The 56,688-nt window shown below is 69.1% G+C and carries 48 protein-coding genes and 6 pseudogenes; 27 read left to right on the top strand and 27 right to left on the bottom strand.

From position 1 onward, the window contains the following. Nucleotides 1–707 precede the first annotated feature (707 nt). A complete protein-coding gene (gene pstB, locus ABZ904_RS34040) occupies nucleotides 708–1,487 on the top strand; it encodes a phosphate ABC transporter ATP-binding protein PstB (protein WP_359408853.1) in 780 nt (259 codons plus the stop codon). A gap of 437 nt (nucleotides 1,488–1,924) precedes the next feature. On the opposite strand, the gene ABZ904_RS34035 is transcribed toward pstB, so the two are convergent. The 7 genes from ABZ904_RS34035 to ABZ904_RS34005 form a co-directional block, all read right to left on the bottom strand. Next, nucleotides 1,925–2,191 carry a DUF6510 family protein gene (locus ABZ904_RS34035; RefSeq protein WP_361827716.1) on the bottom strand — a complete coding sequence of 89 codons (267 nt, stop codon included), beginning with the start codon at nucleotides 2,189–2,191 and terminating at the stop codon, nucleotides 1,925–1,927. Between the two features lies 1 nt (nucleotide 2,192). After that, nucleotides 2,193–2,948: a ferredoxin reductase gene (locus tag ABZ904_RS34030; RefSeq protein WP_361004973.1), complete on the bottom strand. Its 756-nt coding sequence runs from the start codon at nucleotides 2,946–2,948 to the stop codon at nucleotides 2,193–2,195. Then, a complete protein-coding gene (locus tag ABZ904_RS34025; RefSeq protein ID WP_359408859.1) occupies nucleotides 2,918–3,517 on the bottom strand; it encodes a sulfite oxidase-like oxidoreductase in 600 nt (199 codons plus the stop codon). The genes ABZ904_RS34030 and ABZ904_RS34025 overlap by 31 nt, the downstream gene beginning before the upstream one ends. 217 nt (nucleotides 3,518–3,734) lie before the next feature. Beyond that, complete coding sequence (locus ABZ904_RS34020; RefSeq protein ID WP_359408861.1) at nucleotides 3,735–4,448, bottom strand: sigma-70 family RNA polymerase sigma factor; 714 nt, start codon at nucleotides 4,446–4,448, stop codon at nucleotides 3,735–3,737. Between the two features lie 247 nt (nucleotides 4,449–4,695). Next, nucleotides 4,696–5,235, bottom strand: coding sequence for a sigma-70 family RNA polymerase sigma factor (locus ABZ904_RS34015; RefSeq protein ID WP_359408863.1), 540 nt, complete (start codon nucleotides 5,233–5,235; stop codon nucleotides 4,696–4,698). A 452-nt stretch (nucleotides 5,236–5,687) separates the two neighbouring features. Continuing rightward, the gene (locus tag ABZ904_RS34010; protein WP_361827711.1) at nucleotides 5,688–6,149 is read right to left on the bottom strand and encodes a DUF5709 domain-containing protein; all 462 of its coding nucleotides are present in this window, start codon (nucleotides 6,147–6,149) and stop codon (nucleotides 5,688–5,690) included. A 187-nt stretch (nucleotides 6,150–6,336) separates the two neighbouring features. After that, the gene (locus ABZ904_RS34005; protein ID WP_359408867.1) at nucleotides 6,337–6,684 is read right to left on the bottom strand and encodes a GNAT family N-acetyltransferase; all 348 of its coding nucleotides are present in this window, start codon (nucleotides 6,682–6,684) and stop codon (nucleotides 6,337–6,339) included. 459 nt (nucleotides 6,685–7,143) lie between these two features. Here ABZ904_RS34005 and msrA point away from each other — a divergent pair. Continuing rightward, a pseudogene (gene msrA / locus ABZ904_RS34000) lies at nucleotides 7,144–7,586 on the top strand (peptide-methionine (S)-S-oxide reductase MsrA); the annotation flags it as partial. An 83-nt stretch (nucleotides 7,587–7,669) separates the two neighbouring features. Here msrA and trxA read toward each other — a convergent pair. From trxA to ABZ904_RS33975, 5 genes are all read right to left on the bottom strand, one after another. Continuing rightward, entirely contained in the window at nucleotides 7,670–7,999 is a 330-nt protein-coding gene (trxA, locus tag ABZ904_RS33995; RefSeq protein ID WP_361004981.1) for a thioredoxin, read from the bottom strand. Nucleotides 8,000–8,102: 103 nt separating this feature from the next. Next, on the bottom strand, nucleotides 8,103–8,876 hold the full coding sequence (locus ABZ904_RS33990) for an SDR family oxidoreductase (RefSeq protein ID WP_359408870.1): 774 nt from the start codon (nucleotides 8,874–8,876) through the stop codon (nucleotides 8,103–8,105). A gap of 506 nt (nucleotides 8,877–9,382) precedes the next feature. Further along, nucleotides 9,383–11,233: a transcriptional regulator gene (locus ABZ904_RS33985; RefSeq protein WP_361006266.1), complete on the bottom strand. Its 1,851-nt coding sequence runs from the start codon at nucleotides 11,231–11,233 to the stop codon at nucleotides 9,383–9,385. A 615-nt stretch (nucleotides 11,234–11,848) separates the two neighbouring features. After that, nucleotides 11,849–12,520 (bottom strand): TetR/AcrR family transcriptional regulator, encoded by a 672-nt coding sequence (locus tag ABZ904_RS33980; RefSeq protein WP_359408874.1) that lies wholly within the window; start codon nucleotides 12,518–12,520, stop codon nucleotides 11,849–11,851. A gap of 604 nt (nucleotides 12,521–13,124) precedes the next feature. Continuing rightward, on the bottom strand, nucleotides 13,125–13,454 hold the full coding sequence (locus ABZ904_RS33975) for a hypothetical protein (RefSeq protein ID WP_361003722.1): 330 nt from the start codon (nucleotides 13,452–13,454) through the stop codon (nucleotides 13,125–13,127). 853 nt (nucleotides 13,455–14,307) lie between these two features. Here ABZ904_RS33975 and ABZ904_RS33970 point away from each other — a divergent pair. From ABZ904_RS33970 to ABZ904_RS33920, 11 genes and pseudogenes are all read left to right on the top strand, one after another. Further along, nucleotides 14,308–14,584: pseudogene (locus ABZ904_RS33970) on the top strand (electron transfer flavoprotein subunit alpha/FixB family protein); the annotation flags it as partial. 93 nt (nucleotides 14,585–14,677) lie between these two features. Then, nucleotides 14,678–15,733 (top strand): MBL fold metallo-hydrolase, encoded by a 1,056-nt coding sequence (locus ABZ904_RS33965; RefSeq protein ID WP_361003720.1) that lies wholly within the window; start codon nucleotides 14,678–14,680, stop codon nucleotides 15,731–15,733. 86 nt (nucleotides 15,734–15,819) lie between these two features. Continuing rightward, nucleotides 15,820–16,335, top strand: a complete 516-nt coding sequence (locus ABZ904_RS33960; RefSeq protein ID WP_359408567.1) for a hypothetical protein — start codon at nucleotides 15,820–15,822, stop codon at nucleotides 16,333–16,335. Next, entirely contained in the window at nucleotides 16,290–18,053 is a 1,764-nt protein-coding gene (locus ABZ904_RS33955) for an enoyl-CoA hydratase-related protein (RefSeq protein WP_361827704.1), read from the top strand. The genes ABZ904_RS33960 and ABZ904_RS33955 overlap by 46 nt, the downstream gene beginning before the upstream one ends. Then, the gene (locus ABZ904_RS33950) at nucleotides 18,053–18,340 is read left to right on the top strand and encodes a hypothetical protein (RefSeq protein ID WP_361827701.1); all 288 of its coding nucleotides are present in this window, start codon (nucleotides 18,053–18,055) and stop codon (nucleotides 18,338–18,340) included. The genes ABZ904_RS33955 and ABZ904_RS33950 overlap by 1 nt, the downstream gene beginning before the upstream one ends. 36 nt (nucleotides 18,341–18,376) lie before the next feature. Further along, complete coding sequence (locus tag ABZ904_RS33945) at nucleotides 18,377–18,991, top strand: TetR/AcrR family transcriptional regulator (protein ID WP_359408560.1); 615 nt, start codon at nucleotides 18,377–18,379, stop codon at nucleotides 18,989–18,991. A 284-nt stretch (nucleotides 18,992–19,275) separates the two neighbouring features. Then, complete coding sequence (locus tag ABZ904_RS33940) at nucleotides 19,276–20,556, top strand: acyl-CoA dehydrogenase family protein (protein WP_361827699.1); 1,281 nt, start codon at nucleotides 19,276–19,278, stop codon at nucleotides 20,554–20,556. Next, nucleotides 20,553–20,783, top strand: coding sequence for an acyl-CoA dehydrogenase family protein (locus ABZ904_RS33935; protein WP_361003710.1), 231 nt, complete (start codon nucleotides 20,553–20,555; stop codon nucleotides 20,781–20,783). The genes ABZ904_RS33940 and ABZ904_RS33935 overlap by 4 nt, the downstream gene beginning before the upstream one ends. A gap of 225 nt (nucleotides 20,784–21,008) precedes the next feature. Further along, a complete protein-coding gene (locus tag ABZ904_RS33930) occupies nucleotides 21,009–21,653 on the top strand; it encodes an acyl-CoA dehydrogenase family protein (RefSeq protein WP_361003707.1) in 645 nt (214 codons plus the stop codon). 172 nt (nucleotides 21,654–21,825) lie between these two features. Next, complete coding sequence (locus ABZ904_RS33925; protein WP_361827695.1) at nucleotides 21,826–22,974, top strand: helix-turn-helix domain-containing protein; 1,149 nt, start codon at nucleotides 21,826–21,828, stop codon at nucleotides 22,972–22,974. A gap of 85 nt (nucleotides 22,975–23,059) precedes the next feature. Next, complete coding sequence (locus ABZ904_RS33920) at nucleotides 23,060–25,714, top strand: alpha/beta hydrolase fold domain-containing protein (protein WP_361827692.1); 2,655 nt, start codon at nucleotides 23,060–23,062, stop codon at nucleotides 25,712–25,714. A 293-nt stretch (nucleotides 25,715–26,007) separates the two neighbouring features. Here ABZ904_RS33920 and ABZ904_RS33915 read toward each other — a convergent pair whose 3' ends face one another. Continuing rightward, the gene (locus tag ABZ904_RS33915) at nucleotides 26,008–26,823 is read right to left on the bottom strand and encodes an alpha/beta fold hydrolase (RefSeq protein WP_359408541.1); all 816 of its coding nucleotides are present in this window, start codon (nucleotides 26,821–26,823) and stop codon (nucleotides 26,008–26,010) included. Nucleotides 26,824–27,019: 196 nt separating this feature from the next. Further along, complete coding sequence (locus ABZ904_RS33910) at nucleotides 27,020–27,685, bottom strand: DUF4097 family beta strand repeat-containing protein (protein WP_361003728.1); 666 nt, start codon at nucleotides 27,683–27,685, stop codon at nucleotides 27,020–27,022. A 1,412-nt stretch (nucleotides 27,686–29,097) separates the two neighbouring features. Between ABZ904_RS33910 and ABZ904_RS33905 the strand changes: the two genes are divergently transcribed. The 3 genes from ABZ904_RS33905 to ABZ904_RS33895 all read left to right on the top strand — a co-directional run bounded on the left by ABZ904_RS33905 (nucleotide 29,098) and on the right by ABZ904_RS33895 (nucleotide 32,338). Continuing rightward, the gene (locus ABZ904_RS33905) at nucleotides 29,098–29,595 is read left to right on the top strand and encodes a hypothetical protein (RefSeq protein WP_359408538.1); all 498 of its coding nucleotides are present in this window, start codon (nucleotides 29,098–29,100) and stop codon (nucleotides 29,593–29,595) included. A gap of 316 nt (nucleotides 29,596–29,911) precedes the next feature. Beyond that, nucleotides 29,912–31,345, top strand: a complete 1,434-nt coding sequence (locus ABZ904_RS33900; RefSeq protein WP_361827688.1) for an aldehyde dehydrogenase family protein — start codon at nucleotides 29,912–29,914, stop codon at nucleotides 31,343–31,345. A 171-nt stretch (nucleotides 31,346–31,516) separates the two neighbouring features. Continuing rightward, nucleotides 31,517–32,338 carry a helix-turn-helix transcriptional regulator gene (locus ABZ904_RS33895; RefSeq protein ID WP_359408532.1) on the top strand — a complete coding sequence of 274 codons (822 nt, stop codon included), beginning with the start codon at nucleotides 31,517–31,519 and terminating at the stop codon, nucleotides 32,336–32,338. A 395-nt stretch (nucleotides 32,339–32,733) separates the two neighbouring features. Here the strand turns inward: ABZ904_RS33895 and ABZ904_RS33890 are convergent, their stop codons facing one another. Both ABZ904_RS33890 and ABZ904_RS33885 read right to left on the bottom strand, forming a co-directional pair. Beyond that, a complete protein-coding gene (locus tag ABZ904_RS33890) occupies nucleotides 32,734–33,147 on the bottom strand; it encodes a DUF6069 family protein (protein ID WP_361003725.1) in 414 nt (137 codons plus the stop codon). Between the two features lie 336 nt (nucleotides 33,148–33,483). Further along, nucleotides 33,484–34,482, bottom strand: a complete 999-nt coding sequence (locus ABZ904_RS33885; protein WP_361003696.1) for an RNA polymerase subunit sigma-70 — start codon at nucleotides 34,480–34,482, stop codon at nucleotides 33,484–33,486. A 557-nt stretch (nucleotides 34,483–35,039) separates the two neighbouring features. Here ABZ904_RS33885 and ABZ904_RS33880 point away from each other — a divergent pair. Next, complete coding sequence (locus ABZ904_RS33880; RefSeq protein ID WP_361827684.1) at nucleotides 35,040–35,510, top strand: hypothetical protein; 471 nt, start codon at nucleotides 35,040–35,042, stop codon at nucleotides 35,508–35,510. Nucleotides 35,511–35,696: 186 nt separating this feature from the next. On the opposite strand, the gene ABZ904_RS33875 is transcribed toward ABZ904_RS33880, so the two are convergent. Continuing rightward, complete coding sequence (locus tag ABZ904_RS33875) at nucleotides 35,697–36,422, bottom strand: hypothetical protein (protein WP_361827681.1); 726 nt, start codon at nucleotides 36,420–36,422, stop codon at nucleotides 35,697–35,699. A 567-nt stretch (nucleotides 36,423–36,989) separates the two neighbouring features. After that, nucleotides 36,990–38,126 (bottom strand): LUD domain-containing protein, encoded by a 1,137-nt coding sequence (locus ABZ904_RS33870; protein ID WP_361827678.1) that lies wholly within the window; start codon nucleotides 38,124–38,126, stop codon nucleotides 36,990–36,992. A gap of 151 nt (nucleotides 38,127–38,277) precedes the next feature. Here ABZ904_RS33870 and sigJ point away from each other — a divergent pair, with 151 nt between their 5' ends. Beyond that, entirely contained in the window at nucleotides 38,278–39,231 is a 954-nt protein-coding gene (gene sigJ / locus ABZ904_RS33865; protein ID WP_361004037.1) for an RNA polymerase sigma factor SigJ, read from the top strand. A gap of 84 nt (nucleotides 39,232–39,315) precedes the next feature. On the opposite strand, the gene ABZ904_RS33860 is transcribed toward sigJ, so the two are convergent. Continuing rightward, a complete protein-coding gene (locus ABZ904_RS33860; RefSeq protein ID WP_361827675.1) occupies nucleotides 39,316–39,480 on the bottom strand; it encodes an Ig-like domain-containing protein in 165 nt (54 codons plus the stop codon). Nucleotides 39,481–39,962: 482 nt separating this feature from the next. Continuing rightward, the gene (locus ABZ904_RS33855) at nucleotides 39,963–41,462 is read right to left on the bottom strand and encodes a SpoIIE family protein phosphatase (protein ID WP_361827672.1); all 1,500 of its coding nucleotides are present in this window, start codon (nucleotides 41,460–41,462) and stop codon (nucleotides 39,963–39,965) included. A gap of 27 nt (nucleotides 41,463–41,489) precedes the next feature. Here ABZ904_RS33855 and ABZ904_RS33850 point away from each other — a divergent pair, with 27 nt between their 5' ends. Together ABZ904_RS33850 and tnpA are read left to right on the top strand one after the other, a co-directional pair. Beyond that, nucleotides 41,490–41,882 (top strand): hypothetical protein, encoded by a 393-nt coding sequence (locus ABZ904_RS33850; RefSeq protein WP_361827669.1) that lies wholly within the window; start codon nucleotides 41,490–41,492, stop codon nucleotides 41,880–41,882. A 567-nt stretch (nucleotides 41,883–42,449) separates the two neighbouring features. Beyond that, nucleotides 42,450–42,692 (top strand): annotated as a pseudogene (tnpA, locus tag ABZ904_RS33845) (IS200/IS605 family transposase); the annotation flags it as partial. A 58-nt stretch (nucleotides 42,693–42,750) separates the two neighbouring features. Here the strand turns inward: tnpA and ABZ904_RS33840 are convergent. The 3 genes and pseudogenes from ABZ904_RS33840 to ABZ904_RS33830 form a co-directional block, all read right to left on the bottom strand. Next, nucleotides 42,751–42,891 (bottom strand): annotated as a pseudogene (locus ABZ904_RS33840) (transcriptional regulator); the annotation flags it as partial. Between the two features lie 10 nt (nucleotides 42,892–42,901). Beyond that, nucleotides 42,902–44,026 carry an alpha/beta hydrolase gene (locus ABZ904_RS33835; RefSeq protein WP_359409648.1) on the bottom strand — a complete coding sequence of 375 codons (1,125 nt, stop codon included), beginning with the start codon at nucleotides 44,024–44,026 and terminating at the stop codon, nucleotides 42,902–42,904. 849 nt (nucleotides 44,027–44,875) lie between these two features. Continuing rightward, nucleotides 44,876–46,117 (bottom strand): SpoIIE family protein phosphatase, encoded by a 1,242-nt coding sequence (locus tag ABZ904_RS33830; RefSeq protein ID WP_361827666.1) that lies wholly within the window; start codon nucleotides 46,115–46,117, stop codon nucleotides 44,876–44,878. Nucleotides 46,118–46,371: 254 nt separating this feature from the next. Here ABZ904_RS33830 and ABZ904_RS33825 point away from each other — a divergent pair, with 254 nt between their 5' ends. After that, nucleotides 46,372–46,668, top strand: coding sequence for an alcohol dehydrogenase catalytic domain-containing protein (locus tag ABZ904_RS33825; RefSeq protein WP_361827733.1), 297 nt, complete (start codon nucleotides 46,372–46,374; stop codon nucleotides 46,666–46,668). A 259-nt stretch (nucleotides 46,669–46,927) separates the two neighbouring features. Here ABZ904_RS33825 and ABZ904_RS33820 read toward each other — a convergent pair whose 3' ends face one another. After that, nucleotides 46,928–47,464, bottom strand: a complete 537-nt coding sequence (locus tag ABZ904_RS33820) for a hypothetical protein (protein WP_361827664.1) — start codon at nucleotides 47,462–47,464, stop codon at nucleotides 46,928–46,930. A gap of 606 nt (nucleotides 47,465–48,070) precedes the next feature. Beyond that, the gene (locus ABZ904_RS33815) at nucleotides 48,071–49,294 is read right to left on the bottom strand and encodes an ROK family transcriptional regulator (RefSeq protein WP_361004045.1); all 1,224 of its coding nucleotides are present in this window, start codon (nucleotides 49,292–49,294) and stop codon (nucleotides 48,071–48,073) included. A 120-nt stretch (nucleotides 49,295–49,414) separates the two neighbouring features. Here ABZ904_RS33815 and ABZ904_RS33810 point away from each other — a divergent pair, with 120 nt between their 5' ends. The 5 genes and pseudogenes from ABZ904_RS33810 to ABZ904_RS33790 form a co-directional block, all read left to right on the top strand. Further along, the gene (locus ABZ904_RS33810; protein WP_361004048.1) at nucleotides 49,415–50,869 is read left to right on the top strand and encodes an APC family permease; all 1,455 of its coding nucleotides are present in this window, start codon (nucleotides 49,415–49,417) and stop codon (nucleotides 50,867–50,869) included. Continuing rightward, complete coding sequence (locus tag ABZ904_RS33805; RefSeq protein ID WP_361004051.1) at nucleotides 50,866–51,864, top strand: ROK family protein; 999 nt, start codon at nucleotides 50,866–50,868, stop codon at nucleotides 51,862–51,864. Before ABZ904_RS33810 ends, ABZ904_RS33805 begins: the two co-directional genes overlap by 4 nt. After that, on the top strand, nucleotides 51,861–52,928 hold the full coding sequence (locus ABZ904_RS33800; RefSeq protein WP_361827659.1) for an SIS domain-containing protein: 1,068 nt from the start codon (nucleotides 51,861–51,863) through the stop codon (nucleotides 52,926–52,928). The genes ABZ904_RS33805 and ABZ904_RS33800 overlap by 4 nt, the downstream gene beginning before the upstream one ends. A 608-nt stretch (nucleotides 52,929–53,536) precedes the next feature. Further along, complete coding sequence (locus tag ABZ904_RS33795; protein ID WP_361827737.1) at nucleotides 53,537–53,728, top strand: hypothetical protein; 192 nt, start codon at nucleotides 53,537–53,539, stop codon at nucleotides 53,726–53,728. Between the two features lie 2 nt (nucleotides 53,729–53,730). Further along, nucleotides 53,731–54,300, top strand: a pseudogene (locus ABZ904_RS33790) (L,D-transpeptidase); the annotation flags it as partial. A 993-nt stretch (nucleotides 54,301–55,293) separates the two neighbouring features. On the opposite strand, the gene ABZ904_RS33785 reads toward ABZ904_RS33790, so the two are convergent. Beyond that, complete coding sequence (locus ABZ904_RS33785; RefSeq protein WP_359409632.1) at nucleotides 55,294–55,641, bottom strand: hypothetical protein; 348 nt, start codon at nucleotides 55,639–55,641, stop codon at nucleotides 55,294–55,296. Nucleotides 55,642–56,057: 416 nt separating this feature from the next. Between ABZ904_RS33785 and ABZ904_RS33780 the strand changes: the two genes are divergently transcribed. Continuing rightward, a complete protein-coding gene (locus ABZ904_RS33780) occupies nucleotides 56,058–56,309 on the top strand; it encodes a winged helix-turn-helix domain-containing protein (RefSeq protein WP_361827656.1) in 252 nt (83 codons plus the stop codon). A gap of 223 nt (nucleotides 56,310–56,532) precedes the next feature. Here ABZ904_RS33780 and ABZ904_RS33775 read toward each other — a convergent pair. Continuing rightward, a pseudogene (locus tag ABZ904_RS33775) lies at nucleotides 56,533–56,688 on the bottom strand (phenylalanine and histidine ammonia-lyase); the annotation flags it as partial.

Below are 56,688 nucleotides of genomic sequence, written 5' to 3'. Positions count from 1 at the left end.
AGATCTGTGGCGCCGTGTCCGGGCAGGGTCTTCAACAGCCGGGTTTCTTGCGCGGTGGCCTGACTATGGTCTTAAGGGTCCAGTACGACGGGCGCGGAGGAACGGCCACCTCATCCCCCACGTCCACGCCACGGCAAGCCGAACCAACAGGCAGGTTCGACTCCAAACGGGTCTCTAGAGTCCACTATCCAGTCTGGCGGAGACACTTGGCAACCTGTGAGCGGCGTCTGCATCAGCGCTTGGCCGCAGCGTGTGCCAGGTCCCACTGGGTCCGACCCCGCTCAGTGACCGGGCCCTTTCTCGAGCACGCTCAACCCTTCCGGTTGAGCGGGTTCAGCCCTCAGGACACTCTAAGGTCGGCGCCCCGTGGACGCCCCCGTCGCGGGTGAGACACCGCGGCCCGGCCAACCGCCGACGAGTACGTGCAGACACCGGGACGAGGCAGCCCCTCGAGAGGCATGCGGTCAGAGAACTGGATGATGAGGTCCATCGATAATGTGCTGGCGGTGAACACAAGAGGAACCCTTCATGCGGCCGAGACCTCCGCCGGCTCTGGGGTCCCGTCGGTTTCCGCTGGTCGCGAGGGGATTCTTCGATGGAGCAGCCGGGCCGGGCCCATGGTCATGGCAGTTGCCCGTCGTCCGAGCCGCCTTGTACGCTCCGGACGAAATAGTCTTCTTTTCGACGTCTGCTGGCAGGAGATTCCGGTGGGGAAACGTGTCGACGTCAAAGGCCTGAACGTCTACTACGGGACGTTTCTTGCCGTTGCCGACGTGGACCTGTCGATCGAGGCATGCAGCGTCACCGCGTTCATCGGCCCGTCGGGGACGGGCAAGTCGACGGTCCTGCGCACGCTGAACCGGCTTCACGAGGTCACGCCTGGTGGGCGCGTCGAAGGCGCCGTGCTCCTCGACGGCGACAACATCTACGCCCCCACAACCGACCCCGTCCAGGTGAGGCGCACGGTCGGCATGGTCTTCCAACGGCCCAACCCCTTTCCGACCATGTCGATATACGGCAACGTCGCTGCTGGCGTCACGCTCCACAATCGACGCATGCCTAGATCCGAACTCGACGGCATCGTCGAGGAATCGCTGCGCTCGGCGAGTCTCTGGGATGAGGTCAAAAACCGGCTGGACCGTCCCGGTGCCGGGCTCTCAGGGGGCCAGCAGCAGCGGTTGTGCATCGCCCGGGCCATAGCAGTCGAGCCCGAGGTGCTGCTGATGGATGAGCCGGCTTCGGCGCTCGACCCGATCTCGACGCTCGCCATCGAGGACCTCATCCGAAGCCTCAGGCAGCAGTACACCATCGTGATCGTCACCCACAACATGCAGCAAGCCGCGCGCGTCAGCGACAGGACGGCCTTCTTCGACCTCGAACAGACGGGACAGCCAGGCCGGCTCGTGGAAATGGACGACACCGTAAAGATCTTCTCCAACCCGAGCCATCCACGCACGGAAGCCTACGTCTCGGGCCGCTTCGGATAGCCGCTCCCATGTCCCAGCCTCGACGAAGGCCCCTGCGGTGAACATGCCCCCTGCTATCGAGGGCGGGGGTTCCCGCCAGGGTCGACCGACCCTCCCGATGCCCTCCTGCTTCAACGTGCTGTGTCCGGACCAGAAGGCCTTGGCAACAGCGTGCGGCGGCGCGCCGCTGTCGATCATCCGGCAGCACACCGAGCAGCGGAAACGCCCGGCCGGACGGCCGGGCGCAGATCGACGATGCGTTCACCCCGCCCTGAAGGACGGGGCCTGCGCGCAAGATCACCGGTCAGCGAGTCGGGACCTTCCCCGTTCAGTCATGCGGATCACTCCTCCGGGTGAGAGACCCACCCGTCAACAACGTCCGTCAGTATCAGAGCCAGCGCGGTGGTACCCGGGAACTCAGATCTCTCCCAATGGAATTGCCAGCGAGGCCGCGCCGCTCATGTCGAGCCATACCGTGTCCCTCTGCGCGTCGTACGCAGCATGACCCTCCCGCACTGCTGGCAGCGTGCGACAAGGCCCGGTGCGTGCCTGTACACATGCAGGCGAGCAAGGGGGGCTGTGCAACCGCAGTTGGCGCATCGGCTCGTCGCGGCGGTCACATCAACGGCGAAGACTGCGGACAGAGGCCCTGCCAGCGCGTTTCCGTCGGCATACCCTGCATGGGTATCGTCCACATCTGGGCCGCTGGCCTCTACGGACGCCATCTCAACCTCCACTGTCGCCGAAGCGCTCGGTACGCACTCGCTCAGGTGCATGTCCCAGGAGCACCAGGTAGGCAGCCGCCTTCTCGACGAACGGTGTGGGCCCGCAGACATAGCAGGTCGGCTCGAAGTCGGGGGGCCAGCCGCCGCGGACCAAGTCCTCAGGGGTGATGCGCCCCGGCGGGCGCGGTGAGTCTTTCGGGGCCTCTCTGCTGTAGAGGTACGTCGTATCCAGCCCCGGCGCCCCCTGGCGGAGCTCCGAGCGGTACAGCAGGTCCGACGGGGTCCGCGCTGCGTACAGCAACCGGAACGGGGCACGGTTGCCGGCCGCCTGCCGCGCGCGGACCATGCACATCAGAGGCACGAGTCCCGATCCGCCCGCCACCAGCAGAACCGGCTCCGTCTGCTGCTGCCTCCAGACGAACCAGCCACCGACAGGCCCGCGCAGCTCCAGCTGGTCCCCTGGCACGAGCTCGTCCACGAGGTAGGGCGACACTTCCCCGCCGGGCGTGCGCTGGACTGTCAGGTCGAGGCTCCGGCCGTTGGGGGCCGAGGCGATCGAGTAGCTGCGCTGGGTGCTGTAGCCGTCTTCTGCGGTCAGCCTGACGTCCACATGCTGGCCGGCCAGGTGCCCGGGCCAGCCCGGGAGGTCCAGTGTCAGGGTGACGGCCGTCGCCGACTCCACGCGCCGACCCGTTACCTCGGCGGCCCGCCACCGGAGCCGGTCGCCTAGTCTCCCTGGTACCGCTGCTCTCGCCATGGGTCTCCGTAGTTGTGATAGCCGGCGCTCTCCCAGAAGCCGGGCACGTCCTTCTTCCGCAGCTCGATCTCGCGGACCCACTTCGCGGACTTCCACAGGTACAGGTGCGGGACCAGCAGCCGGGCGGGGCCGCCGTGTTCGGGCGCCAGGTCGCTGCCTCCGTAGCCGTAGGCGATCCACGCTTTGCCGTCGACCAGGTCGGCGAGGGGGATGTTCGTGGTGTAGCCCCCGTACGAGGTGACGAGGACGTGCTCTGCGGCCGTCTCCACGTCCGCGAGCAGAACGTCCAGGGACACGCCTTGCCACTCGGTGCCGAACTTCGACCACTTCGTCACACAGTGCAGGTCGACGGTCGGGGACTCCGGCGGGAGTGCCATCAGGCCTGCCCAGTCCCACACATGCTGCGTCCCGGCTTCCGTGGTCACGGACAGCTTCCAGTCGTCTTGCCGGATGCGGGGAGTGGGCCCGGCGGACAGCACCGGGAAGCCGGTCGTCTCGTACTGCCCGGGCGGCAGCTTCGTGCCCGCCGACGGCCTTCGGCCGTGGAATCCGCGCGAGATGAACGCCATGCTCGCCGTCCTTGTTCGTCCAGTGCGGCCCCTGCGGGCCCCTTCGGAGGTGAGCGCACGGGGGAAGCGACTTCTTACCTGGGACGCCCCGGGAAGGTGAACGCCTGGCGGCGCAGCCTCTCTTGTCCGTCCTGGGGGCTGCCGGGCCCGGGATGCGTGTGGCCGCGATGCGGGGACCCCGGTCAGCGTCGCCCGGTCCGACGTGGTCGTCGCCGCATCAGCCTGCGCCGCTGAGGTGTCCGGTGGCTATCAGCTGGGCTCGCAGTTTCTTGCGGGCATCAAACATCGTCTTGTAGAGCGCGTTCCGGTTCGTCTCCAGCTCGCTGGCGAGCGTTTCCAGGGAAACACCGTTGACGACGGCAGTGAAGACCTGCCGCTGGTGGGCGCTCAGTGCCGTCTCGACTGCGTCGCGTACAGCCTCGCCCAGCTCTCGCGCCTGCCAGTGACTGACGGGGTCGGTGCCGGAGCGGTCGGGAACTTGCGCCCATTCGTCCAAGTCGAATCGGGCGTTTGAAACACGCCAGAAATGGCGGCCCAGCTTGCTGGACACTTCAAGTACGACAAACCGGAATGCCCATGTAGTGAACCTGGCATCGCCTCGAAATTCCTGAATTTTGTGCGTGATTTTCATCAGTGCGTCGGCGGCCGCATGGTGGGCGAGGTCGTTCAGCTCGGGTCCGGTAATTCGGTAACGAGGACCCCGACGGAACACCTCGTCCATGGCGATCCGCACCAGCAGTTCATGCAGCCGCGTGCAGGCCTGCTCGTACTGCTGCCCGCGACCGACTCCGAGCGCATCTACCCAGGCGGCGGACTCCGGGTCGAGTTGTCCCCGACCCTTGACGGGCCCTGCTGCCGGAGCCCTGCCACCGCTTCCGGCATGTTCATTCGGAGCCGAGCGGCACGTTCTTCTGGCATCCGCAGAGTGCATGGCTCTCAATCTCCAGGTCATCTCGTACGGATAAGCCAACCACGGCACTATCTACAGGCCGTCTACGTGAAGTCGCCGTTTTCGCTTTCGCCGTGCGTGCATCCCGGGATTTGACGGACGAAGCTTCCGGCGTATTTCGGTGAGCGACTCGTGCGCGGCGTGGGGCGTGCTCTCCCGCACTGCGGCGCCTGGCTGGTGAGCGGGCCCGGCAGAGGAGACCCGCGGTCCTCCTCCCGGTAGCGGGCGGTCATGTTGCGCGCTGCCCGGGCGCGTACTGTGGCAGCAGCCAGCGCAGCTGCCGGCGCCCCCTGTGGATGCGCGACATCACGGTGCCCACCGGGGTCCCCATGGTTTCCGCGATCTCGCGATAGGAGAGGCCCTCGATGTCAGCGAGGTACACAGCGAGACGGTACGGACGGGGAATCTGACAAAAGGCTGCTCTGAGGTCGGGATTCACGACGCGCTCCAGCGCATCGGCTTCGGCCGACTTCAGCGCTCCAGAAGCGTAGGCGCCGAGACGCACCAGCTGCTGGTCTTCGACTTCGGAGGAAAAACACAGGCGCGGTCTGCACTGCTGCCTGCGACGGGCAGAAATGTGCTGGTTGACCATGATTCTCTTTATCCAGGCTCCGAAGTTCGTACCCGGCCGGAACTGGTCGAACGATGCGTACGCACGCGCGTACGCTTCCTGGACCAGGTCCTCAGCGTCTGCTGCGTGGCGAGTCATGCGCCAGGCGGCGGCGTAGAGGGCACGGCGATGCGGGAGGGCTTCCTTCTCGAATCTCACGCGGCGCTGGGCGGGGCTCTCCTGCTGGCTGCTGGTGCCGGGCTCCGGTGGTACGTGCATCGTTTTCACAGTCGCTGCCTCTCTTCGCGCCCAAACAGGCGGGCCTCGGCTGGTGTCAGCCCGCTCCGTTGGTCTGGGTGCAGCGGCGGATCCGGGCGGCCCCAACGTCTGCCAAAAGCTGCTTGACGTGCTTGCCCCAACAACTTCTGCCGGGCCGGGGTGCCGTGCGGGCTGTCCTGGCAACGGTGGGTCTTCCGCGAATGCGCCTGTCCTGGGCGAGCCGACGTACAGCCCGCCGACCGGTTGCGGAGGGACAGCCGGGAATCCTCCCCTGCCTCAGCACCTTCCGGGCCGGGCGGTTCGGGCTCGCCCCTGTCCCTGGCTCATTGCCTTCTGGGCCGGGCAGTTCGGGCTCGCCCCTGCCCCTGGCCCGGCCGGGGGCAGGCGGTCACTCAGGAGTCCTCTCGGGTGTCAGGCACCACGTGGACGGCCGCCTCCTCGGCGGAGGCGGCACCATTGTCGATGCCCACGTCCCGCGCCCAGTAGTCGTCGCCGTCGTATCCTGCGGCGAGAACGTCTGTGTCCCAGCTGAGGAGGCGTCCCGCGCGCTCGTCGCCGACCTGGTCGTCGATGAGCTCTCCGTCCGTGCCGATCGTGTCGCCCAGCCCGTCGCCCTCGTCCGGTGCACCGGCTTCCGGCACCTCGCGCCTGAGCCGATGCGCGAGGTCCTCGTGGGAGGCGCCCTCCCTCGCGGTGACACCCCAGTCGTTGACGGCGAGGGGTGCATTCGCGGGTGAGTAGCCCCGGTCCAGGACGTCCTCCCCCAGCTCGTCCTCGTCGTACTCCTCCTGTGAGCGCAGTGGGTTGGAGGAAGCCAGGTCATCGTAGGACGGGAAATCGTCTGGTGAAGTCATCATGGCCTCCATGCCGTCGGAGCCACGCGGCATCTCGGTGCTGGCGTCTCGGAGACGGCGCGGCGGAAGAAGGCCATTCAAGCGGGCTGGTGTCGACGAGGCGTCTATCCGGCGTAGTCGCCCGGGCGGCCGGCCACCGGCTGCAGTCAAGTAGCGAGGAAGCCCCTTGGGCCGTCCTGCCACGTTCCTACCTCCCAGACTCGCCCCAGTTGCCAGGGTGGTCGAGGTCGATCAGCTGCTCGTATCCGGGATTCTCCTCGATGAACCGGTCGACCACCGGGCAGTAGTTGGTGATCGTCGCTCCCTTGGCAGCGAGGTCGTCGAGAGCGAAACGAATCAGCAGCTTGGACCAGCCCCGACCGCGGTATTCCTCCCGGATGGTCGTGTGGGTCAGCACGCGTCGCGAGCCGGCCGTCTCGTAGACGAGCAGGCCCGCTGCCTGGTCGCCGTAGCGCAACTCGTAGAAGCGCCCGCCGGGATTGTCCGCGATCTCGACGCGACCGTCATCTGCTGGGCCCGTTTCTCTGCTGGTCATGGCTGTCTTACTCCTCGGTTGGGCGGCTCGGCGCCGCTGCTGAGTGGGCGCGCGTACGCGTTTGTCTCGGGGGGACGGTCCGAGACGGCAGTGTGCGCCTGCCCGCGGCTGGCTTCGGACCGTGTCCGGGCTGTTCCGGGGCAGCCCTCGGGACAAGGGACTGCGCCGTGGCCCGGGCAGGCTCGGAACCTCTTGCGGGGCACTCCCGGCCTGGCACTTGCAGACACCGGGTGAGGAGTCCGCGGTCGAGGCAGCTAACGGTGAACGAGTCAGCGGTTCGACGCCGCAGAGTCGAGGGCTACTGTCCAGCTGCCGCGGCCGGGCGAAGGGGCGGACATTGTCTGTCGGGGCCGGTCTCGTGTCGGACGGCTTCAGTCGATTCCGGCCTTGCAGAAGGGGGAACACAACGTGGTACCGGCAAGGGGGCATGCCGTGTTGGCGGGCGGATGCTTCTGGGATATGCAGGAGCTGTTCCGCAGGTTTCCGGGTGTCGTGGGGACCCGTGCCGGCTACACCGGCGGCGAGGTGGTGGAACCGGCATACCGAAACCACGGGAACCATGCGGAGTCGGTCGAGGTCACCTACGACCCGTCCGGGACGGACTACCGCAGCATCCTGGAGTTCTTCTTCCAGATCCACGGCCCCACCACGTTGAACCGGCAGGGCGACGACATCGGTTTGACCTTCAGGTCCGCCATCTTCTACCTGGACGAGGAGCAGCGACGCATTGCAGGGGCTGTGATCACGGCCTCCGACGCGTCTGGACTGTGGCCGGAGAAGCTGGTTACGGAGGTTGTCCGTCCGGCACGTTCTGGGGGGCGGGACCTGAGTACCAGAACTACCTCCAGCGTCATCCGGACCCGCACATGAATCAGTACGTCCGGAAAGGCTGGAAGCTGCCTCGAGCACCGGCCCGACCCGCGCGCGCTTGCCGCAGCGTCTCGCAGCAGGCGCGGCGGCGGGCGTGTGCACCTTCAGGGCCCGGTCACCTCAGAAACTCCTGCAGGTCCTGTTCCAGGGCCAGCCTGGGCTTGGCCCCGATGACCGTCTTGACGACCTTGCCGTCCCGGTAGACGTTGAGCGTGGGGATGGACCTGACGTCGTACTCCTCCGCGGTGCGGGGGCTCTCGTCGACGTTCAGCTGGACGATCGTGATCTTGTCACTGTGCTCGGCGGCGAGCGCCTCAAGGACCGGTGCTACAAGGCGGCAGGGCCCGCACCACTCGGCCCAGAAATCCACGAGCACAGGCTTGCCGCTCTTGAGCACCTCGTCCCCAAAGGTCTCGTCGGTCACGCTTCTCAGATTGCCTGCCATGCGGGCTCCTTCGTATGCGGACGGCCTTGGTCGACGCCCTTTTGGCTGCCCCGCCCGGGGTCAGTGTCAGGTGGCGGCCCTGGGCGGGGCGTGAGAGGTACGTCTAGTTGCGGCCCGCCATGACTCCGCCGTCGACGTTGAGGATGGCGCCCGTGGTCCAGCTCGAGGCCGACGAGAGGAGGAAGACGATCGCCGAGGCCACGTCCTGCGGGGTGCCGACCCGGCCGAGCGGGTGCAGGCCGCTCAGCTGCTCCATCGCGCCGTCCAACTGATCCGCGGGAAAGACCTTCCCGAACAGGGGGGTCCTGGTGACAGCGGGAGCCACGGCGTTCACACGGATGCCCTCGCCGGCGAGCTCCATGGCCAGGTTGTGCGTGAGAGCGTGCAAGCCTGCCTTGGCCATCGAATAGGCCGACGACGGTGTCACGGCGAGGGCCTGGTACGCCCACATGCTGCCCACGTTCACGATGGCGCCGCCCTGACCGCCGGCGACCATGCCCCGGACGACGGTCTGAGTCAGAACGAAGGTCGCCCTGTTGAGGTCGTGATAGGCGTCATAGTCCGCGACCTCGTAGTCAAGGAAGCGCTTGGGCAGGAAGAACCCCGCCGAGTTGACGAGGAGGGTGGCGTCGGGGTGGTCCTCCGCCAACTGCTTCTGCGCCTCGACGACCTGGTCCCAGTCCGCCAGGTCGGCCTCGATCGACCATGCGCTGCCGGAGCGAGCCAGGCTCGCCACGGCATCGTCGAGTTTCTGACCCGCGCGGCCGACGATCACCGCACTGCCGCCCTCCGCGATCACGTCCTCGGCGGCCTTGAGGCCCATGCCGCTGGCGCCGCCGATCACGACGAGTTTCTTGCCTTCGAAGTCCGTGGCCATGCGAATTACTCCTCATTGAGCGGTGAACTTCTTGCCTGTGATGCACTCGACCCTGCCACGGCAGGCTCTACAGCAGCTCTACAACGCCTCTACGGCGCCCATCGCAGCTGCCCCGCAGTCCGACAAGTGGAAAAGCCGATAGATGCGTCCTGCCCGCCGCCTCAGGTCCTCTGCGCACTACTGGGCGCAAACGGCCCGCGCAGAGAAGCCGCAGGAAAGCCGTTGCACGGTCTGCTGCCATCGAGGCAGCACCCGCGCTGAGCATCGGACGGTGTCGCGCGCACGCTGCCCGCCGGGCGGCGTGCCGACTTTGTCCACCGACTCGGTGACCAGTGAGAAGCTCGAGGGTGGGCAGTGCGCTCCCTCTATACGAGATGTCTCGTCTGACGACGCCGCCCGGTAGGGCATGCTCCCCCTTCGAGAACTGCTCGGTCTCGGCTACTCGCCGTGGCATCGTCTCCGCAGGGTGCCTGTGACAACGACATGGATGCCGGCCCCTGCTCGTCCTACCAACGGGCCGGTTCGCCCTGGTCGAGGAGCCCTTGCCCTGCCTGCTCAGCTGCATACGCGGCCACGAGCCGGTTCCAGCTGTACCGGCCCGGGCCGATCTCCGAGACGAGGTGCGCTCGAATGAGACGCGACAGGACGTGGCGGACTCGACACTCGGGCCGTCCGGCCAGGTCCGCGACCTGCGATGCCGCGAACATGGGGTCTGGGCAGGCGCTCAGGTCGCGGAAGAGCGCCGCCGTCTCCGTGTCGAGCAGGCGGTACGAGCGGGTGATGGACGCCCGGACGTCGAGCGCCTGGTCCTCGTCGCTCGCGAAGGCGTCCAGGGCGCTGCGCTCCGGCGCCTCGTACTCGTCGGCCAGGCTCGCCAGGCGCAGCTGTGGTCGATAGGCCGCGCGGGCGGCGACGTTGGCCAGGGCCAAGGGGAGCCGCCCGGCCAGCCGGATGATGCGGTCGACGGCCTCTGGTTCAGCCGCTGTCCTTGCAGCGCCGAGTCGGCGTGCGAGAAGGCTCCGTGCGTCCGTCTGGCTCAGGGGCATGAGTGTCAGGGGAAGCGCCTGGTAGGCGGCGACGAGCGCGTGCAGCTGCATGCGGCTGGTGACAAGGGCCATGGAGCCGGGGCCTCCGGGGAGGAGATGCTTCAGCTGGTCCGTGTTCCATGCGTTGTCGAGCACGACGAGCACTCGGCGCTTGGCCAGCAAGCCGCGGAACATGAGCCCTCGTGCCTGCGCGGTCTCGGGTATGTCCTCGGGTCGGACCCCCAAGGACTGCAAGAAGTCCTCGAGCACGTGCGCGGGATCCCGTGGCTCGGCCTCCGGTCCGGCTCCCTGCAGGTCTGCAAAGAGCTGACCGTCCGGGAAGCGGTCTGCCAGGCGGTGGGCGACGGTGATGGCGAAAGCTGTCTTGCCGACGCCGGCCAGTCCGCCGACCGTGCAGATGGCCACAGAGGACGACACCTCTGCATCGGCGACCAAGCGCTCGACCTGCTCCTGCTCTCTCTCGCGGCCGACGAGGCTCGGCAGGGCGGCTGGGAGCTGCGCCGGGGCGTGAGGCGGGGGTGTTCGCGGCGCGCTCTTCGGGCGGTCGGCGCTTTGCGGGAGCTGGAATCGCCCGGAGAGGATGCGCTCGTGGACTTGCTGCAGTTCCGGCGACGGGTTGACGCCGAGGCGTTGACGCAGCAGGTGACTGGTCGTGTGGTAGATCGTCAGGGCCTCGGACTGCCGCCCAGCACCATAGAGCGCGGTCATGAGGAGGCTGCATACGCGCTCTCGAAGCGGGTGCTCGACAAGCAAGGCGGACAGTTCCGCGGCGGCCTCGGCGTAGCGCCCTCTCTCCACTTCGCAGGCGAGCTGCTCCTCGGCACAGGCGAGGCGCAGCTCGCCGATGACGCTGCGCTGCTGGGCCGCGAACGGCCCCGGGACTCCGGCGAGGGCCACTCCTTTCCACATTTCGAGGCCCTCGGTCAGCAGGCTCGCCGCGGAGGCCAGGTCGCCGGTGCTGCGCGCCTCCCTCGCCCTTGCCGCCGTCTCCTTGAACCTGTTCAGGTCCAGAGCGTCCGGTTGGATGTGCAGCAGATAGCCCCCGTCGACCAGGCGTACGGAGCTGTCACTCTGCTCCCCGAGTGCCTGTCTGAGCCTGTAGATGTAGGTGCGCACGGAGCCTATGGCCGACGGTGGGGCCTCGTCGCCCCACACGTCCTCCACCAGTTTCGAGAGGCTTACAGGCCTGCCCGCCCTGAGCAACAGCGAAGCAAGCACGGCGCACTGCCTCGGCTGACCAGCTCCGGCCTCGACCCCCTGTCTGTGTAGCCGGACTGGGCCGAGCACTGAGAACCGGACGCCCGCATACATGGTGCCTACCGCCTTGGGGATCCTTGTGAAGCTTGGTTGCTTGGCTGTCCGCAAGGGACCGCCTCCCCCAAACGTACCGCAGATCGGCCCAATTTTCTGGACCAAATAGTCCCCCTTTGTTTGGCCAGGCCCACTGGCACCTCGCGCTACCCGGCTGCCATGGCGCTGTGCTGGCGCGCCAGGACCGCGGCTCCTGACCGCGGCCGAGCGGCTCTTCATGGCACGGCGTGCAGGCTCGCACAACGTGAAGGTCAGCGCGGGCGGCGGTGCGTGCTCGCGCAGCCGCGGCTGGTGGCGGTGGGCGAACCACTCGGTGACCTCCGGCGTGGGGAGGAAGGCATGCAGCGGCGAGCCGGCGCCCTGTCCGCGTTCCGTCCGGCCGGAGAGCTCGACGGACGGCGACCTGCCTTGTACGCAGGGTGCCGCGGCTTTCCGTTGGCGACGACTGGGGCCACATGCGGGCAGTGGGGCGTGCCGACGAACACGTCCTCCCGCCGTCACACCCCCGGACGCCCGCCGGGAGGACGGTGCAGTCCAGCCGGTAGGGGAGACCGCGACGCAACCGCCTGTGGCGCCGCACCGGGACTTCTCGGCGCCGCCTCGTCCCGGACGGTTTCAGCGCCCTCTCGTGCCCCCTTCAGGCGGATTGCCGTCCTCGGCGGGCACGGCACAGGCCTTGATGTGGCCGATCGCCATGTCGAGGGCGATCCTCATGGGTTTGACGTCCCGGACCGTCTGGGCAAGGAGGTAGCCGCCTTGAAGGGCGGCCATGAGGCCGGTGGCGAGCTCTCCGGCGTCCGCATCGGCACGCAGGACTCCCGAGTCCTTCATCCGCGCGAGCCCGGCCTCGAGCAGCCCTTGCCAGGTGTCGAAGTGCCGGGCGATCGCCTTGCGCGCATCTTCGTCCTGATCGGCCAGCTCGCTTGCAAGGGAGCCGAGCGGGCAGCCGTACGCTCCGTTTCGGAGCGCGTTGTGTTCGACCACTGCGTCCCGCCAGCGCTCCAGCCCGCGGAGGGAGTTGAGCCGCCGCAGTAGCTGGTGCTGGCGTTCGAGCAATTCTGCAGCCTGCAACGCCACAACGTCCCGCACCAACGCATCCTTGTCGGGGTAGTGGCGGTAGAGCTGGGATTTACTCGTTCCGCTGGCCGCCCTGACCTCGTCGAGGGTCGTGGAAGACACGCCCTTGACGTACATCATGTCGGCGGCGGCCCTCAAAATGCGCTCTTGAGTCGCCCGCCCACGCTCAGTCAACCGGGAGCCGTTTTTGTCGCTCGCCTGTTCCGCCACATTGACCAGGTTACCGGTGTGAACGCTAGCAGGATTCAGAGTGGACCTCAAGGTCCTTTTCTGACCCGCCTCCGGCTCTCGGCCCGACCCGGAGCCATCGCCCCGGGCCTCGCCGCCCCGACGAGCCCACGACCGGAGAGCTGGAACTCGGCGCCCACTCGACGCGACAGCCGAGCCGCGACCCTGCCGGCCACCCGACCGAGCAGCCGAAACGGCCCGCTGGATGAACCGACGGACCACCACGAAACATCGAGGCTAGAGTGCAGGTCAGAGCAGTCCCGAGATGGATTCATCCCCGGCGCGAAGGCCAGAGCCTTCTGCAAGAGCTCTGGTAAGCCTCGAGAGACCGCACTCATGTGAAGGCGTCGCATGTGCTCGCCGGCGGACGAAGCGGCTTGTGTTCCGCCGAGTACGCTGCTGTCGGCAGCAACGGCCAGACACGACGAGGCAAGTCAGTGGTCAGTGCACTCGCGGCGGCCGGAAATCGGCTCGCCTTCGCCTCGGGGAGACGCGCGACCGTCAGGATGCTTGCCCTCCTGATGCTTGACGGTGGGCCTGGACAACATAGGGAGCCCCGCGGGGCTTGTTCGCTCCCGAGTGGCAATCACCAGTGAGCCGCCGCGCTCGCACGGCCACCACGGTGCCGCACGAGCACTTCAGCTCCCGCCGCTGTATGCCGTGCCACCAGCACGCTTGCCGGAGCATCGAGGAGCTGAGCCTCGGCGGCGGCTCCGGACGGCATGGTCGTCCCTGCCAACTTCAAGCCGCTCGCGGCCGTACCCCGAACCGCGAGGCCGAGCGACAAGAGTTCCCTGATCAGGCCGTCCCCGAGGATCCGGCTCTCGACACCCACGCCCTCGTGGTCGAACCGATCGACACCAGGGACATCCACGACGACCCGCTGACCGTCGCCCGCGAGCTGCTCGCGTTTCACGTGCAGAGGTCGGCTGGGCTCGCCTCCCTCCGCTCCTCCGTCGCGGTCCGGGGCCACCGCGGCCTCATGGCCGAGGCATGGACCGCGGTCAGCTCCTCGCGGTGCGCGCCGCGCGGACCATGGTGCCCCGGGCGGTCGAACGGGGCGAACTTCCACTGGGGGCCCTGACCAGCGGAGCGATCGCTCCCGTCCTGGCCACTCCGAGCGGCCCGGACCGCGAGAGCGACGCGCGCGACGAGCGGTTCACCCTCTGTCTCGTGGATCTGGTGCTGCGGGACCCACGCTGCCGGTGCCCCACGACCCGGCTGCGCAGACCGAGCCCCCATCCTCCGAGGACGACGCCCGACGTACCCGGCCCGGGCCGCACATCCCTCCCCCTGAGCGCAGATCCCCTCCCCCCGACACAACCTCACTCCTATTGCTGAACGGCCTTCGTCTGATTAGAGTCGCCATTGCGGACGGTTTCCGTTCATTAATGACCCACACGTACAGTTCCCGGCGGCGGCCGGCGCGCCCCCGCATCTCCGGTCATCGCCCGCGCGACCCGCCTCTCCCGACGCGTATTTCTGGAGCCGACGATGACTTCATCTTCCACGCCCACGCCGGAGCGCCTGCGGACACTGTTCCGTCCGTGCAGCGTCGCCCTCGTAGAGGCGAACGACAAGCCGTCCTTCTTCGCGAGCGCCTTCCGAATCCGGTCGGCGTCGGGTTCGGTGACCGCACTCACCTGGTCAACCGGTGTGGCGTCGAGGTACACGGCCGTCCCACCGCCGCTTCCTGCACACAGATCGGCGACGAGGTCGACGTTGCCTTCCTGATGGTCCCGCAGGCCACGAGGCGCTCGCCGACTCCCGGCGCGGCCGTCGGCGCCTCGCGTGCCGCGGTGGACGCGGGCTGGTACCCGCACACCAACCAGGTCGGCCAGACCGGCAACAGCGTGTCCCCGCATCGCCTCCGGTATCTCCGGTGCGATCCAGCACCGCGCCGGTATGCAGACCTCGAAGACGATCGTCGCGATCAACAAGGACTCCGAGGCGCCGATCTTCGACCTGGTCGACTACGGCGTGCTGGGTGACCTCTTCGAGGTCGTCCCACAGCTGACCGAGGAGATCAGGGCCCGCAAGGGCTGAGTCCAGGCGAACCCAGCCGAAACAACGCGAGAGGCATGAACATTGCACGCACCCGGTGATCGCGCCACGCTCGACGCCGCCACGCCCGTCGTCGTGACCGGCACTCTGCAGAAGGCGGCATGGTCGGCGCGCGTCCTCCCGCCGGTCGAGCACTTGGCCGGCGACATCTGGTCGGTGCCAGTGCCGATACCAGCCAATCCGCTGCGCTACACGCTCAGTTACCTGGTGCCCGGGGACGCGGGACTGGTCGTCGTCGATCCGGGCTGGGACAGCACGGAAGGCTGGGAAGCCTTGTGCCGGGGCCTGGCCGAAGCCGGAGCCACGCCCGCCGATGTGACCGGCATCGTCGCCACCCACGTCCACTTCGATCACCACGGCATGACGACCCGGCTCAAGGCAGCCTGCGACTCCTGGGTGGCCATGCACCCTGCGGAACGCGACAGCCTCCCGCACCGGCAGCCCGCGCAGGAGCGGTCCTCCAGGCACTCGGCCCGCACCTGGCTGCTCAACGCCGGAGCTTCCGAAAACGACGTACGGGAACTGCTCGGCCCTCCGGACGAGGAGAACCCCTCCGACGCCTTCCGCATGGCGGAGCCCGACCTGCTGCTCGACGACAAGGACCGGGTTCCGCTCGAGGGACGGGAGCTCGTCGCCCTGTGGACACCCGGCCACACCCCGGGGCACCTCTGCCTGGCCGAGCCCGCCGCGCGCGTCGTCCTCACCGGCGACCACGTTCTGCCCCGCATCACTCCCAACATCGGTCTGCACGGTCGTCGACCGGGGCAGGCGCCGCTCGCCGACTTCCTCTCGTCCCTCGAACGTCTGGCGGACTGGGACGACCATGAGGCTCTGCCGGCGCACGAGTACCGGTTCCGGGGGCTCGCGACCCGCACACGACAGCTGCGCGACCACCACGCAAGGCGGCTTGACGAGCTCCTGGCGGTGGTGGACGCGCTCGGCCGGCCCACCCTCTGGGAGGTGACCGCCCACCTGTCCTGGTCCCGCCCCTGGGAGCAGGTCGGGCCGATGCGCATCGCCGCCCTGGCCGAGACCGAGGCCCACGCGGAGCACCTCATCGCCCAAAGGCGTCTCGTCCGCTCCGGCGAGGGTGAGCGCCCGGTGCGCCTCAGCCATACGCCGGCCGGTTGACGTCCGGCGTCCACCGCTCCCGAAGGACCCACCATCCCTTGCTCCGCGGTACCGCCCCTGCTCCTGCAGTAATGAAAGGCGCCACCATGATCCCCGACCTCTCCGGCCTCGCCCCGAACACTCCCGTGGTGGTCGGCGTCGGTCAGTCCTCCGAGCGGCTCGACGATGCCGGCTACCGGCGGATGCCGGCCGTGGAGCTGGCCGCCGCGGCGGCGCTAGACGCACTCGCCGACACCGCTGTCGACACCCCGACCGTGGCCTCCGCGATCGACACGGTCGCCGGCGTCCGGCAGTTCGAGATCTCCACGCCCGGCGCCCCCGCTCCCCTGGGCAAGTCCGACAACTACCCCCGCTCCGTCGCCCAGCGCGTCGGCGCCGACCCCGCCCGTGCCGTCCTGGAAGTCGTCGGCGGCCAGTCGCCCAGCACCTGCTCGACGAGACGGCCGCGACCATCGCCCGCGGTGACGCCCAGGCGGCGCTCGTCTTCGGGGCCGAGGCCATCTCCACCACCCAGGCCCTCGCCAAGGCCGAGGACCGGCCCGACTTCACCGAGCAGGTGGGCGGGCAGCTCGAGGACCGGGGCTGGGGGCTCGAGGGCCTGATGTCGCTGCATCAGGCGTCACACGGGCTGACCGACGCCCCCGGCCAGTACGCCCTCTTCGAGAACGCCCGCCGGGCACGGCTCGGTCAGTCGCGTGAGGAGTACGCGGCCGGGATGGGCGCGCTGTTCGCGCCGTTCACCGACGTCGCGGCGAAGAACCCGCACGCGTCGGCCCCGGTGCGTCGCTCCGCCGAGGAGCTGGTCACCGTGACCGAGACGAACCGTATGATCGCCGACCCGTATCCGCGGTACGTCGTCGCGCGGGACAAGGTCAACCAGGGTGCGGCCGTCCTGGTCATGTCCGTGAGAACCGCCCGCCGACTGGGTGTGCCCGAGGAGCGGTGGGTGTTCCTGCACGGCCACGCCGACCTGCGCGAGCGGGACCTGATGGAGCGTTCCGACCTCAGTCGCAGCCCCGCCGCCGTGATGGCCGCCGAGCACGCCCTGGAGGTGGCCGGGATCACCGCCGGCCAGCTCACGACCATCGACCTCTACAGCTGCTTCCCCATCGCCGTGTCCAACGTCGCCGACGGTCTCGATCTCTCGGCCGACGATCCGCGGGGCCTCACGCTCACCGGCGGCCTGCCGTTCTTCGGCGGGGCGGGGAACAACTACTCCATGCACGCCATCGCCGAGACCGTGCAGCACGCCCGTACCGCACCCGGCTCGTACGGCCTCGTCGGGGCCAACGACGGCTCACTGAGCAAGTACTCGGTCGGCGTCTACTCCACCACACCCACCGCATGGCGCGCCGACGACTCCGCCGCACTGCAGGCGCAGATCGACGCCTGGGAGGCACCCGAGGAGGCCCGCCGCGCCGACGGCTGGGCCAGCGTCGAGACGTACACCGTCAAGTACGGCCGCGGCGGGGCCCGTACCGGCGTGGTCATCGGCCGGCTGGAGGCGGACGGCCGCCGCTTCATCGCCCTCGTCCACCAGGGCGACGAGGAGATGCTCGGCCTGCTGTCCGACGGCGAACCCGTCGGCAGCCGTGTCTTCGTCCGCTCCTTCGGCCTCGGAAACCGTGTGACCACGAGCCAGGAGCGGATGGACACCATCCTCCCCCGCCGCGAGCCGGTCCTGCGTGACGACTACGAGTACGTCACCGTCCACCGCGACGGCCACCTGCTTGAGGTCACCATCAACCGGCCGGAGGCGCGCAACAGCCTGCACCCGATGGCCAACGAGGAACTCGACGAGGTCTTCGACGCCTACTTCGCCGACCCGGAACTGTGGGTGGCCCTCCTCACCGGCGCCGGTGACAAGTCCTTCAGCGCAGGCAACGACCTGAAGTACTCCGCCTCCGGAAAGCCGATGTGGGTGCCCAAGAACGGCTTCGCGGGCCTGACGTCGCGCCGGAACATGACCAAGCCGGTCATCGCCGCGGTCAACGGCTTCGCCATGGGCGGCGGTTGTGAGATCGCTCTGGCCTGCCGCCTGACCGTCGCCGACGAGACCGCACGCTTCGCACTCAGCGAGGTCAAAGTGGGCCTGGCGGCCGGCGCCGGCGGCCTGGTGCGCCTGCCCCGTGCCGTTCCGCGGAAGATCGCCACCGAAATGATCCTCACCGGCCGCCAGGTCACCGCCGACGAAGCCCTCGGACTGGGTCTGGCCCCTGCCAGGTCGTCCCGGCCGGCACCGCCCTGGCAGGGGCCCGTGCGCTCGCCGCGGAGATCCAGGAGGGCTCCCCCACCTCCGTCCGCGTCTCGCTCCAGGTGATGGCGGAGACCGAAGGCATCGCGGACACCGCGGACGCCGTCGAGCACCCCTCGTCCGCACTGGAGAGCCTGATGGTCAGCCAGGACGCCATCGAGGGCATGACGGCCTTCGCCAAAAGCGCCGCCCCGAGTGGAAGAACCGCTGACCTGGCAGAGATCCGCGCGCCTCGGCTCCCCTCTGCAGGCCGCCGCTGCCACCGGCCGCCGTCCGCCCAGGGTCGGTGGCAGCGCGCCGACCCATGGAGCCGTACGCCACCGATCCTGAATCCGACCGATGGCGTTCAGTAATGGCTTTCCTGCGGGCATGTGGAGGATCATGGGTCCATGACGCAGCCCAGACCCTCCGCCGGACGCCCACGTGACAACGACGTGGACCGGCGCGTCGCCAACGCCGCCGTCGAGCTGTTCGGCGAGAACGGCTGGAAGTCCTTCAGCATCGAGGCGGTGGCGCGCCGCGCCGGCGTCGGCAAGGCCTCCGTCTACCTGCGCTGGGACAGCAAGGAGGAGCTCCTGGCGCAGGCACTGACCCTGCGGGTCGCCGGCGTCACCGACGTCGACTCCGGCACCGTCCGCGGGGATCTCGTCGCCCTGGTCCGGCAGTTGCTGCAGCAGTACGCGGGCGAAGACGGCAGGGCCGTACTGCGCCTGGCCATGGAGGCCCGCACCATTCCCCGGCTGGCCGAGCGGTACGACGAGCTCGCCCAGGCCCAGATCCTCGCCGCGCGGGCGATCGTCCGGCGCGGGATCCGCCGGGGCGAGCTGCCCGAGGACACCTCGGTGACCTTCCTGCTCGACGCGCTGTGCGGCGGTGCGATGAACCACGCCCTCACCACACCTCCCGAGCTCCGTGCCGGCCTCGTCGAGGCCGCGGGCGACTACGCCGAGCGGTTCGTCGACTTCGTCCTCGCTTCGGTGCTCGTGGGGGCACGGCCCGCCTGAGGCCCGGCCCGCCGAAAGAAGCCTTCGCCCTTTCCTCCCCGCGGGAGATCCGCACCCGGTCACATGTCCTTCTGCGACATGTGTAGGGCGCGGAATCAGCGATGTACGGGGCCATGATCTTGGTGCCACGGTGTGCCGGTAACAGGGCAGCCGGGCGCCTGCGCCCGCCCCGGCACAATGCTGTGGAGAAGGCAACGTGGCCGACAACGCACTCCCCCTGGCCGGGGTCAGGGTCCTTGACCTGACGAACGGAAAGGGCGAACTGGGCACACGCCTGGCCGACGATGGGCGAGAGCACGATGTCACCCGACGAGGCGCGGGAAGCCGCGCGCTCATGGCTGTCCGATCACTGGCACGGCACCGACGACGACGCCTGGCGCGATGCCGTCGTGAGCGCCGGCTGGGCGGCGCCGACCTGGCCCGCGGACAACTACGGGCGCGGCCTGGACCGAAAGGCCGCCCGGGCGGCGGCCGAGGAGTTCCGGGCCGCGGGCGCGCCCGGCGGCTGCCAGGACATGACGCCCTTCCATGACAACCCCTGGCTGTACCTGCTCGGCAACCCGCTGCTGGCCTACGGCGGCAAGGAGGCCAAGGAGCACTTCATCCCGCTGCTGCTCAAGGGGGACGTCGGCCAGGGATGCCTCCTCTACAGCGAGCCCGGTGCGGGCTCCGACCTGGCGGGCCTGCAGACGAGGGCCGAACTCGACGGTGACGAGTACGTCGTCACCGGCCAGAAGATCTGGACCACCAACGGGCAGGTGGCGAAGTACGGTCTGCTCCTGGCCCGCACCGACTGGGACGTCCCCAAGCACGCCGGTCTCAGCTTCTTCGTCATCGACATGAAGCAGCCCGGCATCGAGGTCCGGCCCATCCGGCAGATCACCGGCGACGCGGAGTTCAACGAGGTCTTCCTGACCGAGGCGCGGGTGCCGGCCGCCTGGATGATCGGCGCCCCGGGCGAGGGCTGGCGGGCGCTGCAGATCGCCCTCGCCGCCGAACGCAGCGGCATGGGCTCGATGTCGTCCTCCATGTCGGGCACGGCGATCAAGACCGGCCTGCGCGAGGCCGCCGACGACCTGGTCGAGGCCGCCCGGCGGGCCGGCCGGCTCGACGACGCGCAGGTCCGGCAGGACATCGTGAGAATCATGTCGTGGCGCCTCACCAACATCTGGACCGGCCGCCGCGCGGCAGCCGAGATCAAACGCGGCCCGTCCTCCCTCGCCTCGCTCGGCAAGCTGGCGATGTCCAGGATCCTGCACGCCGGCGCCGACTTCACCTACCGGATGCAGGGCGAGGAGTCCCTCGTCTACGACTACGACAACCCACTGTCCTGCCCGGTCGACCGCGACCTGATGTTCGCCTTCATCAACTCCATCGGCGGCGGCTCGGACCAGATCCAGCGCAACATCATCAGCGAGCGCGTCCTCGGCCTCCCCAAGGGCCACGAACCCGACAAGGGCGTCCCCTTCCGTGACGTCCGCAAGGGCGCGGCCACCCGTTCCGTCAGCCAGGCCTGCGCGTCGACCCGCACCACACCACCAGAGAACGAGAGAGACACACGATGATCAGGGAGTTCACCGAGGAGCAGGACGAACTGCGCAAGACGGTGCGCAAGTTCCTGTCCGACCACTCGAGCGAGACCGAGGTCCGCCGCCTGATGGCCACCGAACCGGGCTACGACCCGGAGGTCTGGAAGACCATGGCCACCCAGCTCGGCCTGCAGGGCATCGCCATCCCCGAGGAGTACGGCGGCCAGGGCTTCGGCTGGGTCGAACTGGGCATCGTTCTCTAGGAGACGGGCCGTGCCCTGCTCTGCGCGCCGTTCTTCTCCAGCATCGTCCTGGCAGCGGGCGCGCTGCTGGCCTCCGGCGACAGCGAGGCCAAGCAACGCCACCTGCCCGGTATCGCCGACGGCTCGCTGATCGCCACGCTGGCCTTCCCGCGGCCCGGCACGTCCTTCGACGTACGGGCCGAGCACAAGGACGGCACCTGGCGGCTGACGGGTGCCGCGCCTCTGGTGACCGACGCACATGTGGCGGGCCTCCTCCTGGTGCCGGCCAACACCGCCGAGGGACTGGGCCTGTTCGCCGTCGAGGCCGGCGCGGAAGGCCTTGGCACCACCCTGCGCCCGACCCTCGACCAGACCCGCAAGCTCGCCGACATCGAACTCGCCGAGGCCATCGCCACGCCGGTCGGCGGCCCGAACAGCGGGAAGGAGATCCTCGCCCGCGTCCTCGACCTGGCCGCCGTCGCGCTGGCCGCCGAGCAGGTCGGTGGTGCGCAGGCGGCACTCGACATGGGCGTGGAGTACATGAAGGTCCGCGTGCAGTTCGGCCAGCCGATCGGCGCCTTCCAAGCCCTCAAGCACATGGCGGCCGACGCCCTGGTGGAGGTCGAAACGGCGCGGTCGGCCGCCTACTACGCCCTGTTCGCCGCCGCCGACGACAGCGACGAACTGCCGGTTGCGGCATCGCTCGCCGCGGCGTACTGCGCGGACGCGTTCGTCAGCACGGCCCACCAGAACATCCAGTTCCACGGCGGCATGGGCTTCACCTGGGAGATTCCGGCACACTTGTACTTCAAGAGGGCGCGCTCCAGCCAACTGCTGCTCGGAGAGCCTGAGTTCCACCGCGCCCAGGTGGCGGAACGACTGGGCTTCTGAGCCGCCTGCCGCCACCCGTTCCCCTCCGCACGGGCGCGGCCATCGGCAGCCTCAGCCGCCACGGCCGCGCCCGGCATCGCCACCTGGACACGCGCTGCCGCGGATCAGGACAGGTGGCCCGCGAAGGTCCGACACCGTGCCAGGAAGGGGTCCAGCCACGGACAGATCACAGATGTCCGGCATCGAAGATCCGCCACCCAAGGCAGGCCCGCCTCCCCGGGCGGCGATCGAGATCGACGCGGTCCTCGACCTCATCGACGAACTGACCGAATGCGATGCCGACTTGGAGTCGCTGCTGGCCCGCACCGCATCAGCGCTCGACTGCGCCGTCGGGATCCGGACGGCGCGCGGGGAAGTCTGCATGGCGACCCCCCGTGGCATCGACCGCACCGGGCAGCAGCCACCGCACGCGGGAACGCACGACCTCCCCGGCACGGGGCGTGTCTGGATCGACGCCCCCGGTCTGGCACGAGCCGGACCCCGGGCGGCGCTGTTGCTGCGCCGCCTCGGGATAGCAGCGAAGGTGGCCCTCCTGGGCCATGCTCCACCGGCCACCGACAGCGTGGCGCTGCGATCGGTCGTCGACATCGGCCTCGAAATGTCCACACGCTCGCGCATGTTGCTGCGTCTGGGACTGAAGGAAACCTCCGCGACGACCGTGTTCGCTCTTTGCGCACCCGCCGACCCGGCGAGGATGTTCGTCGAGCAGGTACGACAGCACGCGCGCGGCGTGCTCGACGCGCCCGCGGGGAACCTCCACCTGGTCCTGGCCAACGACCTGGACCCCACCGCGGTCCTGGGGGTGCCCCCCGGAACCCGCGCGGCGTTCGCCGGACCGTACCCCGCCTCACAGGCACCCGAGGCCTGGCGGCTGGCCCGGCTCGCACTGCGCTTCGCACGCCCGAGCCCTCGCGCACAGGGCCCGTACACCGTGGAAGAGGCGGTGCTCGTCGACGGAGCCCAACTCGGCGGATATGCCGTCCTCGCCGAGACCCTGAGCGACGAACGGATCGCGCTGGTCCCCGACGTGCACCGGCTCAACCGCCTGGTGGACGAGCACGGCGAGGACATGCTGGTCTGCCTGGAGGCGGTCGCCGCCACCGAGTCGGTGCGCAAAGCGGCACGGCTGCTGCACCGGCACCACAACTCGGTGGCCTACCGGGTGGAACGCGCTGAGCGGTACCTCGGTTTCAGCTTCACCGAGCCTTACGGGCGGCCCCGTCTCTTCCTCGCCCTCGTCCTGCGGCGCCTGCAGGACTCCGGGCACCTCTTCCCCATGAACGGGACAGATGGCGCTCCATCCGCGCCATCTGTCCAATGACGCACGTCACACGCTCGGAGATGCTGCTGGTGATCGATCGGCCGACCCCCGGCAATGTCGCCGGGAGAAGGGGGTTTGGCGCAGCATGCGGACAACTCAGAAGTACGACGCGATCGTGATCGGTGCCGGGTTCGCCGGCATGTACCTCTTGCACCGCCTACGCGACGACCTGGGCCTCCAGGTCCGTGTCTACGAGCGAGGCAACGGTGTCGGCGGCACCTGGTACTGGAACCGGTACCCAGGCGCCCGGTGCGATGTCGAGTCGATGTTCTACTCCTACTCCTTCTCCGAGGACCTCGAGCAGGAATGGGAGTGGACCGAGCGCTACCCCACCCAGCCCGAGATCCTGCGCTACGCCAACCACGTGGCCGACCGCTTCGGCTTGCGCGAGGACATCGAGTTCAACACCTCGGTCAAGGGCGCCCGTTACGACGAGACGACCGACACCTGGACCGTCACCCTGCAGGACGGAGGCCAGGCGAGTGCGCGCTACCTCGTCACGGCCGTCGGCTGCCTGTCCGCCTCCCGCGTGCCGGACTTCGAGGGGCTCGACTCCTTCACCGGCCCGACCTACCACACCGGGCGCTGGCCGCACGAGGGCGTCGACTTCACCGGCAAGCGGGTCGCCGTGGTCGGCACCGGCTCCTCCGGCATCCAGGCGATCCCGGTGATCGCCCAGCAGGCCGCCCACGTCACCGTCTTCCAGCGCACGCCCAATTTCTCCATCCCCGCGCAGAACCGCCCCCTGTCCCAGGACGAGCAGCGGCGCATCAAAGCCGAGTACCGGCAACCGCGGGCCGACGCCCGCAACTCGGCCGCCGGAGTCATCACGCCCCCCGCGCTGGGCAACGCCCTCGATGTGGACGAGGAGCTGCGCAGCGCCGAACTCGACCGGCGGTGGGCGGCCGGCGGGGCGGCCTTCGTGAGCGCCTTCACCGACGCCGTCATCGACGAGGAAGCCAATCGTGTGACGGCGGACTACGTGCGTGACCGCATCCGCGAGACAACGAAGGATCCGGACGTCGCCGAACTGCTCTGCCCGAAGGACCACCCGATCGGAACCAAACGCATCTGCGTCGACACCGACTACTACGCGACGTACAACCGCGACAACGTGACCCTGGTCGGCCTGCGCGGCAACCCGATCGAGTGCATCACCCCGACCGGACTGCGGGTCGGCGGGGTCGACCACGAGGTGGACGCCATCGTCTTCGCCACCGGCTACGACGCCATGACCGGCCCGCTCAACGCCATCGACATCCGCGGCCTCGACGGCACCTCGCTGCGTGAGGAATGGGCGGACGGCCCGCGGACCTACCTCGGGGTCGCGGCGGCCGGATTCCCGAACCTGTTCATGGTCACAGCGCCGGGAAGCCCTTCGGTACTGAGCAACATGATCGTCTCCATCGAGCAGCACGGGGACTGGATCACGGACGCGATAGCCCACGCCCGCCAGGCCGGCATCGCCCGGATCGACGCCCGGCGAGAGGCTCAGCACAAGTGGGTCGAACACGTCAACGAGGTGGCGTCGCACACCCTCTACCCACACGCCGCCTCCTGGTACATGGGCGCCAACGTCCCCGGCAAGCCACGGGTCTTCATGCCCTACCTCGGCGGGGTCGGGACCTACCGGCAGATCTGCGACGAGATCGCCGGCGACGGCTACCGCGGCTTCACGCTCACCCCGGCCGTCACGGCTCAGCCCGCCCGATCGATCCGAAAAAGCGACTCGCCCGAAAGAGAAGGAACACAAGCGCCGATGACCACTATCGACAGCCCGGCCGGCACCCGGCACCTGGTCGACCCCGAAGTCGCGCCGGTCCTGGACGTCTTTCCGCCGCTCAACCTCAGCCCCGAAACACTGCCGGAGGTCCGCCAGGCCCAGTCGGCCCCGATCCCCGACGCCCCCGACCCACAAGCGCTCTACCCCGATGTCACCACCACCGAGAGGTGGATCCCCGGCTTCGAAAGCGACCCCGACGTCCGCATCCTCCACTACGAGCCCAAGGCCCGCACCACACCGTCCTCCGCCCTGGTCTGGATCCACGGCGGCGGCTACGTCCTCGGCAAAGCCGACATCGACGAGATCCTCTGCCGCAGGATCGCCACCGAGACCGGGGCCTCGGTCGTCTCAGTCGACTACCGTCTGGCACCGGAAACCAAGGAACCGGGGCTCGTCCACGACTGCTACGCCGCCCTGAGGTGGGTGCATGACAACTCCGAGGATCTCGGCATGCACCGAGGACGGATAGCGGTCGGGGGCGCCAGCGCCGGAGGCGGCCTTGCCGCGACCCTGGCAATCCTCGCGCGCGACCGCGGCGAGGTGCCCGTCTCCTTCCAACTGCTGATCTACCCGATGCTGGACGACCGCACCGCGAGCACCGAGAACGCCCACCCCTACGCAGGGGAGTTCATCTGGACACCGGGCGACAACCGGTTCGGCTGGACTTCGATACTCGGCCGCGAGCCCGGCGGGGACGACGTCTCCCCGTACACGGCAGCGGCCCGGGTGGAATCGGTGGCGGGTCTGCCCCCGGCCTTCATCAGCGTCGGTGCCCTCGACCTCTTCGCCGAGGAGGACATCGCCTACGGCACCCGGCTGATCCGCGCCGGAATCCCGACCGAGCTGCATGTCTACCCCGGTGCCTATCACGCGTACGACATGGTTCCTGACGCCCGGGTGACGCAGGCACACTTCCGCGACTGCATCGGGGCGCTCGGCCGGCACTTCAACGGGTGAGGGGTTCACCCCTCGAACCTCGCCTCGTCCGTACCGCGTCCGGCCATCAGCCGGCCCCGGCTGAGCATCCATGCATCCGTTCCCGCATGGATGCTCAGCCTTCGCCATCGTCGGCGGAGAAAGTCCCGCCTCGTGTGCCTAGTGCGAAGTCATGCCTCTTGAGGACATGCTCGGCCGCTGCGGCTTGACCGCGTCTGTCTCGTGCGAGGGGCTGTGGCCCTTGCGCGGCTTGGGCGCGGTCGGGGTGGACGATGGTGGTGCGGACGTGTGGGTGTCGCCGGTTGGTCGTGTCGTCAGTGCCCTGCATGGTGGAGGGCGGCGACCTCGCGTACGGCTGCGGCGATGGCCGGGAAGTCCTTTTTGAGGATCGCACCGTGGTTGCTGGCGACCTTCGCGCCGATCTGGATGTGCGGGTTGCGGGCCCTCACCGCGTCGAGGCTGGTCCGTATCTGTTCCTGCTCGTCACCGCGGCTTCCAAAGGATGTCCCCGACGCCACCACATAGCGCACCGGGACGGTGATGCCGTCCAGCACGGGAGCCAGTTCCCGTTCGCGGGAGAGCCGGCCCAGCTCGATGTTGCTGTCCGCCTGCTGTTGGGCGGTCATCCGCGGGGCCAGACCCGTCGGGCGCAGCAGCGGCAGGAACCAGCTCATCCGCCCGAACAGTTTCCGGATCCGCTGCTCCATGGCCTCATCCAGCCAGTCGTAGGGGAACGCGCCGTCGACCAGGACCGCGCCCACGGTGCGTTCCGGGTTCCGGCCGGCCCAGTGCGCCCCGACGACCGCCCCGTAGGACCAGCCCACCAGCAGCGCCCGATCCACACCCCGGGCCGCGAGAACGGCATCGACATCCCGGACGGCCGCTTCGAAGGAATAGTCGGCGGAACGCTTCGATTTGCCGCGGGCCCGCTCGTCGTAGGTGATGTGCCGCCACCCCGTCCCCAGTTCGGCAAGGACGTGCCGCCAGTACCCCTGCGTGGCGAACTGGCCGTTGAGGTAGACCACGGGGATGCCGGGGCCGCCGGTGTCGGTGACCGCGAGGGCCGTATCGTCGACCGGCACCATGCCGGCCCACGTCGAACCGGTCGCGGACATGCTGTTCTTCGTCATGTGTTCTCCCAGATCGGGTGCAAGCGTCGTGGATGACTTCTTCTTCAAGGCGCTGCGCGTGGAGCGCGTGGAGCGCGGGCCGTGCGGGACGCGGGCCGTGCCGGACGGCCGGCCGGGTCGTCGGCGGCGACCCGGCACGACCCGGCCGGGCCGAGATCGCGGTGGGCCCGGCCGGACGGTCCCGGTCCTGCTCTTTTCAGAGGCTGCGGGCGGTGATGTCGCCGTGGGAGGTGGTCGCGCGGATGTCGAGTTCGGCGGTGCCGTCGTTCTTGAGGGCGTTGCTGATACGGCCGTGGCCGGTGCCGGCGTCCAGGACGGCCGAGACGCCGCCGGCGGCGCCGACCGTGATGTCACCGGACTGGGTGCGGAGCACGACCGTGCCGCGCACGGCCTCGGCGATCCGGATATCACCCCGTGCGGTGCTGATCTCCGCGGGGCCGCCCAGCCGGCCGACCTCGACGTCGCCGTCGATCGCGGTGAGGCGGACGCTCGCGGCCTCGTCGATCTTGATGTGGCGGTAGGCGCCGTCGAAGGCGACATCGCCGAGGCGGCCGACGCCGCGCAGTTCACAGCCGGCGGCCGTGGCCTCGATGCGGGAGCCGGCGGGCAGTTGGACGGTGACCTCCAGGGATCCGGAGGGACCGAAAAGCTGGTGGGTGGGTTTAGGGGTGTGGATCCGCAGGACACCGTCGGCGTAGGCGACGGCCGTGTGCTCGGCCATCTGCACGTCCCGGCTCTTGGAGGGGTCGGCGGGCAGGACCTCCACGGTGGTGTCGGTGCGGTCGGCGGCGATGAACTGGATCCGCCCGGCGGGGATGTCCAGGACGGCGGAGATCGGGGCGGGGGACTCGAACTTCTGCATCATGCTCTCCTGCACTCACTCGTTGTTTCCGATGCAGGAAACGCTACGTTGCTTTCCAGGATCCGGCAACACACTCGTTGCACGAAATAGGCATCCTTGCAGCCCAGAGCTGTGCAATCGTTGCAATGGTTTCGCCGATAATGCAACGCCGTCGTTCCTTGCGTTGCAACGAGTGAGAAGTAAACGCTATGGCCAGAGGGGATCAGGGGCCCTCGCTCAGGATGCGGCCTCGGCCGCGGCCTCAGCTCCTGCCCCTGCCCCTGCCCCTGCCCCTGCAGACGGCAGCGCATAGTCCAGCCGGGATCGGCCCTCGGGTTTGCTCCGGCGTGCCCTCACGGCGGCTGCCGTCACCACCTATGCGAAACGGGGCTCCTCACCGCGCAGCGCCGCGCCGACCTCGACGCCCTCGACATGCGCTGGTAGGTCTGGCGCGGGAGACGGTTGTGATGGCGAGACCAGCCGGTCTGGTCGGCCCGGCGTCCCGGTTCAAGGTCACGTGGTCGGTGGCTGGGGTTGCTGGGCAAGGTGGCGTTGCAGGTCAATGTGTCGGAAACCGGTTCACGGCTCCGACCTGCCGCACCACACGGCGACACTCATGCGCGTCCTTGAGGAAGGTCATCAGGTGTCACGGCACTCGGCGCCGTATCGAGCAGCGCAATCCTGGGCTCGGGGTGCTCCGGCGTTCATCTTGGCCCGTAAGCCCGAACACGACCCCGCCCACGAGGTCGAACATGAGCCCGAGCCGGCGAGACGCCAACAGTCGGTCTTGGCTGCTCAAAGGGCGGGTCGGTCACGGCGCGCGCATCCGCAGTTCATGGCGCCCTCCCGTGAACTCTGAGACTTCTCCCGCCATCTGTCGTTATCAGTGTGGCAAGTAATGGCCCGTTAAGCCCTCATGGATCCACGGAATTGCCGAGTGGATCGGCGACGAGCGCTGCATGATCGCTGGCGTCTGTAGGGGGAAGGATTCGCATATGAATCGGCAAAGGTGTTCGAAATGTTCCACTGAACGGGCGGCAGGGGGCACTGAAGCCTGTCAGTGCACTCAGCAGGTGGCCACCGCGGCCCGCCGCGCCGAAAAGGCCACCCCGGAAGACTTCCAATCGCTCGGCGTCCGCCCATACATGTACGTCAAGCTGCCAAAACCGCTCGGCACACGGGGGCTCCCCTCCAACCCGCCTCCGGGCCAGAGCCCCACCGCTCCGGGACAGCACGCAACGCCGCCGGCCCCCACCACTGCGCCTTCTGCGACCGCCCCCTCGGGCATGAACGTGATGGACGACCGCACGCCGCAGGCGCCCCACTCGCTCTTGGAACCGTCGCCACCGCCGGCGGCCGGGCCGAACAGGCCGCTGTCGCCGTGGCGTCGGCCTTCCAGTAGAAGTTCCCACAGGAGGCAGCAGCGCCGACCGATGGGCCGGCGTCGACAGGCTCTGATCCTCGTGGCGATCGCCGCTGCCGCCGCGGGCTACACGAGCGGGTTGTTCACCCCGGACGAGCCAAGCGGCGACACCGCGCTGCAGGACGGACGCACCAACGCGCCGGACGAGTCCGGCCGCACCCCGGGCTCCGCGTCGGCGTCCACCGAGCCGTCCGCTCCGAAGCACGCGCGTCCCTCGGCGTCGACGTCGACCACGCCCGCAGCCCCGAACCGCGTGCCGACGGCCCGTACCGCCGGCTCGGCCGGTTCAACGCAGGCTCGCACCAGCCAGACCGTCACGGTGCTGCGGCGCAGCGACAACGGCCCCCAGATCGTGGAACTGCAGCATCGCCTGCGCCAGCTCACTGGTTCTACACCCATGACACCACCGGCAACTTCGACCTATACGCGCTCCATCACCGGTGACTTGAACCTCCCGGTCAAGAACTCGCACCGGGCTGCTCGGGGCGGGCAGCAGCAAGACCAGTGACCGGCGCGGCGCCAACGGCAGCGGCCCCGGACGAATACCGCGCGATAGGGCAGGGACCCTGGCGCTGCAGGCGCTGCACCAGGCCGGCGGATACCATCACCGCCTCGCCGCGCGGCTGTCACGCGAGCACGGTGGTGTCACGCGCGTCAGGGCCGCGTCACCGGCCCCGGACGTGGACGGCCGGGCGCGCGGCCCGTGCCGCACGAAGAGTCCGTGAGTGTCCAGGTGCCGGACTCCCCGGGCGCCTGAGGAGTGACCCGGATCATGGGTATGGCCGGACATGGCTGCCGTGCGGCGGCCGATGTTTCCTGGCGGCATGAACGAAAACCCCGATGTTCCCTTCCCGGCCCCCTCGCACTGGATCGGGGGCCGCGCTGTCCCCGGCTCCGGGCCGCTGCTCGACGTCGTGAACCCCGCCGACGACTCCGTGGTCGCCTCCGTGGCCCAGGGCACGCACGAGGACGTCGACCAGGCGGTGGACGCGGCGCTCGCCGCCTTCCCTGCCTGGTCGGCGACCTCGCCCGAGGACCGCATCGCCGTGCTGCGACTGGTGGCCGAGGGTATGGCGAAGCACTCCGAGGAGCTCGCGGCGACGATCACCCTGGAGATGGGCGCCCCGATCTCCTTCTCCCGCCAGGCTCAGGCCGGCTTCCCGGTGGCGGCGGCCCAGGCCGCGATCGTCGCGGCCGAGCGGTTCGAGTGGACCGAGACGGTGGAGAACTCGCTGGTCATCCGGGAGCCGATCGGCGTCGTGGGCACCATCACCCCCTGGAACTTCCCCCTCCAGCAGCTCGTGACGAAGGTCGTCCCGGCCCTGCTGGCCGGCAACACCGTGGTCCTCAAGCCGTCGGAGCTCTCCCCGCTCAGCGCCCGGATGTTCGCGGAGATCGCTTCCGAGGCCGGGCTCCCGGACGGCGTACTGAACGTCGTACAGGGCACCGGCCCGGTGGTCGGCGAGGCCATCTCCCGGCATCCGAAGATCGACATGGTCTCGTTCACCGGCTCCACGGCCGCCGGCAGGCGCGTCTCCGCGGCGGCGTCCGGGACCGTCAAGCGCGTCGCGCTGGAACTGGGCGGCAAGGCGGCCCACATCGTCCTGCCCGAGGCCGACCTCGACTTCGCCGTCACCCGCGGTCTGGCCTACGCGTGGGCGAACGGCGGCCAGGCCTGCGGCGCCTACTCACGGATGCTGGTGCCCGAGCACCTTCAGGAAACGGTGGTCGAGAAGCTGCGTGCCGCCGCCGCTGCCTATGCTGTCGGCGACCCGGCCGACGAGGCCACCCGCATCGGCCCCCTCGCCTCCGAGACCCAGCGGCAGCGCGTGGACGGCTACATCCGGCGCGGCATCGCCGACGGGGCCACGCTCGTCGTCGGCGGCGCCGGCCGCCCGGACGGATTCGAGGCCGGCGCGTACGTCAGGCCCACGATCTTCTGCGACGTCGACCCCGACTCGGTCATCGCCCAGGAGGAGATCTTCGGCCCCGTCCTCGCGGTGATCCCGTACACCGACGACGACCATGCCGTCGAGATCGCCAACGGCACGATCTACGGCCTCAACGGCGCCGTCACCGGCGACGAGGAGCACGCCATGGCGATCGCCCGGCGTCTGCGGGTCGGCCAGGTGGACGTCAACGGCGGCCCGCACAACTTCCAGGCACCGTTCGGCGGCTACAAGCAGTCCGGCAACGGCCGGGAGATGGGTCGATCCGGTCTCGAGGAGTTCCTGGAGACCAAGGCGATCACCCGCTGACGATGGCCACGGGGGCCGCGGACGGCCCGGTGGGCGTCCACGGCCCCCGTGGACACCCCGGGACGGCCGGCGGCGCGGAGTTACCCTGCGCAGTGGGCGGCCCACGCCCCTTCCGGCCGATCCGGACCGGCCGGAACCCCACAACGTAGACACGAGAGGACGCGACGGCACATGGCGGACCGAGCCGGGCTGGCGGCCTTCCTCCGGGCACGCCGCGAGGCACTGCAGCCGGAGGACATCGGGCTGCCGCGCGGGCGGCGCAGACGTACCGACGGGCTGCGCCGCGAGGAAGTGGCGGCCCTGTGCGACATGTCGGTCGACTACTACAGCCGGCTGGAGCAGCCGCGAGGTCCGCATCCTTCGGAGCAGATGCTCGCAGCGATCGCCCGCGGCCTGCACCTGTCGCTGGAGGAGCGCGACCACCTGTTCCACCTCGCCGGCCACGCCCTGCCCCGCAGGGTGCGCCGCGGCGACCACATCAACCCGGGCATGATGCGCATCCTGGACCGCCTGGAGGACACGCCCGCCCTGGTCATGAACCACCTGGGCGAGACGCTGCGGCAGACCCGCCCGGCCGTGGCGCTGCTCGGCGACCAGACGGCCTACACCGAGTGGGACCGCAGCGCGCACTACCGCTGGTTCACCGATCCGGCCTCCCGCCTCGCGCCCGAGAGCGACGTCCCGGAGCAGAGCCGGCTGATGGTGGCGGACCTGTACGGCACGTACACCCGCGACGGAGGTGACTCGCGCGCCGGCGCACTCGTGGAGGAACTCCAGCGGGTCAGCCCCGAGTTCGCGGCGCTGTGGCGCGAGCACCCCGTGCTCGGACCCTCCTGTGCGGCCAAACGGTTCCAGCACCCGCAGGTCGGCCTGCTGGAGCTGCACTGTCAGACGCTCGTCGACCCCGACCAGTCCCAGCGGCTCCTGGTGTACACCGCGGTACCGGGCACGGAAAGCCACACCAACCTCCAACTGCTCTCCGTACTCGGCTAGCGCCGGCTCGCGGTTCTGCCGACCACGCCGTGAGTCGTGCCGGCACGGCACGACCCGGCGGCAGGTGCCGGCACCAGGCATCAGCTGGTCTTCGTCGACTCGGCCGGTGGCCACGCTCATTCATCTCCGGCACGGCAGTCCGCGCGCCGCTCTCAAGCTGCCGTTCGACGTCGGCCATTCCACCATCACCCGGGTCGCGCAGAGATACAGGCCCTTCCGGCCACAGTGGCGTCACCCGTCCCGCGCGCAGGACGGCCATTTCCAACCTCCCACGTCACAATCAACGTTCCCTGCCCCGCCGGCTACGGCATGGCAGCCCCCGCAGGCGCAGGTGTCAGGGGGTGGGCTGCGAGCGCGCGCGTCCTGGCGCCGCGCATTGTTCCGTTGCGAGATCGTCAATCGGTCCGGGTGCGGAGGCTTCGGGCCAGGGTGGGGATCATCACCGTCGCAGGGACGAGGTGTAGCCCGAGGAGGGCGGTGGTGGTGGCGGTGTTTGCCCCGGAGATGAGGGGCGGGACCAACGAGATCGCGGTCAGCGGCACTGCCGTCCACACGAATCGCTTGGCGGGGCGATCGCTCCAACGAAGAAGAGCGACGGCAATGACGATGCCCACGACCGAGAAGAAGCCGGTCACCACGGCGAACCCGGACAGCGGAATCGTCTCGCCACCATCGGGGACCTGGAAGTCGACGCCCACGGCCTGGGCAAGCGCCGCGACGAGGGTGGTGGCCACCATCGCCGCGAGCGTGGCAATGAAGCCGGTGCCGGCGAGCCTGCGGAGTCGGGGGTGCGGCTGGTCCGGCCCGATACCGGGCCTACGACGACCCCGGTGTCATTCATGCTGTTCATGTCGTTCCTCCATCATTCGTAACTGGCGTACGGGGTGTTGACTGGCATGTGACGGTCCTGGCCCTGGGGGTGACGATGCGCACCCTCGCCGTGCGACGGCCGGGGTTCCGCAGGGCGCGGACGCCGGTGCCACAGAGCCAGAACCCGGCGTCGCGTCCGAGGACCGGCCCGGGCTCGCCGTCGCGCAGCTCCAGCTGCACCCGCCCGCGGGTGACGACGCCGAACGCGTTGCACCACTCCGCCGCGACCACCGCGACACGCGCGCCACCGCGCAGCACGAGCGTCCACACCGGGACTACTCCGTGCCGTCCGCCGGCAGGCGCTCCGGCAGCCCGAGCCGCGGGAACTGGTCGTCGTGGAACGTGACGATCTCGGTGATCGCCCCGCCGGTGACACGCAGGACGTCGATCGTCAGCGGCAGGTACGCACCCTTCCGCTTCTGCCAGAGGTAGAAGGCGACGGCGGGCTGCCGGTTCACAGAGGTGAGGACGGCGCGCAGGCCCGTCATGCCCTCGAAGCCGTTCTCGACCCAGTCGTTCACCACCGCGTCGCGGCCGACGTACAGGCCCGGCGTGGGCGGCATCGAGCAGTGGACGTCGTCCCGCAGCAGTGCGGCGAGCCCGTCGACGTCCGTGGCCAAGCTGGCCTCGGTATAGCGGCGCACCAGCTCGCGCGTCCCGGCGTCCTGTTCGCCGCCGGTCCAGTCCTGCCGCTCGGCGGGCAGGTGCCCCCGCATGCAGGCGCGGGCCCGCTGCAGCGCGCTGTTCACGGAGTTGACGGAGTCCCCGAGGAGCTCCGCGACGTCCTTCGCCGGCCAGCCGAGCACATCCCGCAGGATCAGCACGGCCCGCGGGCGCGGCGCGAGGTGCTGGACTGCGACCAGGTACGCCAGCTCGATCGTCTCCCGCGCGACGGCGACGGTCTCCGGCTCGTCCGCGTCGCCCGCGGGCAGCTCGTCGAGCAGCCGGTCCGGGTAGGGCTGCAGCCACAGCACCTCGCCGCCGGTCGCAGGCTCCGGACGGCACTTGGCGAGCAGGTCCAGGCAGGCGTTGGTGGCGATCCGGTAGAGCCAGGCCCGGAACGTCGACCGCCCCTCAAAGGTCTCCCGCCGCCGCCAAGCACGGAGGAACGTTTCCTGCACAGTGTCCTCGGCGTCCTCGAACGACCCGAGCATCCGGTAGCAGTGCACGTGCAGCTCCCGCCGGTGCCGCTCCGCCAGCCCCGAGAACGCCGGCTCGTCGACCTCGCCCAGACCGCTCACGTCCACCTCCTCCAGCCGTGTGTCCGCGCTCATCGCGTCATCCTTCCGCCTCGTCGTGTCCCGTCGTAGGTGTGACGGGTGCGGGCGCGAAAACTCATCACCAGGGTCGGTCGGCATGGCTGAGCGTCCGCACTCGTGGGTGCGGACGCGGCCCCGGGACCGTCCAGTGGCCGGCCGCCGGACCGCGCTGCGCTCGACCGAGCGCCGCTCGCGCTGCCTGAACGAGCGGTGTGCACGCAAGACGTTCACCGAGGCGCTGCCGTCGATACCGCTGCGGCTCCGGCTGACGGCCAGGTCTCGGGCCGCGATCGGGTCGGCTGTGGTCGACGGCAGGCGCACCTGGTGCAGGCCGCGCGGAACCTCGAGGTGTCCTGGCCGATCGCGAACGCGGCGTTCACCGCTGCCGCGAAGGCCGCACTGCCGGCGGTCACGCCGGCGGTTGAGCATCTGGGCATCGACGAGACCCGGCGCGGCAACGCGACAGTCCGCCTGGTCACCAGGGAAGCCTCGACGTTCATCGCGCTGACGACGCTATCTTCGCCGGCACTGCGATCGGCGCACGAGAAATGCATGTGTTGCGGTCAGGGGGCATGGTGGGCACGAGTCGAGTGCGCAGGGCGGCGGGCACCAAGACGTTCACCGATCTGATGCTGCATTGGGAGCAGAACCGGCGGGTCAGTCGTGGGCCGCCTGCGACTGACCCCACACTGGACCTGGCATACCTGGCATACCTGGCTGCCGGCGAGCCGATGGCCGTGGTCGCGCATCGTCGGGATGAGTCGCGACTGCGACCCGGGACGCTGATTCTGCATACGCAGGCCGGTGAGCCGATCACATGGTTTTCAGGCCGCTTTCCACGACGAGTGGGATCCGGCCTGCCCATGAGGGCACCGATCGACGTCAACGAGATACGCGAAGTCGACGGCCGCGATAAGTGGCGCGTGAAGAGCCGGCAGTTCATCGTCATCGACACCCACGCTGAAGGCGAGCCATGGTCGCTGGCCGTGCCGGTCATCGATCTTGATCTCGTGCTCGCCGCGTTCGCAGCGGTCAGTTCATAAGCGCCCTACAGCCCCAACAGCACCGCGCGTTCATCGTCAAGTCACGGCCAAGTTCGAAGAGCCCTTTCGAGCTGTGGCAACCCGATATGACAAGAGGGCCTACGTCTTCCACGGAACGGTCACCGTCGCCGCGATCCGGCTGTGGCTTCGCCCACAGGACACAGCCGAGTAGCTGTCGGGTTCGCGTTACCGCATGACCGGACGGTTGGCGGAGGTGTACTCCTCCGCGACGTTGAAGACGCTGGCGCAGCCCGGGCATTCCGCATCACCGAACAGGTAAGAGATTCCGTCGGCGAGCACCTCCTGCCCATCGCGGACAGCCATCTCATGCATCCATCTGCCGGTTCCGGTAAGTCTGTCGGCCGCCGCCGGGCGCAGGTCCCGTCGCTCCACATCGCCCATGTCCCAGTCCCGAATCGCGGAGTACCGACCGTAGTCGCCGATGGCGATCGTGACCTCTGCGCCACAGTGGGGACAGGCCAGCGGATAGAAGTCATCCTTGAACTCGCCCAGGTCAGCCGCCCAGTGGTACTCCGCCTCGGCCGATAGCAGGGCGCGGAAGGACACGAGGTAGTCAGTCGGCCGCGACCGCAAGTGCCTGTTCAGCACTTCGCGGAACTGCGCGATGGCGCCGGCGCAGTCCGCCAGGAGATCGTCGCAGCCATGGTGCCCTGCCGCACGCTCGAGGATCTCCCCCGCCAGGGCCCTGGCCTCAGCACTGCGAGGCGCAAGGCACACCAGGCGCGGCAGCGCAGCGAAACTGGCTGGGGACACCAGGTCATGTTCAAGGACGAGCCGCCATCCCAGCTCCTTCCACGCGTCTGCGACGTCACCGCGTTCGACTCGCTCCAAGAGCTCCGGAACACGATCAACCTCGAACCAGCAGTCACGCATCTGTGCCCAATCCACCACTCCGGCATTGAACCTTCTTGAGGTGGCTAGGGGCGAGTCCGCATGCGCGGCTCAGTCGTGATGGCCACCTCCGAGCGGCCCATCGGACAGGCCCCAGGCGGCAGTGCGGGACGTGCTCCTCTCGGAGGAGATCAAGGAGGCGAGCCCGCAGACGCCCGTCGAGATCGAGAAGCGCTTCGCCACCCACGGGGCGCCGCGCGACCTCCACCGGATTGATGTTCCGGGCGAACGGCTCCGCCTACATCGGCACCGTCTCCCGGCGCCGGCGGTGCCTCTGGTGTCGACCGGCGCCCCTCCGCGTACCTCGCACCACACCGCTGAACACCGCAACGAATTCGGGTGCCTGCGGCGAGAGAAGGCCGTGCCCTCGCGATCGTCCCTTGCCGCCGTTCAGCCTGCCACCGACTTGCACACCTGCGCCCTGCCACCGTCGGCCGAAGCACGTCTTACGGGGCGGCCTTAGGCACGGCAGCACCCGCAAAAGGTAGGGCACGGGGGCGGACGGCGATCCCGATACGGCTCGCCGTCCGCCCCCGCGTCGTTCTGACGTCCTCACCGCGCGGGATGTCAGAATCCAATGGCCTCGCGCAGCATCAGGACAGTGCCGCGCCCGGGCTGCGGCTCGGCGTTGAGGACGAGCAGACGGTTGACCGCGCTCGGCTGCCCGTAGACCGCCCGGGCGCGTGCGGTCTCCAGTGGAAGGGCGTGCTCCTCGACCCGGCGCAGTGCGGTGCTCAGGTCGGGCACCACTTTCTGTGCCCCGACGACCCAGATCGCCCTTGCGGCGCCGCCGGCCGAGGCGGGCAGCTGGCTGCCGCTGCCCGAGGCGATGACGAGCGAGCCGGTCTCGGTGACGGCCGCGACGCTGGCGACGAAGACGTCGGGGGTGGCCACCAGCCGGCGGATCTGGTCGGACTCGGTGGCGCGGTCCATCTTCAGGACGCGCGGCCGGATGGCCTGGTAGCGGCCGCCCGTCTCGATGTCCTGCGCGATGCCGGAGAGCTGAAGCGTCTCACTGGCCCCGGTGAACACGCCCGCGCCCTCCGGGATCAGATCCTTGATGCGGGCGCGGGCCGCCGCGGCGTCGTCGAGCAGTTCGGCGGTAAAGCCGTTCGCCCGCAGCGCCGCGATCGCCCGGTCCAGCCGTTCGGCGGACGCGGGTGCGCTGAAGGCGTCGGCCGCCCCCGTAGCCGACGCGTCCGCCTCACCGGCACCCGGTGCCCGGCCGGCGTCCCCGGCCTCACCAGAGCCGTGCGCCTGAGCGTCGGGGCCGGGTGCCGAACCCCCCAGCGGAGTGGTGTCGACGTACCTGACCTCGTAGACCCGCTCGGCGAACTTCCATCCCTCCGACGTACGCCGGTAGCTGTCGTGGTAGATGGCGAAGTTCAGGCCCGAGCGGCCGTCGAGCAGACGCGCGATCTCCTGTATGTAGGTGCGACCGGTGGCGGTGTCGCCTTCGATCCGGATCGTGCCCGGGTGGCTGTTCTGCACGAAGAAGTCCCATTGGCTCTGCAGGCGTTCGCCTCCGGCCCGGATCTCCTTCCGGCCGATGAGCTCGACCGGGACGTTGGGCATGCTCAGAACGCCGTCAGGGGTGAACAGCGCGGCAAGGCGGGCACGGTCGCGCATCATCGCCGCGTCGGTGAACTCGCCGCGCAGCGCCTCGATCTCGACGCGGTCGGCGATCTCTTGGAAGTCGTTCATGCTCAGCGTCCTGTCCTGTGGATGGTGTACTCGTCTTCACCGGTCCGACAACGCAGCCCCGCCGAATGTGAGGCGATCCGCCGACCTCACATTCCACCGCTCTGATTTGTCGTAATGGAGAGGGAGCGTGAACGAGGGAGCCGGAGAGCGTATGACCAGTCCGTCGGAACAGGCACAGCGGCAGGCAGACGAGCAGCGGGACCCGGGCCTGAGCACGATCATGAGCGAGCGGCGACAGCTGCTCAATCTCGCCTACCGGCTGCTCGGGTCCCTGGCCGACGCGGAGGACGTCGTCCAGGAGACCTACACCCGCTGGTACGCGATGTCCCGGGCGCAGCAGGAGGCCGTCGAGTCCCCGGGCGCCTGGCTGACGAAGGTGGCCAGCCGCATCTGTCTGAACCTGCTCGGCTCGGCACGCGCCCGGCGGGAGGCCTACGTCGGAGAATGGATCCCAGAGCCGCTGCCCGACTCAGCGGAGTGGATCGCCGGGGCGGCGGGCGGCGCCGGTGTGGACCCGGCCGACCGGATCACCCTCGACGAGTCGGTGACCATGGCCTTCCTGGTCGTGTTCGAGTCGATGACCCCGGCCGAGCGCGTCGCGTTCGTGCTGCACGACGTCTTCCGCTACCCGTTCGCCGAGGTGGCCGAGATCGTCGGCCGCAGCCCGGCGGCGTGCCGTCAGCTGGCGTCCTCGGCCCGCCGTCGCATCGCCGCCGCGCGGGCCGAGGCGAGGCCGAACGCGGCCCGGCAGGCGAGCGTCGTCCGGCGGTTCAAGGCGGCCTGGGAGGCCCAGGACATCCAAGCCTTGATCGGCCTGCTCGACCCGGGCGCCACCGCGATCTCCGACGGCGGTGGCCGCGCCGTCGCCCACCTGCTGCCGATCGAGGGCGCCGAGCAGATCGCCCGCCTCTACCTGACGATCGCCCGGTTCGCGCCGCCCCGCACGATCCTCGAGCGCACGGTCAACGGGCTGCCGGGCCTGGTGGTCGAGTCCGAGGGCCGGATCGAGACGGTGTTCGCGTTCGAGGTCGCCGACGACGACCGGATCACGCACATCTGGGCGGTACGCAATCCGGACAAGCTCCGCCCATGGGGGCTGTCCTGACGGCCCGAACGGGCCGGCGTTCGTGGGAGCGTGAAGCGCCCCGGAACGAGGCGGTTCCGGGGCGCTTTGTTCGCCGGGGCGGCGTCAGCTCACGGTGAGCTGCACGCTGCCGGTCATCCGGCCGCTGGTGACCGAGACGGTCACCGTGCCGGCGCGACGGGCGGTGACCTCGCCGGTCACGGGATCGACCGAGGCGACCTTGGCGCCGCTGGACGACCATATGTGCGAGACCGGGTCGGCGATCGGCATGCTTCCGGCGCCGACCTCGGCATCGGTCGCGGCCGGCGTCGTGCCGGTTCCGACGGCCAGGGTGGTCGCAGACAGGAGCCTCCCGAGGGTATGAAAAGCCGCCCGAGGCGGGATGCCGGGGCGGGGGAAGGATGCTGACTGGGTCCTGTCCCGCCGATCTTGCGGGGGCGAAACGGCCCTGTGCTCGATCAGCGTCCTCCGACCGCGGGGACCTCGCGTGGCCGCACGGCCGAGGCATCCACAGACGACCCGGCATCGATCCGTCGTGAGCACGGCACCACACCGCTGAACACCGCAACGAATTCGGGTGCCTGCGGCGAGAGTGAAGGGCAGTGCCCTCGCGATCGTCGCCTACCGCCGTTCAGCAATCATCAAAGTAAATCGATCGATTCACTTTGGTATTAGAGAAGGCCCCGGTCGCCCTCGAAGCGGCGGGGACTGAAAAACGGAGCATAGGCCGATGCGCCGGTCCCCGACCCTTTTTACAGTCGCAGCTCGGCCCAGATGGTCTTTCCCTCTGGCCGCTGCCGTGTGCCCCAGTGCTCGGCGAGCTGCGCCACGATGAACAGTCCGCGTCCGCCCTCATCGAACATGCGGGCCCGGCGCAGATGGGGGGCGGTGTTGCTGCCGTCGGACACTTCGCAGATCAAGGTGTCCTGGCGCAGCAGACGCAGCTGGACGGGGCGCCCGCCATAGCGGATGGCGTTGGTGACCAGTTCGCTCACGACGAGTTCCGTGGTGAACGCCAACTCCTGCAGGTTCCAGCTCGCCAGTTGGAGCGAGGCGAGCTCGCGTGCGCGGGCGACCTCGGCGAGATCCTCCGACAAGTCCCAGGTGGTGACGTGTTTGCTGTCGAGTTCTTGGGTGCGGGCGATGACGAGGGCGACATCGTCTCTGGCGCGACCAGCGACCATCGAGTTCAGGACGCGGTCGCACGTGTCCTCCAGAGAGGGCATCGGCTCGGACAGGGTCTTTCGCAGACGCTCGAGCCCTTCGTCCAGGTCATACCTGAGGGATTCGATGAGACCGTCGGTGTACAGGACAAGCAGGCTGCCTTCGGCCAGGTCCAGGTCGGCTGTTTCGAAGGGCAGGCCGCCGACGCCCAGAGGAGGGCCGGCGGGAATGTCGAAGTAGTCGACGTCTCCTCCTGGACGCACCACGGCCGGTGGTGGGTGACCGGCGCGTGCGCCTGTGCACCGGCGCGAGACCGGGTCGTAGATCATGTACAGGCAGGTCGCACCGACCTCACCGAAATCCGCTCCGACGTCGCGACTGGCCTCCTGCGTGCGGTCGCTGACCATGCGGCATTGGGTGACGAGGTCGTCGAGGTGGGTGAGCAGTTCGTCGGGCGGCAGGTCGATGTCGGCGAGCGTGCGTACCGCAGATCGCAGACGCCCCATGGTTGCCGAGGCGTGGACGCCGTGCCCGACCACGTCGCCCACGACCAGGGCGACGCGAGCCCCGGGGAGCGGGATCACGTCGTACCAGTCGCCGCCCACTCCGGCCTGGGAATTGGCGGGGATGTAGCGCGTGGCTGCCTCCACGGCCGGCTGCTTCGGGGCCATCTGGGGCAGAAGGCTTTGCTGAAGTGCCAGGGAGGTGGTGCGCTCGTGGGTGTAGCGGCGGGCGTTATCCACGCATACCGCGGCTTGTGCCCCGATTTCCTGCGCCAGTAGCAGGTCATCGGCATCGAAGGGCTCCCGGCTCGGGGAGCGTGTGAAAAGTGCCGCACCGAGGGCCACTCCCCGGGCACGGAGAGGGACGGCCAGCGCGGAGTGTGGTGCGTTCATGCCGGCGTCGCTTGTATCGGCAGGCCAGCAGGCGGCATCGGCGATCTCCGCCCTCATGGGTTCGCCTGTCCTCAGACTCAGGGCTGGTACCGATCCCTGGCGGTAGGTGACGGTCTCACCCGGCCGTGCAGTGCCGGCAAGGGCGACCGGGCCCGATTGACGGGCGGTGCGGCGCAAGGTGATCTCGCCCATGTGAGGACCGGGGGCAGGTTCCTCACCTTGGAGGACACGATCGAAGAGGTCCACGGCCGCGTGGTCCGCGAAGCGGTGAACTGCTACTTCGGTCAGTTCCTCAGCGGTTCGAGCCACGTTGAGCGTGCTGCCGACACGGCTGCTGGCCTCGCTGAGCAATGCGAGCCGCTCGCGAGCGATCATGAGGCGTTCGAATCGTCTCTCCCTTGCGATACGGACACGGCAGACGACCACGCTCATGCCCAGCGCGACGGCCAACGCCATGATGACCGATATTTGACTGGCCTGCCCGATTTCCCGGAGGAATATCCCGTAGATCGCCATGGCGGCGGCCAGGTTGAAAAGGCCCACAATCACGGTCTGTCGCAGCGGCAACAGAGCACTGGCCACGACAGTGATCAGCACGGAATACTCCGGTAGGCCCATGACCTGCACGTGAGAGGCAGCCAAAGCCAATTCCAGGCCTGAGATCAGCGCAACGCCGAGGAGCAGGAAGGCGAAGCTTCTGATTGGCTGAATGGGTCGCACGTAGTACACCTCCAAAAGCCAGGAGGGTGGGCACCCGGCCTTGCGGCGGGCCCTGCGCGGTGTCGGAGGCCTTCACGCAGGTCCATCCGACGACAGCCTGGGCTATTTCCCATCGTTGGAGGCTGCCGGCCATCGTGCCACCCGAGTTCCGCAGAGGACAGGCACACCGACTGCCGCGCACACGAGGGAGGTGTTCTGTCCAAGCGGTCGCACCCTTGGGCAAAGTACAGCGCCCGCTTTGTCCTGGGGTGCCCTCGCAACTCGGTGGCACCGTCGCGTCGAGCAGACCGCGCACTGCGCCGAAACGAATCGCCCGGACCACGATCACTGACCGTGACACTGTCAGCCACCCGCGCGCCGGCAAGGACCCGGGCCTGCGTCGCATGCCGGCACTCCTGCAGGAGATCCCAGCGGCCCGTTGACACCGACGGCTGGAGGGCCGCGGTGCCGCAGGCCGTCAACGGCGAAGAAGACCACGTGCGCCTGCTGGTGCACTACCCGCCGAAAGTCGCCCTCTCCAACCTGGTCAACTCCCTCAAGGACGTCTCCTCGCGCCGCCTGCGGGAGGAGTTCGCCGGCCGCGTGAACCGGGCGATCATGCACGGCCGATTCTGGTCCGGCTCCTACTTCGCCGGCTCATCCGGCGGAGCACCGCTCCAAGTGGTCAAGGACTACATCGAGAACCAGGTGCGGCCCGACTGAGCGCGGACTGTGGTCGGAACACTCCGGAGCGAAGCTGCGGCGCCCCGCGGCGCGGGGCTCAGGATCGGATTCCCTCCCCGCCTGAAGGCGGAGATTCCCTTCGAAGATGGGGGATGGTGGTGTCGCCGACCAGGGGATGCCGATAGCGCACCGTGTCATGGGCGCACTGGGCTACGTCATGCTCGGCCCACCACCGGCGGAAGTCCGAATTACGCGGTGGCCTGGGGCTGTGCGCGTCGCGCTCGGTCGCGGTAGGGGGCCAGGAAGGCGGTCAGCGCTGCCAGCATCTGCTGGGGAGCCTCCTCCGCGACCCAGTGACCCGAGCCGGAAATGACCACGCTGTGGACGTCGTGCGCGACGAGCTTCATCGTGCTCGCAACGTTCGCACCCAGGCTCCCTGCTCCGCCGATCGCCAGGACGGGGAGAGTCAGCGGACGCGTCTTGCGTTGCTGGTCCTGCGCGATGGTGGTGTCAAGCGCTCGGTACCACCCGAAGCTGCCACGCAGGGCGTCCCGTTGGGAGGCGAGGATCCGGACGTAGTGCGTGACAGCGTAATCGGGGAGTTTCTGTACGGCCTTGGTGGCGAACTGCCAGCCGAAGTAGATGTTTTCGCGTCCTCTTACAAGCTGTTCGTTCACGTCCGTGAGCCGGTTGAAGGGGATGTGCCACAGCCTGTTGTTGACCTGCGCAGAGCCCACCAGGGGCGGTGAGGGAGTCACGGCCGGGAGGAAGGCCTCTGCGACGGCCAGGCGGTCGATCCGCTCCGGGTGGTCCGCGGCCAGCGCGTAGCCGATCGGCATGCCGGTGTCGTGGCCGACGACGGCGAATCGCTGGTAGCCGAGCGCCTCCATGAGCGAGACCATGTCGCGCGCGAGAGTACGGGTGTCGTAGCCGGTCTTGGGCTTGTCGGACAGCCCGATGCCGCGCTGGTCGACCGCGATCACCTTGAAGTCCCGGGCCAGTGTCGGCATCACCAGGCGCCAGGCGTACCACGTCTCGGGCCAGCCGTGTATCAGCAGCAGTGGTGGTCCGTCGCCGCCGATGACCGCGTGCAGGCGCAGTTGGCCGGTGTTGATGTACCGGCTGGTGAACGTCTTGGTGAACCCCGGCGGCAGGTGCGGCGCCTGGACGACGGAGCCGAGGCCCTCCGGGGTGGGCTCGGGCTTGACTTGGGAGTGCGGGGGCGCACTGCCAGGCATCGTGACAGCGGTCGGCGCGACGCCTCCCAGACCTAGCCCCAGCGCACCCGCGCCTGCCGTGCGCAGCACATGGCGCCGGGGCATCCTGGCGTTGACCTGGTCTCCGGAGTTTTCGTTCGCAGATTCCCGAGGCATGAGGCTCCTCTTCCGTACCTGACGAGCGTTTGTTCAGTGAGGGCATGGAGACCGATCACCTCGGCGTCCAGGAATGCGTGCAATGCGCCGCGGCAGCAAATTTCGCCAGCACACAACGCCTACGCGGCCCCAAGAACAGGCGCGCATCACGCCTGTGCAGCCCATGCTGTGCCGCGCCTCCAACTGCCGCAAATGGAGCTTTGGCTGAGGCCTGTCCTGCTGTTCCTGCTTTCACGACGTGTCTGCTCTGGTCGGACGACCCGCGGGGGGACAACCCGTGGGTTCAGGGTGTGGCCGCAGAGGTAAGCCGCTAGGCGGCTGACGGGACCTTGCCTCCCCGATCCGCGGGTCGAATCGACCGCCACGTCGGAGACGCGACGCGATCGCCGCCATAAGAACGGCAGGGCAGGGCCGTCCGGGTGATCGATGCAGCACGAGCCGGCGTGCCCGCCGGGACCTCGGCTGGGCCGATACAGGCAAGGAACGTCACCAGTCACGGTGATCAGCGCGGAAGGCGAACGGGCGCTGTCCCACGACGTTCGCCGCTACAACTGACGAAGTGACACTCACTGCCGGACGCCGACCGCGTCAGCAGGCGGGGCCTGCACCACTGGGCGATACCGCCTGCCCTGCCATCGGCGGCGTGTTGACGCCCACCAAGTGAGACGCGCCCCCGGTGAGCAGCGCACGCGCATGCGCCGAGTCGCTGGGCCTCCCGAGGTGCGTGACCGGTCGAGGACGGGTCTGATCCCAGCCGGCGCGAACTGTCGATTGCCCACGCCTGGAGGCCAACGGGCTCAGGAGACCAGCCGGTGACAGCGGGGTGTGGGTACCGGGGCAACGGAAGGACTACAGGCGGACGACGATCAAGGCGATGTCGTCGTCTCCGCCGTCGCTTACGCCGAGGCGGGACAGCAGGGTGTCGGCCACGTGTTCAGGCTCGAGGCGGGCGTGGGCGGCGAGGACGTCGGTGAGCCGGTGCAGGCCGGCGTCGATGTCTTCGCCGCGGCGTTCGATGAGGCCGTCGGTGTAGAGCACGAGGGTTTCGCCGGGGCTGTAGGACAGGGCGGCCTGGGGGCGCGGGAGATGACGTGGGCGGGCTCCCAGCGGCGGGTCGGTGGCCTGGTCGAGCAGGACGAAGGTGCCGTCGGGGCGGACGAGGATTGGTGGGGGGTGGCCGGCGCTGCTGTAGGTGATGTGGCGGCGGTGAGTGTCGATGACGGCTTTGACCGCGGTGGTGGCCAGTGCCCCTTCCACCGATCGTGCGTACAGACCCAGGACCTCCATGGCCTGGGCGGGCTCTTGCAGGGCGCGGACGGCGGCGGACAGGGCGCTGCGGAGCATGCCCATGACGGCGGCGGCCTCCAGGCCGTGGCCGACGACGTCGCCGACCGCGACGGTGAAGCCGCCGTCGGGCAGGTCCGCCACGTCGTACCAGTCGCCGCACACGTTGAGTCCTTTGGCGGCGGGCAGGTAGCGCACCGCGATGTTGTGGTGCCGGGCCAGGTCCGGAGCCTGCATCATGGCCTCTTGGAGGGTGACGGCGACCTTCCGTTCTTTGGCGTGGGCCTGCCGCAGTTGTTCATTCAACCGCTGGAGTTCCTGTGCCCGCACGTAGAGTTCGGCCTCCAGGGCCTGCCGCTCGCTGGGTGCCTGATCCGGCCGCAGGCGGTCGGCGTGGGAGAGTACGAAGTCGGTCACGTCGTCCACCCGGTGAAGGATCCACGCCACCTGTCCGTCCGGTCCGCGCACGGGGACGTTGGTCGGAGCGCCCCACCGTTCCTCGAACATCCCCGGGCGGTCGGGCACGGGGATGTCGTACTTCTGTACCACCAACGCCTCCGGCTCCCCCGAGCACAGAACCCGGTGCAGGGAAACACGCAGGTTCCGCACCCCCTCGGCATCGGGGTCTGCCGGATTTTCGGGGAACGCATCGAAGAGATACCGCCCGACCAGGTCTTTACGAGGACGGCGGACGGCACGGCAGTACGCCTCGTTGACGTCGAGGATCACCAGATCGGGGCCCAGCACCAGATACGGACTGAGTGTGGCGGCGAACAACGCCTGGTAGTCGATCGGCGGTGTGGACACCGACGCCCTCCGTTCCCATCGGTCGCCCCCCTCTCGGTTCCCACTATGCGCGTTGCCGGTCACCACACCACCGTGTAAGTGCCTGGAGTGTCACCGATGCACTGATCAGAGCGGTGCTGGGACATCCCTGGCCGTGCCGTCTCGACACGCCGCCCTGGACTCCGGTGCTCGGTGGTGAGGGAGATCCCGACGCGAGGCGTGCGAGTCCGGCTTGAGTCGCGCTCGCCTCGAGCCGGACAGTCCCTCGCCTCGGCCTGATCGTCAGCATCGTCACTGAGATCGGCGCCGATGTCACCAGGTACCAGGTCGGCGACCGCGTCGGCGTCGGCTGCATGGTCAACTCCTGTGGCAAGTGCGCCCACTACCGAAACGGGGACGAGCAGTACTGCCTGAGCAGCTTGGTCCCCACCTACGGCGGAGTCGACCGTGACGACACCACCCAGGGCCGCTACTCCACCCCCCGTCGTGATGGACGCCGACTACGTTCTGTCCGAACCCGACAACGGTCGCTCAGAACGGCGTCGCGGAGGTCGATTCCGCGTGGCTCATGACGTTCCGGGCGGCACGCAAGCACATCGATCGCGGCCTGGGTGTCCAACGGTGGCAGCGTTCCCCGCAGGGCAGCGGACGGTCGGCGTTGCGGGCGTCCGTCAGTGTCAGGTCCGGCACGTGCTCGAGGCCCCTGCGCGTGCGTGCAAACGCTGTATCTGAACCTGTTGCCGCAGGTCAAGAGCTCATCAACGCCGTCTTGGAGTCGTAACTCCGTACGCAATACGGTCTCGATGACCGAACGCCGGACGGGTGAGCGGGTCAGCCCTCTGCGTCCTCCTGCCCGGCCACGTCGCCGATGGCGGCGCGCAGGTCATGCATGCCCTGCAGGATGTCGATGACGGCTTCCTCCGCCCCACCCAGAGCTCGTCGGGTTCCCTCCATATCACCGTGCTCCGCATGCAACTGGGCGCTGAGCGTATACACCGCCGTCATGACGGCGGCGAAGGCAGCCTCCCGGCCCCGTGACAGCTCCTCCGCCCCGGGCGAAATCTGCATTGCAGTGCGGTGCAGCCTGTTCGTCAGGACGTTGACCGCAAGGCCGGGGTCAGGGCCCACCTGATCCGTCCAGCCGAGCGACGTGTCGAGGACGTCCTCGATCCCCTCCTCCCCGGCCAGACGCGTCGCGGCGGTGATTTCCAGCTCTGTCCTCGCCAGCAGACTCCCCAGCAAATGCAGACGGTCCTCGTCCCGCGGCCCCTCGGGTCGTACTTTCGTATCAACCGACTCAGCCCCCAGAGCCGCCAGTGCGGCATAGACCTGTTCAGCAGTCACCGGACGCGCGTTACTGATGCTCACGTTCTCAGCTTCACCGCACGAAGACGCAATCCCCCGCCCCCACACCGACAGGTTCAAAAACAAGTCCCTTCAGTCTTGCGACAAGGGCAACGCATGCCTGTCCACGCACGAAATTCGTCACCGATGCCACCTTCGCCGAGGGACTTCGAGGGCAGCGTGAGCAGACCGCCAAGCTCATTCGTCTGAGATCGGTCGAACAAGTCAGGAACGACAGGGCAGTCGCGCCACACACCCTCACACGCGCCGCGGTGGCCACCGTACGGGACCAGGGACGTCCCTGGTCCCTCTTGGGCCTGCCCGGGAGCACGCTCGGTGAGAACAGCTCGGAGTCCATGCAGAGCACGTGTGGGAAGAGGCGATCACGGAGCGACTGGACGGCGGCATCGGCGCTGCGACCGCTGTCGCGCTCGCGCAGCAGGGAGCAGCGATCGCTTGTCTCCGCAACCTCAGCTTCACCGGCTTGCCGAGGAGACGACAGGTCAGCTCCTTCGGTAAAACCTGGGGCGGCCGGGTCGTCAGGAGCGCTGCGCGGCCATCAGCGATCAGCCTGCCACCCTGCCCGGATCATGTATCGGCACCCACAGGGTTGCCTGCTGCGCCCGGTCGTCACTGCTGCGAGAGGGTGTACGCCCGCTGCCATGCGATGGTGGCTGCTTGGGCGATTCCTCCGATGACCGTCGCGTCCCCGTGCAGTGCCGACGCCGCGAGTTCGGGCAGCGGCAGAGGTACGAGTGCGGCGAGCCGGAGCCTGAGGGGCTTGATGAGGGACGCCGCGTGGCGGCCTAGGGCGCTGCCGCCCAGCACGACCAGCTGCGGGTCGAGCAGGGCGATGACCGGGACCAGGGCCCGCGCAAGAAGATCGACCTGCCGCTCCACGATCGCGGCGGCGGCGGGATTTCCTCCCTCCGCGGCCTGGAAGACCTGCTCGGGCGAGCAGTCTGCACCCAGTCCCGCCTGCCGGGCGGCGGCGGCGATGGCGTCGGCCGCCGCGGCACTCTCGAACACGCCGCGCTCGCGGACCTCGCCGGCCGGGTCGACGGAGCCGTCGCCGACCAGCAGGAAAGCGATCTCGCCGGCCGCACCGCGGGCCCCGCGGTGGAGTCGGCCGCCGGTGATCGTGCCCAGGCCGATACCGGTGCCGACAGAGAGGAAGACGAAGTCGTCGACGCCGCAGCCGATCCCTGCGGCCTGCTCGCCGAGCGCCGCCAGGTCGACGTCGTTCTCGAACCGGACCCGGTCGCCGAGTTCCTCGGCGAGCAGTTCGACAACGGCGGGTCGGTCCCAGCCGGGTAGGTTGGTTGCGTGTCGCATCCGGCGGGACGCAACGTCGTAGATGCCCGGGCTGCCGATGACGATGCTGTAGACGTCGCTCCGGGAGACGCTGTTGTCGTCGAGGAGTTCGGTGACCAGGTGTGCGAGCTGGTGGACGAGTTCGGTCGCGTCCCGGGTCCGGGATGGCTCCTGCCGTCGGTCGATGACGGTCCCGCCCAGGTCGGCGAGGGCGCACTTGATCCTGCGCGACCCGATGTGGACGCTGACCACCCGCCCCGCGTCCACATCCGGTTCCCACAGCCGAGCGGCGCGGCCGGCCTGGCCGGTGCGCAGTCCGGTCTGGCGTACGAGTCCGGCGGCCTCGAGCCGGGCGATGGCAAGGTTGACGGTGGGCCGGGACAGCCCGGTGTCGGACGACAGCTGGGAGGCCGACACCGGCGCCTGCCGCTGCAGGTGCTCCAGGACGACCCACTCGTTCGCCTGCCGCATGCTGCCCGGTCCCCGCATGACGGTGTTGAAGGGAGGCGTGTCCGGGCTGTCCACTGTCGTCGTCGGCATGGGCGTCATCCTGCCAGACGGTCCAGAGTGAGCTCTCCCACCAGCATATTGATTTCGTTAGGAAAGACGCCTTACATTTGCCGGGCCCTGAATCAGCCCTCTCTGCAAAGGCGCAGCGTCGTGTCGACTCCCACTCCATCCGGCGGCCTGGCCCGCCGGATCGGCCTGCTCCAGGCCACCGCGTTGAACATGAGCCAGATGGTCGGCGTCGGCCCGTTCATCACCATCCCGCTCATGGTGGCCGCGTTCGGCGGCCCGCAGGCCATCATCGGCTGGATAGCCGGTGCGCTGCTCGCCCTGTTCGACGGTCTGGTCTGGGCAGAACTCGGCGCCGCCATGCCCGGCGCCGGCGGCACGTACGTCTACCTGCGGGAAGCGTTCCAGTACCGCAGCGGCAAGCTGATGCCGTTCCTCTTCGTCTGGACGGCGATCCTCTTCATCCCACTCATCATGTCCACCGGCATCGTCGGCCTCGTCCAGTACCTCGGCTACCTGTGGCCGTCGATGGGCCAGACCTCCGGCGACCTGGTCGGACTCGCCCTGATCGCGCTGATCGTGCTGCTGCTCTGGCGGCGCGTCGACTCCGTCGCCCGGCTTGCCACCATCATGTGGGGCGTCATGCTGCTCGCCGCGGCCCTCGTGATGATCGCCGCGTATTCGCACTTCCACGCCGACTACGCCTTCACCTACCCGCACGGCGCCTTCAACCTGCTGGGCGGCAAGTTCTGGACCGGCTTCGGCGCTGGCCTCGCTGTGGGCGTCTACGACTACCTCGGCTACAACACCGCCGCCTACCTCGGTAGCGAGCTGAAGAACCCGGGACGCACACTGCCGCGCTCCACCGTCACCGCCGTCTTCGGCGTGATGGCGATCTACCTGGTGCTGCAGGTCGGGGTGCTTGGCGCGGTCGACTGGCACCAGATGCTCGACCCCAACTCGGCCGTCTACAAGTCGATGGCGTCGGTCATCCTGGAGCACGCCTGGGGCCGCGGCCCGGCCGAGGCCGTCACCACCCTGATCCTCATCACTGCCTTCGCCTCGGTCCTGGCCGGCCTGCTGGCCGGCTCGCGGGTGCCCTTTGACGCAGCGCGGGATGGCGTCTTCTTCCGCTCCTTCGGCCGACTGCACCCCAAGCACGGCTTCCCCACCATCGGCCTGATCACCATGGGCGTCATCACCGCCGTGGGCTTCATGATCGGCCGCCACACCGACATGGGAACCCTGATCCAGCTGCTCACCGCCGTGATGGTGCTGGTGCAGACGCTGTCCCAGATCGTCGCGCTCACCGTGCTGCGCAAGCGCCAGCCGCAGCTGCGCCGCCCATACCGGATGTGGCTCTACCCGCTGCCCAGCGTGCTGGCCTTCGCCGGCTGGATCTACATCTACGTGTGCGCCGACCACAACGCCCCAGGCCGTCACCCCATCGAGTGGTCCCTGGCCTGGGTTGCCCTCGGTGGGCTCGCGTTCACGCTCTGGGCCCGCAAGGAGCGCATCTGGCCCTTCGGCGACAAGGAGATCCACGAGCAGTACGCAGCGGCCGCTCTCGACGCCGACAAGGAGCGGCTCCCCGCATGACCTCCGGCACCACCGCACCCGCCCCCGCCGCCCCCCCGGCCGGGGGCGGCCCGGCCCAGTACCACGTCCTGGCCATCGACCTCGGCGGCACCAAGACCGCGCTCGCCTCAGCCGCCCCGGACGGCAGCGTGCTGCACCGCGCCGCCATTCCCACCCTCGCCGACCAGGGCGCCGACCAGGTCATGCGGCGGGTCGCCGAAGCCGGACGCGAGTTGGTCGCCCGCACCGAGGCCCACGGCCACGGCCCGCTGCGTGCCGTCGCTGCCGCCTCCCCAGGCATCGTGCTGGACGACCGGATCCTGCTGGCGCCGAACAACCCGGGCTGGGAGCAGCTCGCCCTGGCCGCCACGCTGGGCGCCGCCTTCAGCATCGACACCGTCGCCGTAGAGACCGACGTCAAGGCCGCCGCCCTGGCCGAGGCCCGCTGGGGCGCCCTGGCCAAATCCGCTTGCGGCATCTTCCTCAACCTGGGCACCGGCCTGTCCGCCGCCACCGTCGTCGGCGGCCGGGTGCTGCGCGGCGCGCACCAGGCCGCGGGCGAGATCGGCTCGCAGCTGCTGAGCACGGCCGACATCCGGGGGGCCGGCGACGGCCGCGCGCCCCTGGAGGAGCACATCTCCGGTCGGGCACTCGCCGACCGGGGCTCCGCGCTGCTCGGCCGCGCCGTGACCACTGCCGAAGTCTTCGCCCTCGCCGAGCACAACTCAGCCGTGGCCGAACTGGTCGACGACGCCCTGGATACCCTCGGCGTGCATCTCGCCAACCTGGCGATCGCTCTCGACCCGGACACCATCGTGGCTGGCGGCGGACTGACCCGCGCGGCCGACCGCATCCTGCCGAGGCTGCGCCGCATCCTCGACCGCGCCGTGCCCTTCCCACCGTCCCTGATGCCCGCGGCCTTCACCGAGACGGCGCCGCTCACCGGCGCCGTCATCCTCGCTCTGGACGCCGCAGCCGCCGCGCACCCCGCATCCGACTGGAGCCCCGCCGCATGACCACCCCTGCCGGATCCGACCAGCACCGCCCCGGCGGTGTGATGTCCGCCGAGATGGCCGAGCAGCCCGCGGTGCTGCGCCACCTGCTGGAGCAGGGCGCCCCGGAGATCCATCGGGTCGCCGACCTGGTCGCGGCACGCGCCCCGCGCTTCGTCCTGCTCACCGCCCGCGGCACCTCTGACAACGCGGCGCTGTACGCCAAGTACCTGGTCGAGGTGATGCTGGGCAAGCCGGCCGGACTGACCTCCATGTCCACCACCACGGCGTACGGTGCACAGCCGGACCTCACCGACACCCTGGTGATCATCGTCAGCCAGTCCGGCGGCTCGCCCGACCTGGTGGCTTCCACGCGAGCAGCACGGAAGGCAGGCGCGATCACCCTGGCGGTGACCAACAACCCCGGCTCGCCGCTGGCAGAAGTCGCTGAGTTCCACATCGACGTCATGGCCGGACCGGAGCGGGCGCTGCCCGCCACCAAGACGTACACCGCCGAACTGCTGGCCCTGTACCTCTTCGTCGAACGGCTGCAGGGCGGCAACTGCGTGGCGGCCAAAGCACTACCCGAACTCACCGAGCAGATCCTCGCGCGGTGGGACGAGGTCACCCAGCTGGCCGCCCGCTACCGGTTCGCCGAACGGCTGATCCTCACCTCGCGCGGCTACGGATACCCGACCGCCAAGGAAGCAGCGCTCAAGCTCATGGAGACCAGCTACATTCCCGCGCTGGCCTTCTCCGGCGCGGACCTGCTGCACGGCCCGCTCGCCATGGTCGACAACGTCTCCCCGATCATCGCAGTGGTCTCCGAGGGCAAGGGCGGCGAAGCGCTGCAGCCGGTTCTCGACCGGCTACGCCAGCGCGGCGCCGACCTGGTCGTCATCGGTGACCGGGACCAGGTCGAGGCGGCCTCCGCGGGGTTCGTCCTGCCGACGTCCGCCGTGCCGGAGGAGCTTCAGCCGATCCTGCAGATCCTGCCGCTGCAGATGCTCGCGTACGAGGTCACCATGGCCCGGGGCCAAGACCCCGACGCGCCCCGGGCCCTGGCCAAAGTCACCGAGACGCACTGAGGCGCACCGTTTCCTAAACGCAGCCCGTGCCCCATACCGTGTGGTCGGACGGTCGGACATGATGCGGCCGAACGACGCGGGAATGCGCGCGAGGCCCGTGTTCGGTCTCATGACCAGACTCCGGCCTTAGAAGTCCCCGGGGCCGATTTCGTTCACAGCCAGGGGAACGTGGAAGAGGGCCCGGCAAGGGAGGCCGAGCACCCGCAGGCACACAGCGCTGCGCCACCGGACGCAGCGCCCGCACCTGGTGGCGGCGTGGCCGCGGCCGACGAAAGCGCGCACCACCCGGCACGCCCCGGAGCGTATGCGCGCTGGCCGACCAGCCCGTCGGCGTCAGGGACTGCTCGATCAGGCCGAGGCGAGGACCAGGCCGAAGACCAGGCCAGTCACAGGTCGGCCACACGATGCGCAGGTCGCGCACGGAGATTTCCTCGGCCGCGGCGAAGAGTCAGATGGGCGGCGGGGCCCAGCTCGATCCGGCGCAGGGTCGGCTCGGTACGCTCCAGGTCATCCCCCCGGGCATCCGCTCATGACCTGGGTCGCTGAACACGAGCTTGTTGAGTACACATACTCATGTGCAGCGGGAGGCTTGATCGGAGGCTGAGCACATGACACGAATTGCTACTCTGACCAGCACGGTTGCCCGCTCCCCGCGCCGCTCACGGCGCGTCCTCGCGCTGACAGCCTTCGCCGCTCTGTCGCTCGCCGCTTGCGGCATCGAGAAGACAAGTGCCGCGGGATCGCAGGGCAAGGCCACCGAAGCCGTCGACGCTCAGCACACCGAGGCGCCGGCCAGCTGAAGGGCGTCAGCAACGGCAACGGACGCTACGGCGTGCACGGCTACACGCACACCTTCAAGATCGGCGACGACGTGCGCGCGGAGGTCTCGGTGACCGGCCACACCATGAAGGTGACCCGGAACGGCAAGGCGGTTCGAACCCTGTCCATCAATGCGGGCAGCGCCCAGTATCCGACGTGGAACGGCACGATGGCCGTCATCGACAAGCAGGAGAAGGTCCACATGACCTCCTGCAGCGTTGGCATCAGCTGCGACAAGGGCAGCCCCGACTACTACGATCTGGCGCTCCCCTGGGACGTCCACCTCACCCAGTCCGGCACGTATGTGCACTACTCGACCGGCGACCCCAGTCCGGGTAGCGGCAGCGCCCGCGGCTCGCACGGCTGCGTCCATCTGTCCATGTCGGACGCCAAGTGGTTCTACGGTCAGGTCAAGCAGGGCGACCCGGTCACCATCACCGGCTCGCCCCGTGCCAAGGCCCCGGCCGACAACGGCTACGCCGACTTCAACCTGGGATGGGGCCAGTGGCTCGCCGGCAGCGCGTCCGGGGAGCAGACGACCGCGACGCTGTGACGCGCTGCAGCGGCGACACCGGTCAGCGGCACCGCTCGAAACGAACATCCCAACACGCCGCCAGAGACGGCCGAACCTGTACGCCGCCCTCCAAAACATGCCCAGCCCAAACATCCCAAGGTCCGGATGCTCGTACGCATCCGCGAGCTGCCCCACCACTACCCCTGACCATCCGCACTCAGGTACGCCGGTCCGATGCGGCTGGGATGATTGCGCGCGTGACACTGGACTGGTCCCGTCTGAAGCACTGGGGCGCCGCGCCAGTGAGGTTCCCAATTGTGCGCACTGGAACGCCCTGGTTGGGTTCATGGCCGGCTCCGACCAAGCGGATCCGGCCCGCTCCACGAGCAGCTGCGCACCCGCCGCTGCGCAGCGAAAAAACGAATGCTCACGCAGACGGCTACGCGCTGGACCCAGGGTCTGCGCATCGGCCATGTGCAGGCGATTGCGCATACAGGCGCGCGAACATCTGCCAGGGCTGCGCAGTCCAGAGATCGTGCGCAATCAGCTCCAAGACTGACGCCGGGGCGCTGCGCAGAGCCCGCATCGTGCACTGCTCTCCCTGTGGGCGGATACGCACGCTCACCGCCAGCCACTTGCCACGCCCCCTCAGGCAGCTGCGGCAATCAGCCGCTCGCGCGGCTTGGTTGGGGCTGTGCTCAGCCGCACCACTGCCGCAACCACGGCCTGTGCCCCCAAGCGTGACCTAACTCAGACCGCAGCCCCGGCTATACCGACGGCCGCCAGCGCGTCCAACGCTCGCCATTCGGCCATATGCCCCCATCGCGACCGTTGTCGGGCCCGCATAGTCTGTAACGGGCCCGTCGGGGACGAAGTTGTTCGGAGACAATGCGGCCTGCAGAGCCCGGTGAACCTCCCAGGAAGCGACGAAGCCCCGTTGACGCCTACGAATCTCGCGGGGCGCCTACGGTGCTTCGTGTGTTTAAGGACGGTTGGGTCATGTACTGCTGTGCGCTAGGCGTTCTCGCTGTCTCACTGCGCGTCAGGCGTCGCCTGATTGAGTGCTTTACTCAGTATCTCAGCGGCAGCGCCGGAAGTAGGTTCGTCCGACAGCCCTAACCGCTGGCCGCGCGAGTCCGCCACGGCTAGCGCGTCGCTGAGGCATTCCGCCGTACGCCGCAGCATGTAGCGCGCCTCATCCGCTGTCAGCGCGACGTCGAGCATCGGGCGCACAGGCGCCAAAATCGTTTGGCCTACGGCCAGTTGGTGAGCCTCGATGGCGTCGGCGAACCGCGAGAGCGCGCCGTCCAGGTTGTCGGCTGGAATGAACGCTGGCTTGCCTTCCGGCCCGTTGAACGGGAGGCGTCGAAGGTGGTTCATGCCGCACGCCCCTGGAGCCCGTACGGGTAGTCAATACCGACTGTTGCGAGTACTGCCGCAGTGCGCCTTTCTCGCTGAAGCTGCCGCTCTCGCCGTTGCTCATGAGCCACGACGTACGGGCGCACTGGCGGAAGATGATTCGCCTCGATCACTTCCGCCGGAGGCTGGCTGCGCGGGGCGGGAAGGGTTCGGGTTGGCGCTGCCGGCACAGTTGCCGCCCAGTGCTTGCCGCAGGTCGGCATGAGCCACGCGATAAGTGCGGCGATAAAGTTTCGCATAGCCGAGACTCCGTTTCTCGGTGAGCCCCGGTAGGGAAGTAGGCGCTTCCTGCCGGGGCGCCTTTCCGTTCGCGGAGTCCATCTTACGCACAGCGTGCACAGTGTGCACAGTGTGCTGATCAAGGTGTCGGGCGCGCAGTGTGCACAGACCATGGATTTGTGATCTACGAATGGCAACGCGTAGCAAATGACCTTGAGCGCCGCATCCGCGCTGGGGAGATTCCGTCGGGCGGTCGACTGGAAAACGAGCGGGAGCTAGCGGATACCTACAGCGTCAGCGCTGGGACCGTGCGCCGTGCCGTTCGTGAGTTGCGGGAACGGGGACTGGTCGAGACCCTGCCTGCCAAGGGTTCCTATGTGGCCGATCCGCTCCCACCCGCTGAGGCGTAGCCACTGGTCAGTGGCTACGCGTCACCTAGCTGCAAGGGTGTAGGGTCTACCGGATCCCGGTCGTAGCGGAACTCCGCGCCGTAGTCGCCCTCGATGATGACGGCGCTCCGGCGCACCGATCAGTCAATGAGCGCCAGCGGTGCCCTGCCGACAAGCTCATCCACCCTGGTGAGGGCTGGAGTGCGGGCGGTTGCTGTGGGCGCTCGGGGTACTCCTCGCGCGCTCATGGCATGCTCCCCCTCCAGATATCGGTGAACCGGTCGAGCAGGTGCGCCGCAGCCGTGACGTCGTCCGTGAGCGGCCGGTCGGCCAGGTCCCGGTCGAGCACCGTCTCGGCGAGCTCCAGCGCCCGGCCCACCGGGAGCTCAGGCTCGGGCCT

The organism is Streptomyces sp. NPDC046900, assembly GCF_040644975.1.
Lineage (GTDB): Bacteria > Actinomycetota > Actinomycetes > Streptomycetales > Streptomycetaceae > Streptomyces.
The sequence above is the reverse complement of the archived record's forward strand: the minus strand, read 5'-3'. Positions and strand labels throughout refer to the sequence as shown.

Excerpts from the sequence above, each read along its gene's own strand:
- ABZ904_RS34035 (WP_361827716.1), bottom strand. The coding sequence starts at position 2,191 with ATGGCGTCCGTAGAGGCCAGCGGCCCAGATGTGGACGATACCCATGCA.
- ABZ904_RS34030 (WP_361004973.1), bottom strand. The coding sequence starts at position 2,948 with ATGGCGAGAGCAGCGGTACCAGGGAGACTAGGCGACCGGCTCCGGTGG.
- ABZ904_RS34025 (WP_359408859.1), bottom strand. The coding sequence starts at position 3,517 with ATGGCGTTCATCTCGCGCGGATTCCACGGCCGAAGGCCGTCGGCGGGC.
- ABZ904_RS34020 (WP_359408861.1), bottom strand. The coding sequence starts at position 4,448 with ATGCACTCTGCGGATGCCAGAAGAACGTGCCGCTCGGCTCCGAATGAA.
- ABZ904_RS34010 (WP_361827711.1), bottom strand. The coding sequence starts at position 6,149 with ATGACTTCACCAGACGATTTCCCGTCCTACGATGACCTGGCTTCCTCC.
- ABZ904_RS34005 (WP_359408867.1), bottom strand. The coding sequence starts at position 6,684 with ATGACCAGCAGAGAAACGGGCCCAGCAGATGACGGTCGCGTCGAGATC.
- trxA (WP_361004981.1), bottom strand. The coding sequence starts at position 7,999 with ATGGCAGGCAATCTGAGAAGCGTGACCGACGAGACCTTTGGGGACGAG.
- ABZ904_RS33990 (WP_359408870.1), bottom strand. The coding sequence starts at position 8,876 with ATGGCCACGGACTTCGAAGGCAAGAAACTCGTCGTGATCGGCGGCGCC.
- ABZ904_RS33985 (WP_361006266.1), bottom strand. The coding sequence starts at position 11,233 with ATGTATGCGGGCGTCCGGTTCTCAGTGCTCGGCCCAGTCCGGCTACAC.
- ABZ904_RS33960 (WP_359408567.1), top strand. The coding sequence starts at position 15,820 with ATGATCCCCGACCTCTCCGGCCTCGCCCCGAACACTCCCGTGGTGGTC.
- ABZ904_RS33950 (WP_361827701.1), top strand. The coding sequence starts at position 18,053 with ATGGCGGAGACCGAAGGCATCGCGGACACCGCGGACGCCGTCGAGCAC.
- ABZ904_RS33945 (WP_359408560.1), top strand. The coding sequence starts at position 18,377 with ATGACGCAGCCCAGACCCTCCGCCGGACGCCCACGTGACAACGACGTG.
- ABZ904_RS33940 (WP_361827699.1), top strand. The coding sequence starts at position 19,276 with ATGGGCGAGAGCACGATGTCACCCGACGAGGCGCGGGAAGCCGCGCGC.
- ABZ904_RS33935 (WP_361003710.1), top strand. The coding sequence starts at position 20,553 with ATGATCAGGGAGTTCACCGAGGAGCAGGACGAACTGCGCAAGACGGTG.
- ABZ904_RS33925 (WP_361827695.1), top strand. The coding sequence starts at position 21,826 with ATGTCCGGCATCGAAGATCCGCCACCCAAGGCAGGCCCGCCTCCCCGG.
- ABZ904_RS33920 (WP_361827692.1), top strand. The coding sequence starts at position 23,060 with ATGCGGACAACTCAGAAGTACGACGCGATCGTGATCGGTGCCGGGTTC.
- ABZ904_RS33915 (WP_359408541.1), bottom strand. The coding sequence starts at position 26,823 with ATGACGAAGAACAGCATGTCCGCGACCGGTTCGACGTGGGCCGGCATG.
- ABZ904_RS33910 (WP_361003728.1), bottom strand. The coding sequence starts at position 27,685 with ATGCAGAAGTTCGAGTCCCCCGCCCCGATCTCCGCCGTCCTGGACATC.
- ABZ904_RS33905 (WP_359408538.1), top strand. The coding sequence starts at position 29,098 with ATGGGCCGGCGTCGACAGGCTCTGATCCTCGTGGCGATCGCCGCTGCC.
- ABZ904_RS33900 (WP_361827688.1), top strand. The coding sequence starts at position 29,912 with ATGAACGAAAACCCCGATGTTCCCTTCCCGGCCCCCTCGCACTGGATC.
- ABZ904_RS33895 (WP_359408532.1), top strand. The coding sequence starts at position 31,517 with ATGGCGGACCGAGCCGGGCTGGCGGCCTTCCTCCGGGCACGCCGCGAG.
- ABZ904_RS33885 (WP_361003696.1), bottom strand. The coding sequence starts at position 34,482 with ATGAGCGCGGACACACGGCTGGAGGAGGTGGACGTGAGCGGTCTGGGC.
- ABZ904_RS33880 (WP_361827684.1), top strand. The coding sequence starts at position 35,040 with ATGGTGGGCACGAGTCGAGTGCGCAGGGCGGCGGGCACCAAGACGTTC.
- ABZ904_RS33870 (WP_361827678.1), bottom strand. The coding sequence starts at position 38,126 with ATGAACGACTTCCAAGAGATCGCCGACCGCGTCGAGATCGAGGCGCTG.
- sigJ (WP_361004037.1), top strand. The coding sequence starts at position 38,278 with ATGACCAGTCCGTCGGAACAGGCACAGCGGCAGGCAGACGAGCAGCGG.
- ABZ904_RS33860 (WP_361827675.1), bottom strand. The coding sequence starts at position 39,480 with ATGCCGATCGCCGACCCGGTCTCGCACATATGGTCGTCCAGCGGCGCC.
- ABZ904_RS33855 (WP_361827672.1), bottom strand. The coding sequence starts at position 41,462 with ATGGGCGAGATCACCTTGCGCCGCACCGCCCGTCAATCGGGCCCGGTC.
- ABZ904_RS33835 (WP_359409648.1), bottom strand. The coding sequence starts at position 44,026 with ATGCCTCGGGAATCTGCGAACGAAAACTCCGGAGACCAGGTCAACGCC.
- ABZ904_RS33815 (WP_361004045.1), bottom strand. The coding sequence starts at position 49,294 with ATGCCGACGACGACAGTGGACAGCCCGGACACGCCTCCCTTCAACACC.
- ABZ904_RS33805 (WP_361004051.1), top strand. The coding sequence starts at position 50,866 with ATGACCTCCGGCACCACCGCACCCGCCCCCGCCGCCCCCCCGGCCGGG.
- ABZ904_RS33800 (WP_361827659.1), top strand. The coding sequence starts at position 51,861 with ATGACCACCCCTGCCGGATCCGACCAGCACCGCCCCGGCGGTGTGATG.
- ABZ904_RS33795 (WP_361827737.1), top strand. The coding sequence starts at position 53,537 with ATGACACGAATTGCTACTCTGACCAGCACGGTTGCCCGCTCCCCGCGC.
- ABZ904_RS33785 (WP_359409632.1), bottom strand. The coding sequence starts at position 55,641 with ATGAACCACCTTCGACGCCTCCCGTTCAACGGGCCGGAAGGCAAGCCA.